Here is a 56163-nt window from a genome sequence, read left to right on the forward strand (position 1 = left end):
CAGACGGGTAGTTCGTCGGGAGAGGGGGGGTGTGTGGGGGTGGCCCGCGGGGGGGGGGGCGGCCGGGAAACACGGGGGGAGGGGGTGGCGGGGACGCCCCCGCCCCCCGCTCCGGGCGACGTCTGCTGATGCTTCTTCGCTGATGCTTCTTCGCTGGTCAGGGTTTGGTGGCGACGAGCAGCAGCACGTCGTAGGTCTCCTCCACCATGCCGTCCGGGAAGGCCTTCAGCAGATGGGCGCGCTCCTCTTCCAGGAAGGCGGTCCTGCGGTCCTCGGGCGTGAGGAGGAACGCCGAGTGGCTGCCGATGTTCGCGAGGTGGGTGTCGATCGTGACGCGGCGGCTCCAGCGGACCTCCCGGCGGCTGAAGCGGAGGCGGCCGCTGGGGTCGGCCAGTTCCGTGCGGCTGCCTTTCCGCTTCTCGGCGGCGATGTCCACACCGAGGAAGCGGCCGACACGGAGGGCTGCCTCGGCGATCCACTCCACGTCCAGGGCGTCGCCGTTCCACCACAGCGCCAGCGCACCGCCCGGCCGCAGCACCCGCAGCGCCTCCGGCACCGAGCGGGCGGTGTCGGTCCAGTGCCAGGCCTGGGCGTAGGTGACGAAGTCCGCGTGGGCGTCGGCGATGGGGAGGGCGTTGCCGTTGCCGCGGACGATCGGGAGATGCGGCAGCACGCGGCGGAACTCGGCGGCCATGCCCTCACCGGGTTCGACGGCGAGCACGTCGGCGCCGCGGGCCTGCAGGAGGGCGGTCCCGATACCGGTACCGGCCCCGACGTCCACGACCCTGGCACCGGACAGCGACCGGCCGGCCAGTTCCTCGATGGCATCGAAGAGGGCGGGCGGGTAGGAGGGGCGGTTCGCGGCGTACTGGGCGGCGGCCGAGTTGAAGGAGTGCGCACGCGTCGCGGGCGAGGGCGGCGGTAGGGGCGGTTGCGTCACGGTCATACGGCCATGGTGAGGGCGGCGGGGACGTGACGTCAGCGGGTTTTCGGGGCCGTCCGACTACGGGGAGCAGGCGTCACCGATGGCCCTTCATCTGCCCACCGCGAGCCACCGTCGCCGGCCCCCTTCCGTCCGCCGGAAGCAACCGCAGAGAGCGGGCGTCACCGGCGACGATCCTGCCGTCCCCCGCAAGCCCCTGCCGCCAGCGCCCCCTTGGGACTACCGCGAGCCCTTAGCGCCAGCGCCCCGGAGACCATGGCGAGCGGCCGTCATCGGCGCCCCCCTCATCTCCCCACCTGGGGCCACCGTCGCCAGCCCCCTCCGACCCTGGAAAGCAACCACAGGGAGCAGACTCACCGACGCCCCTCATCTGTCCCACCGCGAACCCCGACATCAGCCCCCCTGCTGACCGCCGGAGGCCCATGTCACCGGCGGCGCTTCTTCTTCGACGGGTTGCCGGTGCGGCGGGTGGTGCGGCGGGCGTGGTCCTCGCGGGCCTTCTCGTACTCCTCACGGTGCAGCTTCTCGCCCGGGGCCTCGGTGAGGGAGCGGAAGAAGTAGGCGAGGAGGGAGCCGACGAAGCCGATGGCGAGCAGGCCGCGCAGGGAGGCCTGGCGATGCGGGTCGTGGCGCTTGCCGAAGCCCTCAAAGGTGTTGCGGAAGGCGAGCGCGCTGCAGATCGCGAACATGACGGTGATCAGCACGGTGACGAAGGAGCCGGTGTCGGCGATCCGGATGCCCTCGTAGGCGAAGCGGAGGACCAGGCAGGAGGCGACGGCGGCGGCGAGGGAGCCGACGGCGACGCCGGCGCGGCGGGCCGCGTATCCGTTGTCGTGGTTCACCCAGGTGGTGCCGAAGAAGCGGAGGGGCTCGGGGCGGGGCCCGCCGCCCTGGGCCGTACCGTCCGAGGAGCCCGCCGGGGTGTCCGGGGTGCCGGTTTCGTCGCTCACGGAACGATTATGGCGCCGGGTGGGGGCGGGCTCCCGAGGGGGTCAGGCGCAGCGCGGGGCGATGTAGCCGTCGCTGCCAGTCAGGACGTAGGCGTCGGACACGTACTCGCCGCTGTCGATGTTGTCCCAGATGTTCGACGTGCCGTAGGGCCCCGTCACGGTGGTGCCCGGGGTCTGGCAGAAGATCGGTACGCGGATCCCCTCGGTGAGGACCCGGACGATGCTGTAGTTGGTGCCGGGGCCGCTGCGGACGTTCAGGCGGACACCCGGGGCGACCGGGTACGTGTGGACGCCCGATTCCTTGGTGAAAGACTCGCTCTCGCCGCCGCTCGCGGCTTCCATGTTCTCGACAGACATGACAGACCTCCCCCGCTCGGCCCCACGACTGTGCTGGGGCCCGTTGCTTCCCTCGAATCGCGTTCCGAAACACGCGTGTGCGTAACTCGCGCGCGAAGGCTAGCAAGCCGCCTCTGTCTCGCACGAGTCATCGACTAGGCTCCGTGCGTCGCGCGCGCGGACGAACAGCACGGGGGTGGTCCATGACGCCACAGCGCAGCACCGGAGCGGGCGCGGAAGCGGAACTTCCCGAGTACGCCGGTCACTACCGCCTGGAGTCCTGTCTGGGGTCCGGGGGCATGGGCGTGGTGCATCTGGCCCGCAGTACCTCTGGACTGAGGCTCGCCGTGAAGGTCGTACACGCCGAGTTCGCGAAAGACCGCGAGTTCAGAGGCCGTTTCCGGCAGGAGGTGGCTGCGGCCCGGAGGGTGAGCGGCGCCTTCACCGCGCCTGTCGTCGATGCCGACCCGGAGGCCGAACGGCCCTGGATGGCCACGCTGTTCATTCCCGGTCCGACTCTCTCGGAGTATGTGAAGCGGAACGGGCCGATGCCGGCGGCCCAGTTGCGGCGGCTCATGGCCGGTCTCGCCGAGGCGTTGCGCGACATCCATCGGGTGGGGGTCGTGCACCGGGATCTCAAGCCGAGCAATGTGCTGCTGGCCGAGGACGGGCCGAAGGTCATCGACTTCGGTATCTCCCGGCCGAAGGACAGTGAACTGCGCACGGAGACCGGCAAGTTGATCGGCACGCCGCCGTTCATGGCACCGGAGCAGTTCCGCCGGCCCCGGGAAGTGGGGCCTGCGGCGGACATCTTCGCCCTCGGGTCGGTGATGGTGCACGCGGCGACCGGGCGGGGGCCGTTCGACTCCGACAGCCCCTATGTCGTCGCGTACCAGGTGGTGCACGACGAGCCGGATCTGACCGGGGTGCCGGAGAGCCTCGCCCCGCTGGTGCTGCGGTGTCTCGCCAAGGAGCCCGAGGACCGGCCCACTCCCGACGAGCTGATGCGTGAGCTGCGGTCGGTGGCGGCCTCCTACGACACGCAGGCGTTCATACCGGCGCAGCGCACCGGGGACGACGCGCCGACGCGCGAACCCTCCGGCGCCGAACCGGTGCCCGGCTCCCGCCGGCGCTTCCGCAAGCACGCGGCTCTCGGTGTCGGGGCGCTCGTCCTTGCCCTTGCCCTGGGCGGTGTGCTCACCGCGCTGCTGCGCGCCGGCGACGACGGTGGTCCCGTGGCCAAGGAGAGCGGCGCCCCCACCACCGCTGCCGGATTCGCCGCATGGCGCGCCAAGCCCATCGGGAAGGGCTCGGGGATGCCTCAATGTGTCCACGGGGCCGGGAGGTTGCTCTGTTTCCGTTCCGGCCTGGCGTTCGCCCTCGATCCCGCGAACGGCTCCCTCCTGTGGCGGCGGCCGGTCGCCGCGGAACGGACGAGCGATGCTCCCGCCCTCTCGGGCGGCCTCCTGTTGCTGCCCACGGACGGCGGCCGGCGAGTCGTGGCGCTCGATCCCGCCTCGGGCAGGCCGCGTTGGCGACGTGCCATGCCCGCGAACACGGGGATACGGTTCACCGGGTCCATGCTCCTGGTCACCGGCGCGGACGGGGCGGTCACCGGGGTGGCCGGGGCATCGGGAGAGACCAAGTGGCATCGCCGGGTGTCCGGGAGCACCGCCCCTCTTGTGGTCTCTTACGACGGCGACCCACTGGCCTATGCGACGAGCGCCTCGCCGCAAGGGGCGGACACGCTGGTCACCGCCCTGGACCCGCGCACCGGTGCGGTGCGGTGGGAAGCGCGGCTGAAGGGCCTGCTGCGGCCCGTCGGCAGCCAGGGCCATTCCCTGTTCCTGCTGTCCCTCGACCCCGTCTCGGGGGACGCGAAGGCTGTCGTCCGGTACACACCGGCCGTGAAGGCCGTGCGCCGCGTTGCGCTGTCCGTCCCGCTCACGGCACCCCACGCCGACGTACGCGGCAATGTCGTGCATCTGCTGGCGACCGGCGGGTCGCTGTACGCGGTCGACCTCGGCACGGGCAGGCGGCTGTGGCACACCGAAACGTCCGTGAGCCGCGGTTCGGTGCCGATCGCCGCCGCCGACCACGTCTACTTCACCGCTCCCGACGGGCGCCTGCTCGCTGTCGACGCACGCGACGGAAGCCTGGTGGGACAGACACCGCCGCGGCTCGGTACGAACACGGGTGAGGTCTCCGCCGCCCTGCCCAGCCCGCTGCTCATCGGCACGCACGTCTACGCCGCCTCCCCCGACGGAACCGTCTTCGCCGTGGACGGACGCGCCCCGAAGGCCTGGTGACAGAACGCGACCCGAAGGCCTGGTGACACGCCAAGGGGCCGCCCCCGCGCGGGAGGCGGCCCCTGTCGGGTGGCTGCTCAGCCGAGCCTGGTCACGTCCCGCACCGCGCCCTTGTCGGCGCTGGTGGCCATCGCGGCGTAGGCCCGCAGTGCCGCGGAGACCTTGCGGTCGCGGTTCTTCGGGGCGTAGACGCCGTTCAGGGACTCCTCGCGGCGGGCGAGTTCGGCCTCGTCGACCAGGAGCTCGATGGTGCGGTTCGGGATGTCGATGCGGATGCGGTCGCCGTCCTGGACGAGGGCGATGGTGCCGCCGGAGGCCGCCTCGGGGGAGGCGTGGCCGATGGACAGGCCCGAGGTGCCGCCGGAGAAGCGGCCGTCGGTGATCAGGGCGCAGGTCTTGCCCAGGCCGCGGCCCTTCAGATACGAGGTCGGGTAGAGCATCTCCTGCATGCCGGGGCCGCCCCTGGGGCCCTCGTAGCGGATGACGACGACGTCGCCGTCCTTGACCTCGTGGGTGAGGATGCGCTGGACGGCCTCCTCCTGGGACTCGCAGACGACCGCCGGGCCCTCGAAGGTCCAGATCGACTCGTCCACGCCGGCCGTCTTCACCACGCAGCCGTCGACCGCCAGATTGCCCTTGAGGACCGCGAGGCCGCCGTCCTTGGAGTAGGCGTGCTCGACGGAGCGGATGCAGCCGCCCTCCGCGTCCTCGTCCAGCGCCTCCCAGCGCTCGGACTGGGAGAAGGCCTCGGCGGAGCGGACGCAGCCCGGTGCCGCGTGCCACAGTTCCACCGCCTCCGGGGAGGGGCTGCCGCCGCGGACGTCCCAGGTCTTCAGCCAGTCGGCCAGGGACGGGCTGTGGACGGCGTGGACGTCCTCGTTGAGGAGGCCCGCCCGGTGGAGTTCGCCCAGCAGGGCCGGGATGCCGCCGGCGCGGTGCACGTCCTCCATGTAGTACGTGCGGTTCTTCGCCACGTTCGGCGCCACCTTCGCCAGGCACGGCACCCGGCGGGAGACGGCGTCGATCTGCTCCAGGCCGAAGGGGACGCCGGCTTCCTGGGCGGCGGCCAGCAGATGCAGGATTGTGTTGGTGGAGCCGCCCATCGCGATGTCCAGGGCCATGGCGTTCTCGAAGGCCTGGAAGGTGGCGATGTTCAGCGGGAGGACCGTGTCGTCGTCCTGCTCGTAGTAGCGGCGGGTGAGGTCCATGACCGTGCGGGCGGCGTCGACGTAGAGCTGCTTGCGCGCGGTGTGGGTGGCGAGGACCGAGCCGTTGCCGGGCAGCGAGAGGCCGATGGCCTCGGTCAGGCAGTTCATCGAGTTGGCGGTGAACATGCCGGAACAGCTGCCGCAGGTCGGGCAGGCGTTCTCCTCGATACGGAGGATGTCCTCGTCGGAGATCTTGTCGTTGACGGCGTCGGAGATCGCGTCGACCAGGTCGAGCGTGCGGACCGTGCCGTCGACCAGGGTGGCGCGGCCGGACTCCATCGGGCCGCCGGAGACGAAGACCGTCGGGATGTTCAGGCGCAGGGCTGCCAGCAGCATGCCCGGGGTGATCTTGTCGCAGTTGGAGATGCAGACCAGGGCGTCGGCGCAGTGGGCCTCGACCATGTACTCCACCGAGTCCGCGATCAGGTCACGGGAGGGGAGGGAGTAGAGCATGCCGCCGTGGCCCATGGCGATGCCGTCGTCCACGGCGATCGTGTTGAACTCGCGCGGGATGCCGCCCGCCTCCTTGATCGCCTCGCTGACGATCCGGCCGACCGGCTGGAGGTGGGTGTGGCCCGGCACGAACTCGGTGAAGGAGTTCGCGACGGCGATGACCGGCTTCCGGCCGATGTCCGCACCGGGTACACCGGAGGCGCGCATAAGGGCGCGGGCGCCCGCCATGTTGCGGCCGTGGGTGACTGTGCGGGACCTCAGCTCGGGCATCGTCGCTCGCTCCTTCGAAGATCTGCCAGACAGTTCTGGTTGTCTCCGAGCGTACGCCGGTGCTCCAAACGCTGGACGCGACTGTCCGGAATGCGGGACGCCCATCTCGCCGGTACGGACCCCGGCGGCCGGCTCAGGTGCTGGTCAGATGGTGCTGTACGACCGGTGCCACGCGCGCGATGATCTGCTCGAGGTCGGCGGAGGCCAGCGGCTCCAGCTTGACGACGTACCGCATCATCGCCGTACCCACCAGCTGTGCGGCGGCCAGCTCGGCGCGCAGTTCGGCGTCCGGCAGGTCCACCTGGGCGGCGACGCGGCGCAGCAGCTGGGAGGCGATGAGCCGGCGGAAGACGGCGGCGGCGGTCTCGTTGTTCAGGGCGGACCGGAGGATCGCCAGGAGCGGCGCACGGGTCGTGGGGTTCTCCCAGACACCGAAGACGAAACGGGTCAGCCGCTCCCCCACCCCTTCCACGGGACCGGCGGCCAGCGCCTCGGGGGCGTTCAGCGCCGGCGCGAAGGCGACCGCGATCGCCGCCTCGAAGACCTGCTCCTTGGTGCCGAAGTAGTGGTGGACCAGCGCGGAGTCGACACCGGCCGCCTTGGCGATCCCGCGCACGGACGTCTTCTCGTAGCCGCGCTCGGAGAACTCCTCACGAGCGGCGGAGAGGATGCGGTCGCGGGTGCCGGCGGATTCCGTGCGCGGCGGCCTGCCTCTTCTGCGGGTGGGCTGCTTGTCGTCGTTCATCGCCGAGGCACCCGTACCGCCGACGCCAGGTGCTTGCGGGTGAAGGCCAGGGCCTCGGCGAGGTCGGCCTCGCGCTCGGCGCTGGACATCGCCCGCCGGGTGTTGACCTCGATGACGACATGGCCGTCGAACCCGGACAGGGTCAGGTGCTCCAGCAGCTCGGCGCAGGGCTGGGTGCCGCGGCCCGGCACCATGTGCTCGTCCTTGGCCGAGCCCCGGCCGTCGGCGAGGTGGACATGGCCGAGGCGGTCGCCCATGCGGCCGACCATCTCCAGGGCGTCCGTACGGGCCGTCGCCGTGTGGCTGAGGTCGATCGTGAAGTGCCGGTAGTCGTGCTGGGTGACGTCCCAGTCGGGGGCGTAGGCGAGCATCTCGCGGTCGCGGTAGCGCCATGGGTACATGTTCTCGACGGCGAAGCGTACGTCCGTCTCGTCCGCCATCCGCCAGATCCCGTCGACGAAGTCGCGCGCGTACTGCCGCTGCCAGCGGAAGGGCGGGTGTACGACGACGGTGGAGGCACCCAGTTTCTCGGCGGCCGCCCGGGCCCGCTGGAGCTTGACCCAGGGGTCCGTCGACCAGACCCGCTGGGTGATCAGCAGGCAGGGGGCGTGGACGGCCAGGATCGGAATGCCGTGGTAGTCCGACAGCCGGCGCAGCGCCTCGATGTCCTGGCTGACCGGGTCGGTCCACACCATGACCTCGACGCCGTCGTAGCCGAGGCGCGCGGCGATCTCGAAGGCGGTCGCGGTGGACTCCGGATACACGGAGGCCGTCGACAGCGCGATACGCACGTCCGTTGGTTCAGCCACGTCCGTCACCTTACGGCGTCGAGTGGTGCCGGTGTTGGGTGCTCATTCGCCGTTGTGACTTTCACCATTTGCGCGAGTGCGGGTGTGTGGCCGCTTCTCACGCCCAGGCGGCGGAGCCGCACATCGATACAGCCCGCGCCCCTTTCGGGGCGCTAAGCGCTCCCCATGTGATCAAGGCGCCGGAGGATCACGCCTTCCCGCAGAGCCCACGGGCAGATCTCCAGGTTCTCGACCCCGAACAGGTCCATCGCGCCCTCCGCCACCAGGGCGCCCGCCAGGAGCTGGCCGGCTCGGCCGTCGGAGACGCCGGGCAGCTCGGCGCGCTGCTCCACCGTCATGCCGGCCAGGCGCGGGACCCAGGCCTCCAGGGACTCTCGCTTGAGTTCGCGCTGGACGTAGAGGCCCTCGGCGCTGCGGGCCGCGCCGGCGATGCGGGCGAGCTGCTTGAAGGTCTTGGACGTGGCGACCACGTGGTCGGGGGCGCCGAAGCGGCTGAATTCGCCGACCGTGCGGGCGATCTCGGTACGGACGTGGCGGCGCAGGGCACGCACGGCCTCGGGGGCGGGCGGGTCGCCGGGCAGCCAGCCCGCGGTGAGCCGGCCGGCGCCGAGCGGCAGGGAGGCGGCGGCGTCCGGCTCCTCGTCTATGCCGTAGGCGATCTCCAGGGAGCCGCCGCCGATGTCCAGCACCAGCAGCTTCCCGGCGGACCAGCCGAACCAGCGGCGGACGGCGAGGAAGGTGAGGCGGGCCTCCTCCGCACCGGTGAGTACCTGGAGCCGTACGCCCGTCTCGTCCTCCACGCGCGCGAGGACCTCGTCGGCGTTGGTGGCCTCCCGCACGGCGGAGGTCGCGAACGGCAGCAGGTCCTCGACGCCCTTGTCCTCGGCGGCCTGGAGCGCGTCCTGTACGACTTCGACCAGCTTGTGGATGCCGTCGTCGTCGATGGCACCGCTGTCGTCGAGCAGTTGGGCGAGCCGAAGTTCGGCCTTGTGCGAATGCGCGGGCAGCGGGCGCGCGCCGGGGTGGGCGTCCACCACCAGCAGATGCACCGTGTTCGAACCCACGTCCAGGACACCGAGTCTCATATACGGAACGCTACTGCCAGATCGCCCGCCGACGGTCCCCGGAGCGGTCCTCGGCCACTTACCCTGGACAGGTGCCAAAGACGAAAAAGGCGAAGGACCACAAATCCTCCAAGGGATCGAAGGATTCTGCGCAGGCGAAGGCGTCGTCCGTGACCAAGAAGTCGAAGCAGGCCGAGCAGGCTCCGCAGATGAGCGACGAGAAGGGGCTCGACTTCGCGCGCGCCTGGGTGGAGTTTCCCGATCCTGCGGACGACGAGCAGGTCTTCCGCTGTGATCTGACATGGCTGACCTCTCGCTGGAACTGCATCTTCGGCAGCGGCTGCCAGGGCATCCAGGCGGGCCGCGCGGACGACGGGTGCTGCTCGCTGGGCGCGCACTTCTCGGACGAGGACGACGAGAAGCGGGTCGCCGGGCATGTGGCCCGGCTCACGCCGGAGATCTGGCAGCACCACGACGAGGGCACGCGCAACGGCTGGGTGTCCAAGGACGAGGAGGGCTCCCGCCAGACGCGCCCCTACGAGGGCTCCTGCATCTTCCAGAACCGGCCCGGCTTCGCGGGCGGCGCGGGCTGCTCGCTGCACATCCTCGCACTGCGGGAGGGCCGGGAGCCGCTGGAGACCAAGCCGGACGTGTGCTGGCAGCTGCCGATCCGGCGGACCTACGACTGGATCGACCGCCCCGACGACACACGGGTCCTGCAGATCTCCATCGGTGAGTACGACCGCCGGGGCTGGGGTCCGGGCGGCCACGACCTGCACTGGTGGTGCACCTCGGCGACCTCCGCACACGGCGCGGGCGAGCCGGTCTACGTCTCCTACCGGGCCGAGCTGACCGAGCTGATGGGCAAGGCCGGGTACGACCGCCTGGCCGAGCTCTGCGAACAGCGTCTGGCGTCCCAGCTGCCCCTGGTCGCCCCCCACCCCGCCGACCCGGCCCCGTAACCTCCGCCGCCGTGATGGGCGGATCCGTTCCACCGATGGGCGGATCCGTTCCACCCTCCCACCCCTCCGCCCAGCACAGCGCCGCCTGACCTGCGACGTCTCGCCCGGCCCGGGTACGGCCCAGCCAAACCCCGGAACAGATCTGCCGATCCCACCCTCGCGCTCGCCACCGCCCGCTCCCCTCCCGGCCGGCCCGCGCTATCCCCCGGACGGACTCGGTGCATCGCTGCCGGATGGTGGCTGTGTCTGGGGCGACGTCGGTGGCGGGGAATCCGGTGGGGTCGGGTCCGGTGACGTGGGGGGCTCGGTGGTCGGGGGCGGGGTGGAAGGGGGGTCTGTGGGTGGGGTGGTCGGCGGGGGTGTGGTGGGGGCCGCTGTTGTGGGGGGAGGGGTCGGGCCGTGGGTGGGGGCCGTGCCGTAGCCGTCGATCGTGACCACCGCGCCCGCCGGGGAGATCGCCACCTGTGCCCGCCAGTGGCCGGAGGGCTCGCGGAGGTGGTCGACGTACACCTTGATCGTCAACGTGTCGCCGGCGTTCAGGGTTCCCGTGGACTGGCTCGGATACAGCCAGGGCGCTGTCGTGGACGCGGACCAGTGGACCGGGGAGGAGCCGGACGCGGTGAGGGTGATCAGGGTGGTGTCGCCGTCGTTCGCGGCGCTGACCGCGAGGTGCCCGGCGCCCTTCGTGCCCGCTCCGGTCACGCTGAGGACCTCCACGGAGACGTCCGCCTTGCCGTCCTTGCCGAGGCGGACGCCGGGCTTCACGCTCGCGTTCCCGGCGTTCTCGTAGCCGCCGGCCGAGTCGCTGCCGAGGGCGTCGGGGCCGTGGGCCTCGCGCGCGGTGGCGGAGGGGCCGCCGCCCTCCCCGTCGCCCGTCGGCGCGCCCCGGTAGGCGGCCCACAGGGCCAGAACGGGCGCGGCCAGCACCGTGGCGACGACCGTCGTCGTCACCGCACGCGCGCGTAGCCGGTCGCGGCGGGCCGCGCGGTCCTTGGGGTCCATGGGGAAGCCGCGCCGGTCGAAGCGGGGTGCCGCCGCTCCACGCGCGCGTGGATGGTGCGCCAGGGCGATGTGCAGGGCGGCCCTTGGTGCCTCCAGGACGGGCAGTTCGGCGGGGGTGACCGTGGCTCCGGGCCAGTGGCCGGGCACGGCGCGCTCGGCGGTACGGCGGCAGCGCGGGCAGTCGTCGACGTGCCGGACCAGCTCGCGGCGCAGCGCCGTGCTGAGGACCAGCCCGCTGTCCCCCGTGAGGTGGGCCACGCTCGGACAGCCGCCGGTCTCGACCACGGCGAGGGCCGCGCGGGTGCGCTCGACCTCGCAGGCGGCGGAGGCGAGCAGCTCGCGCGCGGCCGCCGGTTCCATGCCGAGGACGGCGGCGACCTCGTGCGCGGCCAGGCCGTGGCGGACGGCCAGCTCCAGGGCCTCGCGCTGCTCGGGGGTCGTACCGGCCGCCTCCGGCCACGCCAGCAGGGCCAGTTCGCGGCGCCGCTGTTCCTGGACCTCCGGGGCGACGGGCGGTTCGGGCACCTGGCTCCGGGTCGCCGGGCGGCCCGCCGCATGCGTGGCCTGACGTTTCTGCTTGGCCTCGGCCAGCTTGCGCAGGCACGCCCAGCGGGCCAGCGCGTACAGCCAGGCCCTGTGGTCGGCGGCCTCGGGCACGCGGTGTGCGCGCCGCTCGGCCAGCGCGAGGACGTCGCCGAGGGCGGCGGTGGCCGCGTCGTGGTCGCACAGCACCGACAGACAGTAGGTGAACAGCCCGTCCAGGTACGGTTCGTAGCGCGGCGGCGGCCACTGGGCGAGGGTGCGCGCGGCGGCGCGGTCGCGCCCCTCTCGCGCATCGCGGGCCTCTCGGGCACCGCGACCCTCTCCTGCACCGCGACCCTCTGAGGCATCGCGGCCTTCCGGTGCCTCGCGAGCTTCGCGTGCCCCTCGTGCTTCACGCGCCTCGCCGCGCGACCGGTGCGCGCCGGTGGTGCGGGTGGTGGTCTCCGGACTGCTGCTCATCACCCGTGCGACCGTAGGCGGCGCCGGACTGCCCCTTCTCGAAGCTTGAGCACTTTTAATTCATACGGGTGAAACGATCCCTCATAAGGGGACAGGAACCCTTTGTTCCATGGCTCGAAGCCGACGGGTGGTGGCCGATACCGGTTCACCCACACACGCCCCGGGGATCCGTTGTCAGTGCCGCGGGCTACGGTTTCCGCATGGCTGCCCGTACCAGGACCACCAAGGACCGCCCGTCCTACCGCTGCACCGAGTGCGGCTGGCAGACGGCCAAGTGGCTCGGCCGCTGCCCCGAGTGCCAGGCGTGGGGCACGATCGAGGAGTACGGCGCGCCCGCGGTCCGTACGACGTCCCCGGGCCGTGTGACGACGTCCGCGCTGCCCATCGGTCAGGTGGACGGGCGGCAGGCCACCGCGCGGACCACCGGCGTACCGGAGCTGGACCGGGTGCTGGGTGGCGGCCTGGTGCCCGGCGCGGTCGTGCTGCTCGCGGGCGAGCCCGGCGTCGGCAAGTCCACGCTGCTGCTGGACGTGGCCGCCAAGTCCGCGAGTGCCGAGCACCGCACCCTCTATGTGACCGGCGAGGAGTCGGCGAGCCAGGTGCGGCTGCGCGCGGACCGCATCGGCGCCCTCCATGACGAGCTGTATCTGGCCGCCGAGACCGATCTGTCCGCCGTCCTCGGCCACTTGGACGAGGTCAAGCCGTCCCTGCTGATCCTGGACTCGGTGCAGACAGTCGCCTCCCCGGAGATCGAGGGCGCGCCCGGTGGCATGGCCCAGGTGAGGGAGGTCGCGGGCGCGCTCATCCGCGCCTCCAAGGAGCGCGGGATGTCCACGCTCCTCGTGGGCCACGTCACGAAGGACGGCGCGATCGCGGGACCGCGCCTCCTGGAACACCTCGTGGACGTCGTCCTGCACTTCGAGGGTGACCGGCACGCGCGCCTGCGCCTGGTGCGCGGCGTGAAGAACCGCTACGGCGCCACGGACGAGGTCGGCTGCTTCGAACTGCACGACGAGGGCATTACGGGACTTGCCGACCCAAGCGGACTTTTCCTCACCCGTCGTGACGAACCGGTCCCCGGCACCTGCCTGACGGTCACCCTGGAGGGGCGCCGCCCGCTGGTGGCCGAGGTGCAGGCGCTGACCGTGGACTCCCAGATCCCCTCCCCACGGCGTACGACCTCGGGTCTGGAGACCTCGCGCGTGTCGATGATGCTGGCCGTCCTGGAGCAGCGCGGCCGGATCAGCGCGCTCGGCAAGCGGGACATCTACTCCGCGACGGTCGGCGGAGTGAAGCTGTCGGAGCCGGCCGCCGACCTCGCCATCGCCCTCGCGCTCGCCTCCGCCGCCAGCGACACTCCGCTGCCGAAGAACCTGGTCGCGATCGGCGAGGTGGGCCTCGCGGGCGAGGTGAGACGGGTCACGGGCGTGCAGCGCAGGCTCACCGAGGCGCACCGGCTGGGCTTCACGCACGCGCTGGTGCCGACCGATCCGGGCAAGGTGCCGCCCGGCATGAAGGTCCTGGAAGTCGCCGACATGGGGGACGCGCTTCGGGTGCTGCCGCGCTCCCGTCGCCGAGAGGCCCCACGGGAGGCGGAGGACCGCCGGTAGACTTTGCCCTGGTCTCGCCCGTCCGTACGAACCGAGTGCGGGTCACGGGGGCGCGTCAGAACCTGCGACCGGAGGAGTGCAGTGGCAGCCAACGACCGGGCAGCAGCTCCCGGAAAGATCGGTGGGAGTGCCGGTTCCGATGGCCTGATGCGCGCCTCGCTGAGCGCCGTGGCTCCTGGTACGGCCCTGCGGGACGGGCTCGAGCGCGTGCTGCGCGGCAACACCGGCGGACTCATCGTCCTCGGTTCCGACAAGACGGTCGAGGCGATGTGCACGGGCGGGTTCGTCCTGGACGTGGAGTTCACCGCCACCCGGCTGCGGGAGCTGTGCAAGCTGGACGGCGGCATCGTGCTGTCCTCGGACCTGTCGAAGATCCTGCGCGCGGGCGTGCAGCTGGTGCCGGACCCGACGATCCCCACGGAGGAGACGGGCACCCGGCACCGTACGGCGGACCGGGTCAGCAAGCAGGTCGGCTTCCCCGTGGTCTCCGTCTCCCAGTCCATGCGCCTGATCGCCCTCTACGTCGACGGTCAGCGGCGCGTCCTGGAGGACTCGGCGGCGATCCTCTCCCGCGCGAACCAGGCGCTGGCCACGCTGGAGCGGTACAAGCTGCGGCTGGACGAGGTGGCCGGCACCCTCTCGGCGCTGGAGATCGAGGACCTGGTGACGGTGCGGGACGTGTCCGCCGTCGCGCAGCGCCTGGAGATGGTCCGGCGCATCGCCACCGAAATCGCCGAGTATGTGGTCGAACTGGGCACGGACGGTCGTCTTCTCGCACTCCAGCTGGAGGAGTTGATCGCGGGGGTCGAGCCCGACCGTGAGCTGGTCGTCCGGGACTATGTCCCCGAGCCGACCGCCAAGCGCTCCCGCACGGTCGAGGACGCCCTCTCCGAGCTGGACGCGCTGACCCACGCCGAGCTGATCGAACTCGGCACGGTGGCGCGGGCGCTGGGCTACACGGGTTCGCCGGAGACCCTCGACTCCGCGGTGTCCCCGCGGGGCTTCCGGCTGCTGGCCAAGGTTCCGCGGCTGCCGGGCGCGATCATCGACCGGCTGGTGGAGCACTTCGGCGGCCTGCAGAAGCTGCTCGCCGCGAGTGTGGACGACCTGCAGACCGTGGACGGTGTGGGCGAGGCCCGGGCGAGGAGCGTACGGGAGGGCCTGTCACGCCTGGCCGAGTCGTCCATTCTGGAGCGGTACGTCTGAGTTCGGGCCGTGCGCCCCAACTCCCGTACGAATTCCCCCCAGTTGATCCAAATCACCTTGCCTGCGGCGATCATGCCGGGGTAGCGTGACCCCGACCAAAATGTTCGATTTCTAATTCGAACTGTTAGGGGGAAATCATATGAAGAAGCGTCTCATGGGCACGTTCGTCGCCGCAGCAGTTCTCGCCCCGGCGCTGACCCTTGCGGGCACGGGACAGGCGTTCGCCGCCGGCAACTCCGTGACCTGGAGGAACAACTACAACGGCAAGTATCTGACGTACCTCAACTACCGGGTCCGTACGATCAACGCAGACCCCGCCCAGAGCCCGCCCCTGTGGTGGACCGAGTACAAGCAGTCCGACGGCAGCTACGTCATGAAGCACAAGATGTCCGGGAAGTGCCTGGACAGCAACCGAAACGGTGACGTGTACCTTCTCGACTGCAACGGTGGCGACTACCAGAAGTGGTACGAGAGCCACGACTCCTCCGGCTGGCGACTGAAGGACAAGGCCACCGGGCGCGTCCTCGAGGCGTTGACCACCGGGGAGATTCGAACCGCGGCCGACGAGGGCTACCCGGTCCAGCGCTGGAGCTGAACCACAGTTCGGGACGACCCCCGGCCTCGACGAGGCCGGGGGTCGTCCCCTTTACCGACCGTCTTGGAGAGCCCGCAGAGGCCCGGCTCAGTCGGCCGACAGCACGAAGGACGCCTGCACCTTCCCGAACCCGGGTGCCTTCGCCTCCAGCAGATACGTGCCCGCCTTCGCCGAGCCCGCGGAGGGCGTCGCACACCGGGGCGCGCTCGGCTTCCGGTCCCACTTCACGGTGTACGTGATGCTCTGCCCCGCCGGCACCCGGAACACCAGGCTCCCCGCACCCCGGGGACAGTCCGCCGACGACCAGAACGCGTCGCTCCCGTCCGCCGGCGTGATGGTCAACACCGCGTTCTCCGGCCCGAGATCGACCTTGCAGTCGGCGGACGAAGCGTTCTTCGCGGTGAGTTCGAAGGTCGGCGTCTGGTCCGGCGAGTAGGAGTTGTGCAGGCTCCGCAGGCTCAACGCCACGGCGGAGGATGTGCAGTTGGGGAGTGTGGAGGACGCCGGGAGCGTGTCGCCCGTAGCGACGTTGCCGCCGCCGGAGCCCGAACCCGAGCCACCGGCTGAGCCGTCACCGGACCCCGAGGAGCCGCCGGAGCCGGTGTCCGAACCGTTGGCGCCGCCCGAATCGGAACCGCTCCCACCGGAGCCGCCGCCCGAGTCGTCGCGCCCGCCCGGATGTTGGCTGATCGCGGGCCCGGACGAGGACGGCCCCGGCGTGATGGTGTGCGCGGGATTCTTGCCGTTGGACCCGTCGGCGTTCTTCTTGCCGCCCCCGCCGCCGGCCGTGACGATCCACATGATCAGCAGCGCCAACAGGGCGAACACCGACAGCAGTACGACCCTCCTTCGCCAGTAGATGGAGGAGGGAAGCGGCCCGACCGGATTGCGCAGAGATCCCACGGCGCAAACTGTACGAGAGATCGCCGTGCATGCTTGCCCCACCCGCCGCACGAGCGCCAACTTTTCCGGATCATCATTCCGGCAACTGTCGCAACGTCCAAGGTCCTTCAGCCTTCGCCACGCTCGGTGACCGTGCCGTCACCCGTCCTGCACGCCGAGCCGTGGCAGGATCGGAAGGCCATGACTGAGAAGCTGCACACCCCCGTGATCGCCTGGTTCGACGCCCACGCCCGCGACCTCCCCTGGCGCCGCCCGGAGGCGGGCCCGTGGGGTGTGATGGTCAGCGAGTTCATGCTCCAGCAGACCCCGGTCAACCGGGTGCTGCCCGTCTACGAGGAGTGGGTGTCCCGCTGGCCGCGCCCCGCCGACCTCGCGAAGGAGGCGCCCGGCGAGGCGGTGCGCGCCTGGGGCCGGCTCGGCTACCCGCGCCGGGCGCTCAGGCTGCACGGCGCCGCGGCCGCCATAACGGAACGGCACGGCGGCGACGTACCGACGGATCACGCGCAGCTGCTGGCGCTGCCCGGTATCGGCGAGTACACGGCCGCCGCCGTGGCCTCGTTCGCTTACGGGCAGCGGCATGCGGTGCTGGACACGAATGTGCGCCGGGTCCTCGCACGGGCGGTGACGGGGGTGCAGTACCCGCCGAACGCGACCACGGCCGCCGAGCGCAGGCTCGCCCGTGAGCTGCTGCCCGAGGACGAGAGGACGGCCGCGCGCTGGGCCGCCGCCTCGATGGAGCTGGGCGCGCTGGTGTGCACGGCGAAGAACGAGGGGTGCGGGCGCTGCCCGATCGCCGCGCAGTGCGCCTGGCGGCTGGCCGGGAAGCCGGAGCACGAGGGGCCGCCGCGCCGCGGGCAGACGTACGCCGGTACGGACCGGCAGGTGCGCGGCAAGCTGCTGGCGGTGCTGCGGGAGGCGCATGCGCCGGTGCCGCAGGCGGCTTTGGACCGGGTGTGGCACGAGCCGGTGCAGCGCGCCCGCGCGCTCGACGGGCTCGTCGCGGACGGTCTGGTGGAGCCGCTGCCGGGCGGTCTGTATCGGCTGCCGCTGAGCTGACGGACAGCCAAGTCACAGCCGGCGGACCTCCGTTACGGACCGATCCGGCCGACAAAGGCCCCGATAAAGGGACATAACAGCTTCCTCCCTTACCCCGCTCCTACGGCTGTTACACAACTGACGGATAGCCGATTGCTAGCCGCAGGCTGGTTCGGACAGCGCCGTGACAACCACTCCCTAACTTCTTTTCCGTGCCCGGCAGACCACCGGACACGGAAACGCAGGACTTCAGGCATGAGCCGAAGTGAACGGGGAACGGAGGCGGTTGATCATGGCGCACGGCGAGGTGCTCGAGTTCGAGGAGTACGTCCGCACCAGGCAGGACGCGCTGCTGCGCAGCGCACGCCGACTGGTCCCGGACCCGGTCGACGCCCAGGACCTGCTGCAGACGGCGCTGGTGCGGACGTACGGCCGCTGGGAGGGCATCGCCGACAAGCGCCTCGCCGACGCCTATCTGCGCCGGGTCATGATCAACACCCGTACGGAGTGGTGGCGGGCGCGCAAGCTGGAGGAGGTCCCGACCGAGCAGCTGCCGGACGCGTCCGTGGACGACTCCACCGAGCAGCACGCCGACCGGGCCCTGCTGATGGACGTCATGAAAGTGCTCGCACCGAAGCAGCGCAGTGTTGTAGTACTGCGACACTGGGAGCAGATGTCCACAGAGGAGACGGCCGCGGCACTCGGCATGTCGGCCGGTACGGTCAAGAGCACGCTGCACCGGGCGCTCGCCCGGCTCCGCGAGGAGCTGGAGGCCCGCGATCTGGACGCACGCGCGCTGGAGCGTGAGGAGCGGGAGCGTTGCGCGGCCTGACCGGGGCCGGACCCGACGGGGTCCGAGGCAGTTCACAGGCGGTGATCGCGGTGGGGGCCGCGCTCGCCGCCATCGCCCTTTTCGTCGCCGCGTGCGGCACGGGGGGCACCGGCACCCGGGACGAGGGCCCGGCACACGCGTCGGCGGCCGCGGGAGCCGTCGCCTCTCCCAGCCCCAGCCCGAGCCCGGCCAGCCGCTACCGGCGAGTGGATGCGGTCTCCCTGCTCGAGAAGGACCCGGCGGTCTCCCCGGCGGTGAAGCGGGAGCTGAAGCCGTGCAGCGGCGACGGCTACCCGGTCGAGGCCACCTACGGCGACCTGACCGGCGGGTCCGTCAACGACGTCCTGGTGAACGTGTGGGGCTGCGGTGACTGGGTGGGCATCGGCACCTATGTGTACCGGGACGTCGGGGGCACGTACAAGAATGTGTTCAAGGCGGAGGACTCGCCGGTCGTCTCGGAGATCGACGGCACCGACCTGACCGTGACCAAGCAGGTGTACGACACGGACGACCAGGTGTCGAACCCGTCCCGGGAAACCGTGATCACGTACAGGTGGAAGGCGGGCCGGTTCACCGAGCGGTACCGGCACGACACCTACTACAGCAGAAGCGGCGGCGACGCGGCGGCTCCGACGGACAACTGACCCCCCACACACGCACACACGAGGACTGAGAGCACCGGGATGGCAGACCAGACCCACGTCCTGTTCGTCGAGGACGACGACGTCATCCGCGAGGCCACCCAGCTCGCCCTCGAGCGGGACGGCTTCGCGGTCACCGCCATGCCCGACGGCCTGTCGGGCCTGGAGGCGTTCCGGGCGAACCGCCCCGACATCGCGCTGCTGGACGTGATGGTCCCCGGTCTGGACGGGGTCAGCCTGTGCCGTCGTATCCGGGACGAGTCGACCGTGCCGGTGATCATGCTGTCGGCGCGCGCCGACTCCATCGACGTCGTCCTCGGCCTGGAGGCGGGCGCCGACGACTATGTGACCAAGCCGTTCGACGGCGCCGTGCTGGTCGCGCGGATCCGGGCGGTGCTGCGCCGCTTCGGGCACGCCGGCGGTGGCGACCGGACGGAGGCGGCCGAGGACACCGTGACCGGTGGCGTGCTGACCTTCGGGGACCTGGAGATCGACACCGAGGGCATGGAGGTGCGCCGGGCCGGGCAGCCGGTCGCGCTCACCCCGACCGAGATGCGGCTGCTGCTGGAGTTCTCCTCGGCGCCGGGGACCGTGCTCTCCCGTGACAAGCTGCTGGAGCGGGTCTGGGACTACGGCTGGGGCGGGGACACCCGGGTCGTCGACGTGCATGTGCAGCGGCTGCGCCAGAAGATCGGCCAGGACCGGATCGAGACGGTCCGCGGCTTCGGCTACAAGCTGAAGGCCTGAGCGGGGCGGCATGCGGGGGATCCTTCAGCACCCGGTCCGGCGCATGGAGCGCGTCGGCCTGCACACCGGGCTCAGATGGAAGCTCAGCGCGGCGATCGCGCTGGTGGCCGGCCTGGTGGCGATCGCACTCAGCCTGGTCGTGCACAACGCGGCCATGGTCTCGATGCTGGACAACGCACGCGACCTTGCCACCCAGCGCGTCCAGTACGCACAGCGCAACTACGAGCTGAGCCAGCGGCCGAACTTCCCCAACATCAAGGTCGACGACCCCGAGCTGCCGCAGTCGATGCGCGAGAAGGCGGAGCAGGGCAGGAAGGCCAGCGACGTCATCATCCACGACGGGGTGCCGGACATCTGGGCGGCCATGCCGGCCAAGGACGGGCATGTGCTGTCCCTGCACACCCATATGCCGGACCGCTCCACCGATGTGATGAAGGACCTCGACCAGGCCCTGGTCATCGGCTCCATCGCCGTCGTGTTCGGCGGCAGCGCGCTCGGCGTGCTGATCGGCGGGCAGCTGTCCGGGCGGCTGCGCAAGGCGGCCGCCGCCGCGAACCAGGTCGCCAGGGGCGAGACCGACGTCCGGGTGCGGGAGGCCATCGGCGGGGTCGTACGGGACGAGACCGACGATCTGGCGCGCGCGGTGGACGCCATGGCGGACGCGCTGCAGCAGCGTCTGGAGGCCGAACGGCGGGTCACCGCCGACATCGCGCACGAGCTGCGCACCCCCGTGACGGGCCTGCTCACGGCCGCCGAACTGCTGCCCCCCGGCCGCCCCACGGAACTGGTCCTGGACCGGGCGAAGGCGATGCGCACGCTCGTCGAGGACGTCCTGGAGGTGGCCCGCCTGGACGGCGCCTCGGAGCGGGCGGAACTGCAGGACATCATGCTCGGCGAGTTTGTCACCCGGCGCGTGGCCGCCAAGGACCCGGACATCGAGGTACGGGTGGTGCACGAGTCGGAGGTCACCACCGACCCGCGCCGCCTGGAGCGAGTCCTGTTCAACCTCCTCGCCAACGCCGCCCGGCACGGCAGACCGCCGATCGAGGTGACCGTCGAGGGCCGGGTCATCCGGGTCCGCGACCACGGTCCCGGCTTCCCCGAGGAACTGCTCGCCGAAGGACCGAGCCGCTTCCGCACGGGCAGCAAGGACCGCGCCGGTACGGGCCACGGCCTGGGCCTGACCATCGCGGCAGGCCAGGCCCGCGTCCTGGGCGCCCGCCTCACCTTCCGCAACGTACGGGCCGCGGGCACCCCTGCCGACCTCCCGGCGGAGGGCGCGGTGGCGGTGCTGTGGCTGCCGGAGCACGCGCCGACCGCCACGGGCAGCTACCCAACGCTGCCGTTGCCGGGGGGCGCGGGCTGAGCGCCCCGTAGGGGGCCGGGGCTGTGTCCGATCCCTGCCCCGCACCGCCGGCCTCGCCGCGATCGGCCATGAGGCGCTCAACAGGCCCAGTCCCGCTCCAGATCCAGCCCGCCCTCTCCCCGCTGCGTGAAGGAGAACCAGTTGCCGGAGTCATCGCGGAAGAGCGCCTCCGTGCCGTACGGCCGCTCCTGCGGTTCCTGCAGGAACTCCACCCCGCGGTCCTTGAGCTTCTTGTAGTCGCCGTGGATGTCATCGGTCGCCAGCACCCCCGCGCCGAGCGCCCCCTTGGCGATGAGCTTCCGCATCATCTCGGCGGACTCGGGGTCCATCGCGGGCGGCCCCGGCACCATGAGCGTCAGCTCCACGTCGGGCTGACCGGGGGCACCGACGGTGAGCCAGCGCATGCCGCCCTCCCCCATGGTCATGTCCGTACGGACCTCAAGGCCCAGCTTCTGGGTGTAGAACTCCTTGGCCCGGTCCTGGTCCAGGACCCAGACGGTGGTGATGGCAAGCCCCTTGATCATGGATCTGCTCTCCTGTCGGCGGTGCTGACGGCGCTGGCGGTGCCGTCCGCCGCGGCGGACAGCCCTTCGTCACCGTAGGCAGGGCCGGCCCCGGAGCGCTTCTCCGATCTTGCGGTGCTGAATCCGCCAGCCCACAGCATGGCGTAGCACCCGGGTATGAGAGAGGCCCCGCGCCCCACGTGCCGCGCGCGGTACTCGCTCGGGGTGAGCCCGGTGCGGGCCTTGAAGCGGGCGGAGAACGTGCCGAGGCTGCTGAAGCCGACCAGGGTGCAGATCTCGGTCACGGTGAGGTTGGCACAGCGCAGCATCTCCTCGGCCCGCTCGATCCGGCGGTGGGTCAGATACTGGCCCGGCGTCTCGCCGTAGACCTCCTTGAAGGCGCGCAGGAAGTGATACCGCGAGTACCCGGCGCAGGCCGCCACGGCGTCCAGATCGAGGCCGGGGTCCGCCCAGTCCCGGTCCATGGCGTCCTTGGCCAGACGCAGCCGCCGTACCTTGTCCATGCGGTCGATGGTGACACGGGGCACTGACAGCGGCGCCGACCAGCAAAAGAAGAAGGCCCCCCGGGGCGGACACCAGCCGGGGGGTCTTCGGTTCAGCTGCGGCTCAGACCGCCTCGACGACCTGCACCGCAGTCACGTCCTCGCCGCTGTCCGCCGAAGGCTTCCCGCTCTTGAGCGGGACCTCCTTCACGAACAGCGCCGCGATCAGCACGATCACCGCGATCGCGGCGCCCAGCAGGAACGCCGAGTGCGTACCGGCGGAGACCGCGTGCTGGTACGCGTCCTTGACCGGGGCCGGCAGCATCTTCAGGTGCTTCGCGTCCAGTTGCGCGGACTTCTCGGTGACGCCCTTGCCCAGCGCACCGGCCCGCTCGGCCATCACGTGCTTGACCCGGTCGTTGAACAGCGCGCCCATGATGGCCACGCCGAAGGAGGAGCCGAGCGTACGGAACAGGGTCGTGGACGAGGACGCGACGCCCATGTCCTTCATCTCCACGCTGTTCTGCGCCACCAGCATGGTGATCTGCATCAGGCAGCCCATGCCCAGACCCAGCACGGCCATGTAGATGCCGGAGGTCAGCCGGGTCGTCCCCGTGTCCATCAGCGACAGCAGATACAGCCCGGCGATCATCAGCGCACCGCCGACGATCGGGAAGATCTTGTAGCGGCCGCTGTTGGTGGTGACCCGGCCCGCGACCATCGAGGTCACGAGCATCGCGCCGAGCATCGGCAGGAGCAGCAGACCGGAGTTGGTGGCGGAGGCGCCCTGCACCGCCTGCTGGTAGAGCGGCAGGTAGAGCGTGGCGCCGAACATCACGAAGCCGGTGATGAAGCCGATGACGGACATCAGGGTGAAGTTCCGGCTGCGGAACATGTGCAGCGGTACGACCGGTTCGACGGCCTTGGTCTGCCACCAGACGAACCCGATCAGCGCGACGACACCGATGCTGGTCAGTTCCATGATCCGCGCGGAGGTCCAGGCGTACTCGGTGCCGCCCCAGGTGGTGACCAGCACGATCGAGGTGATGCCGACGGTCAGCAGCGCGACACCCTGGTAGTCGATGCGCGCCCGCGCCCGCTTCTTGGGCAGGTGCAGTACGGCGCTGACCAGGGCCAGGGCCACGACGCCGAGCGGCAAGTTGATGTAGAAGGACCAGCGCCAGCCCCAGTTGTCGGTGATGGTGCCGCCGACCAGCGGGCCGCCGATCATCGCCAGCGCCATGACGCCGGCCATCATGCCGGTGTACTTGCCGCGCTCCCGCGGCGGGATCAGATCGCCGATGATCGCCATGACGCCGACCATCAGACCGCCGGCGCCCAGGCCCTGGACGGCCCGGAAGCCGATGAGTTCGCCCATGTTCTGGGCCATGCCGCTGAGCGCCGAGCCGATCAGGAAGATCACGATCGAGGTGAGGAACGAGCCCTTGCGGCCGTACATGTCACCGAGCTTCCCCCAGATCGGGGTGGAGGCCGCGGTGGCCAGGGTGTAGCCGGTGACCACCCAGGACAGGTGCTCCAGGCCACCCAGATCGCCCACGATCGTCGGCATCGCCGTACCGACGATCATGTTGTCGAGCATCGCGAGCATCATCGCGATCATGAGTGCGAGCAGGACCACCCGCACACTCTTGGGCTGTTTGCCCTCCGGTTTGCCTTCCATGACGCTTTCGACCGTGTCCGCCATCTCTTCCCATTCCCCCTACGGCGGCCACTTACTTGCCGCCCGGCTAGTTCACTACACTGGGGAAAGTAGACCTGTCACTAGCCGGGCGTCAAGTAAGTTTCCGCGGAAGCGCGAGGAGTACGAGGATGGGCGTCACCATGGACGGCACCAAGCAGCAGCGCCGCGGCAACACCCGCCAGCGCATCCAGGACGTCGCGCTCGAACTCTTCGCGGAGCAGGGCTACGAGAAGACCTCCCTGCGCGAGATCGCCGAGCGTCTCGACGTCACGAAGGCGGCCCTGTACTACCACTTCAAGACGAAGGAAGAGATCATCGTCAGCCTCTTCGAGGATCTGACGAAACCGATCGAGGACCTGATCGAGTGGGGCCGCAGCCAGCCGCACACCCTGGAGACCAAGCAGGAGGTGGTACGGCGCTACAGCCGGGTGCTGGCCGACGCCGAACCGCTCTTCCGCTTCATGCACGACAACCAGGGCACGGTCCGGGACCTGCGCATCGGTGACAGCTTCAAGGACCGGATGCGCGATCTGCGGGACATCCTCATCGACCCGAAGGCCGAGCTCGTCGACCAGGTGCGCTCGGTCAGCGCGATGTTCACCCTGCACGCGGGGATGTTCCTGATGCAGGACCTCGAAGGCGACTTCGAGAAGAAGCGCACGGCGGTCCTCGAAGTCGCCCTGGACCTGATCGGCCAGGCGCACGAACACGCCCGGCAGCAGGACTGACTCATGCCGGTGGGGCCGGACCGGGCGATGTGCCGGCCGGTCTTGAGAGCGTGAATGTGACGCACACCTCTGGCCACCTACCGTTCAGTAACCCTACGGTTCCCCTCACGCCACCCTCACCACAGATCATGCACCTGCCATCTCCGGCACGCGTACGGACGTGAGAGGACCCCCACCGATGACCAGTCGCCCCTGGGCGCGCCGTATATCCGCAACCGCCGTCTCCGTGGCCGCCCTGGCCGCGATGGCCGCCCCGGCCCACGCGGCGGACGCCACGGCAACCGCGAGCAGCTCCACCGGCAAGGTCGACTACGCCACCTGGCAGAAGGACTGCCAGGCCGTGATGGACCAGGCCCTGCCGTACCTGAAGGAGCGGATCGCCGACGCCGAGCCGGGCGAGAAGCAGGCGATCGTCTTCGACATCGACAACACCACGCTGGAGACCGACTTCGGCTTCAGCTACCCGCAGCCGGCCAACAAGCCCGTCCTGAACGTCGCGAAGTACGCCCAGGAGCACGGCGTCTCCCTGTTCTTCGTCACGGCCCGCCCGGGCATCATCTACCTGCCCACCGAGTACAACCTCGAATACGACGGCTACGACGTCTCCGGCCTCTACGTGCGCGGCCTGTTCGACCTGTTCAAGGATGTCGCCGCCTACAAGACCGCCCAGCGCGTCGACATCGAGAACAAGGGCTACACGATCATCGCGAACATCGGCAACAGCGCCACCGACCTTTCCGGCGGCCACGCCGAGAAGACCTTCAAACTGCCGGACTACAACGGACAGTTGTCGTAAGCCACGGCTTTCGCAGACATGGACAAGGGGCCGGTGCTGTGCAGCACCGGCCCCTTTCGTCGGCCCTTTGGCCGGAGGCTTACGCCTCCTTGCTCAGGTTCGGCCCGGCACCGCCGGCCGCCTGCTCGATCGGCGGGACGTCCGGCAGCGCCGACTTCTCCTCACCGCGGAAGGTGAAGGTCTGGGACTCGCCCTCGCCCTCGGTGTCCACGACCACGATGTGACCGGGACGCAGCTCGCCGAAGAGGATCTTCTCCGAGAGCGTGTCCTCGACCTCGCGCTGGATCGTGCGGCGCAGCGGACGCGCGCCCAGCACCGGGTCGTAACCCTTCTTGGCCAGCAGCTCCTTGGCGGACTGGGAGAGCTCGATGCCCATGTCCCGGTCCTTCAGGCGCTCGTCCACCTTGCTGATCATCAGGTCGACGATCCGCAGGATGTCCGACTGCGTCAGCTGCGGGAAGACGACCACGTCGTCGACGCGGTTGAGGAACTCGGGGCGGAAGTGCTGCTTGAGCTCGTCCGACACCTTGTTCTTCATGCGCTCGTAGTTGGTCTTCGTGTCACCCGCGGCGGCGAAGCCGAGGTTGAAGCCCTTGGAGATGTCCCGGGTGCCGAGGTTGGTCGTCATGATGATGACCGTGTTCTTGAAGTCCACGACCCGGCCCTGGGAGTCGGTCAGGCGACCGTCCTCCAGGATCTGCAGCAGCGAGTTGAAGATGTCCGGGTGGGCCTTCTCGACCTCGTCGAAGAGGACGACCGAGAACGGCTTGCGGCGCACCTTCTCCGTCAGCTGACCGCCCTCTTCGTAGCCCACGTAGCCGGGGGGCGAACCGAAGAGACGCGAGACCGTGTGCTTCTCGCTGAACTCCGACATGTCGAGGGAGATCAGCGCGTCCTCGTCACCGAAGAGGAACTCGGCGAGCGCCTTGGACAGTTCGGTCTTACCGACACCGGACGGGCCGGCGAAGATGAACGAACCACCCGGACGCTTCGGGTCCTTCAGACCGGCACGCGTACGACGGATCGCCTTCGACAGCGCCTTGACGGCGTCGTTCTGGCCGATGACCCGCTTGTGGAGCTCGTCCTCCATGCGGAGCAGACGGGAGGACTCCTCCTCCGTGAGCTTGAACACCGGGATGCCCGTCGCCGTGGCGAGGACCTCGGCGATCAGCTCGCCGTCGACCTCGGCGACGACGTCCATGTCGCCGGCCTTCCACTCCTTCTCCCGCTTGGCCTTGGCGGCCAGGAGCTGCTTCTCCTTGTCGCGCAGGGAGGCGGCCTTCTCGAAGTCCTGCGAGTCGATCGCGGACTCCTTGTCCCGGCGGACGGCGGCGATCTTCTCGTCGAACTCGCGCAGGTCCGGCGGAGCGGTCATCCGGCGGATGCGCATCCGGGAACCGGCCTCGTCGATCAGGTCGATCGCCTTGTCCGGCAGGAAGCGGTCGGAGATGTACCGGTCGGCCAGGGTGGCCGCCTGGACCAGGGCCTCGTCGGTGATGGAGACGCGGTGGTGCGCCTCGTACCGGTCACGGAGGCCCTTGAGGATCTCGATCGTGTGCGGCAGGGACGGCTCGGCGACCTGGATGGGCTGGAAGCGGCGCTCCAGGGCCGCGTCCTTCTCCAGGTGCTTGCGGTACTCGTCCAGCGTGGTCGCACCGATGGTCTGCAGCTCACCGCGGGCCAGCATCGGCTTCAGGATGGAAGCCGCGTCGATGGCGCCCTCGGCGGCACCCGCACCGACCAGCGTGTGCAGCTCGTCGATGAACAGGATGATGTCGCCGCGGGTGCGGATCTCCTTGAGCACCTTCTTCAGGCGCTCCTCGAAGTCACCGCGGTAGCGGGAGCCGGCGACCAGGGCGCCGAGGTCCAGGGTGTAGAGGTGCTTGTCCTTGAGCGTCTCGGGCACCTCGCCCTTGACGATGGCCTGGGCGAGGCCCTCGACGACGGCGGTCTTGCCGACGCCGGGCTCACCGATCAGCACCGGGTTGTTCTTGGTACGGCGGGACAGCACCTGCATGACCCGCTCGATCTCCTTCTCGCGCCCGATGACCGGGTCGAGCTTGGACTCACGAGCGGCCTGGGTGAGGTTCCGGCCGAACTGGTCCAGGACGAGAGAGGTCGAGGGGGTGCCCTCGGCCGGGCCGCCCGCGGCGGCGGTCTCCTTGCCCTGGTAACCGGAGAGCAGCTGGATGACCTGCTGCCGCACCCGGTTGAGGTCTGCTCCCAGCTTGACCAGGACCTGGGCGGCGACGCCCTCGCCCTCACGGATCAGGCCGAGCAGGATGTGCTCCGTGCCGATGTAGTTGTGGCCCAGCTGAAGAGCCTCACGGAGCGACAGCTCCAGGACCTTCTTGGCACGGGGGGTGAAGGGGATGTGCCCGGACGGGGCCTGCTGGCCCTGACCGATGATCTCCTCCACCTGCTGGCGGACCGCCTCAAGCGAAATGCCGAGGCTCTCCAGGGCCTTAGCGGCGACACCTTCGCCCTCGTGGATGAGACCCAGGAGGATGTGCTCGGTGCCGATGTAGTTGTGGTTGAGCATCCGGGCTTCTTCCTGAGCCAGGACGACAACCCGCCGCGCGCGGTCGGTGAACCTCTCGAACATCGTTAATCGCTCCTCAGAGCGGTCAGGCAGTGGGGGGAACTTCCCCTCCCTGTCCTTCCGCAGCTTAGTCCCGCAAGCGGGGACCGCTCATTCCAACTGCCGACACCGTCGATGGCCTCCTGACCCGTGACGCCGACATCTGCTCCAACCCGATGGTGCGAGACGATGTTCCCGCAGGCCAGACAGTTACCCCCATCGCCAGTACGCCGATGGCGAACGTGAGACGGCCTGATCTGCGTGTCGCCCCCTCCCACTAGGCATGTCTTACCCGCTGGGACCGACACTCCATGCGGCGCGCCCCGGTTCGCTCCGCTATGGGCGAACAACCTTGCGCCTCCCCGCACTCCCGCGCGCCCCCTCTTTCGGCACTGTGCGCAATTGATCTTCCACTCAGCGTAACCCTCGGGCCGCTTCGGCAGTTGCACTTGGCATGGTTGGCTCGGTCCCCACGGCCTCTACAGTCCCCCTTCCCCGTCGCCCACGGGATCCGGATGTACCGGACACCAGTGACCTTCCGTACGGCCCGGACATCCGGATCCGGCACTGGTACGAGAACGATCTGGGCTGGGCGACAGTGCCCGGACGGCCGCTGCGGCTGCTCACCGGGGTGCGGTTCGACGTCCTGGACGTACCGACCGAGGCGGGCGCCGGGGCGCTCCGGCGTCTCGCGCCGGGCTCTCCGGTGGCCCTTCGGGGCGACCGGATGCAGCTGCTGGTGGCCGCGGGCAGCGCCGAGGAGCTGCCGGGGCTGCTGGACTGGCTGGAGTGGAGTGCCGTGGCCCTCGACCTGCGGGTCCTGGGGGCGGGCGACGCGATGGAGGCACCGGTTCCACCGGCGACCGGGTCCGACGTGGTCGGGCGGGCCGGGTCCGTGCAGGGGGCCGCCTTATGGCTGCGGCCCCCTGGGCCTGGAGGCGAGGTCGAGGCCTCGCTGCCGGCGATGCCGGGCATGGGGCGCGCAGAGGGCGCCCCCGATCTCGTACGACTGCTGGACACGGTGGCAGCGCAGTGCCACGGGGTCCGGTTGCGGCGCCCGCGCGCGGGACTGCCGACCGCCTGCCGGCGGGATCAGCCGTTGGCCTTCTCATAGGCCTCGCGAATGGACGCCGGAACGCGACCGCGGTCGTTGACCTCGTAACCGTTCTCCTTCGCCCAGGCGCGGATCGCCGCGGTGTCCTGGGTGCCACCGGAAGCGGCACGCGCCTTTCCGCGACCCCCCGACGCACGGCCACCGGTACGACGACCACCCTTCACATAGGGGTCGAGAAGACCGCGCAGCTTGTCCGCATTGGCGGTCGTGAGATCGATCTCGTATGTCTTGCCGTCCAGCGCGAACGTCACGGTCTCGTCCGCCTCGCCGCCGTCGAGGTCGTCGACAAGAAGGACCTGAACCTTCTGTGCCACCGGATTTCCTTTCATCGATAACGTTGAGGGCCGGGGTGTGCGGCGTCCGCCGTTTCGCCGCCCCTGTTATATGCAGTACTGCAGTACGTCGGAAAGCAAACCGCTTTTGCCGGAAAAACACAAACCCCTGGGAGAGGACCGGTAGAGGACCGACGGACCGCCTCCGTCCGGAAACATGCGCGTTTCGGACATAGGGCACCCGGGCAATGACGATCACAGATGCAGAAGCATCCGGCTGTTGCCCAAGGTGTTCGGTTTCACTCGTTCGAGACCCAGGAACTCCGCGACGCCCTCGTCATAGGAACGCAAGAGCTCCGCGTACACATCGGTGTCGACCGGCGTCTCCCCGATCTCCACGAAGCCGTGCTTCCCGAAGAAGTCCACTTCGAAGGTCAGGCAGAAAACCCGGCGAACGCCGAGCCAGCGTGCGGTCTGCAGCAACTTCTCCAGCAGCTGATGGCCGACCCCGGCGCCCTTGAGGCCGGGCTTCACCGCGAGAGTGCGGACTTCCGCGAGGTCCTCCCACATGACGTGCAGCGCACCGCAGCCGACCACCTCGGCGTTGTCGTCGCGTTCCGCGACCCAGAACTCCTGGATGTCCTCGTAAAGCGTGACCGTGGCTTTGTCGAGCAGGATGCGGTCGCGGACGTAGGCGTCGAGGAGGCGGCGTACGGCCGGCACATCGCTGGTCCGGGCGCGGCGGACCGTGATGGCTTTTGCGGAGACTTCAGGGCGCTCTGCTGACATGAGCGGACGCTATCGCCCGTCCGCGTCCGGAGCCGCGCCGGGGTTCTCCTCTTCTTGCCCGGCTTCCTGTTGGCGCGGTTCCGGCGCTTCCGGGGTTTCCGGTCCCTGGACGATGCGTACGGCGTCCCGGAGGGCCTGGCGCTGTTCCTCGCTCATCATCCCGAAGAAGGCGACGAGAGCGGCGGCCGGGTTGTCGCTCTGCGACCAGGCGTCGTTCATGAGGGCGGCGGCGTACGCGGCTCGCGTCGAGACGGCCTCATATCGATAGGCCCGGCCTTCCGCCTCGCGGCGCACCCAGCCCTTCTGATGGAGATTGTCCAAAACGGTCATCACGGTGGTGTACGCGATGGAGCGTTCCTGCTGGAGGTCTTCCAGGACTTCTCGAACGGTCACCGGGCGGTTCCACTTCCACACCCGCGTCATGACCGCGTCTTCGAGTTCTCCCAATGGGCGAGGCACAACTCAGAACAATAGTGGGAGATCCCGGCAATGGCGTGCCGGACGTGCACTAAGCCCATGAATGCGAACAAAAAGGGCGTACGGCTCGAAGTCACGGAGCCGGGCGCGGCGGGCGGACTCAGGCGTCGCCGGTGGCGGAGGTCTTGCGCACACCCTCCGCACGCGCGAGGGCGGCGTCGACGGCCGCGTCCTCCTTGGCCTTGGCGGCCCCGCCCTGGGTCTTCACGATCACCCTGACCACACCGATGAAGAACACGGCCATCACGACCGGGGGCACGAGCGCGGAGACGTAGTCCATGCCCACCAGAGTAGCCACGCACCGACACCCGAAAGGTACGGGGTACGCAAACCCCCAGCCCGCCCTCCCCACCTGCACCTGCACCTGCATGGGGGACGCGAGCGGGAAGACGGGGCCGGCCGGAGGCCGGGGTCAGCCGGAGGCCGTGGTCAGCCGGCGGCCAGTTGGCGGGTTTCGGTCGGGTTCGCCGGAGGCGCCGGCTTGCGGCGCGGGAAGACCTCCCCCGGCGTCGGAATGGGCCGCTTCGGCGCCGTCGGCTCCGTGCCGGGCCGCTCCCCAGGCGTCGGCGCGGGCTTCGGCGCGGGCTTCCGCGGAGGCCTCTGGGCGGGCTTCTGCGGCCCCCCGGCATCCTCCTGGGGCTGCTGCACCCCGGACGTTCCCGCGCCGCCCGGAAGGGCCAGCAGGCGGGTGCGGGAGGTGGGTACGGCCGGCGCCAGCGCCTTGCGCGCGCCCTGCGCGAACCGGGCCCGTACGTCCTGCTCGGCCAGCGCCTGGCAACGGTCCAGCAGCGCGGCCGCCACCGGGTTCCCGCGCAGCGCCCGCAGCGCCGCGAGATCGTCCGGCGTCGGCCGGTACCCGGCGCCCAGCGCCTCCTCCAGGAGGGTGAGGTAGCCGGCGGCGGTACCCGGCAGCGCCGCCCGGTACCGGCCGAGGTCGGCCACCAGGAAAGCGCGCAGTCTCGCCCCCTCGTGCACCGCCTCGTCGAGCGACTCGGCGAGCCGCAAGCAGTCCTGGACGTCCTCGGCGGACGCTTGGCCGGGGTGAAGGGCGAGGGCGAGGGCGCGGCGGAGCACACGCAGCTCCTCCACGCCGAACGCCATGCCGCCGCGGGATCCGTATGGCGTGGGCATGCGGCGAAGCTACCGCTAATCGGACAAAACCGACGAATAGGGATGATCTTTTTGCCGCGTGTCGCTCCTGGTTTCCCTCTACCGGGGCTACGGCACACACGCGACACGGGGCCACGGCACGCGCGCGTGGAGCGGGAAGCCGGCGCCCGCACGGGCGCCGGTCACCTCACCCGCCGGTCACCTCACAGCCGTGACACGTTCCGCTCGTACACCAGCCGCAGCCCGATCAACGTCAGCCACGGCTGGTGCTCGTCGATCACCGAGGACTCCCCCAGCACCATCGGCGCGAGCCCGCCCGTGGCGATGACCCGCACGTCGTCAGGGTCGTCGGCGAGCTCCCGCGCCATCCGGCTGACGACCCCGTCGACCTGGCCCGCGAAGCCGTACACGATGCCGGACTGCATGGCCTCGACCGTGTTCTTGCCGATCACACTGCGCGGCCGGGCCACCTCGATCTTGCGCAGCTGGGCGCCCTTGACGCCGAGCGCCTCCACGGAGATCTCGATACCGGGCGCGATGACCCCACCGACGTACTCCCCGCGCGCGGAGACCGCGTCGAACGTCGTCGCCGTACCGAAGTCCACGACGATCGCCGGGCCGCCGCACAGCTCGACGGCCGCGACCGCGTTGATGATCCGGTCCGCGCCGACCTCCTTGGGGTTGTCCGTGAGGATCGGCACACCCGTCTTCACGCCCGGCTCGACCAGCACGGCGGGCACGTCGCCGTAGTAGCGCCGGGTGACCTCGCGCAGCTCGTGCAGCACCGACGGGACGGTCGCGCAGATCGCGATGCCGTCGATGCCGTCGCCCAGTTCCTCGCCGAGCAGCGGGTGCATGCCCATCAGGCCCTGGAGCAGCACCGCCAGCTCGTCCGCCGTACGGCGCGCGTCCGTGGAGATGCGCCAGTGCTCGACGATGTCCTCACCGTCGAACAGGCCGAGGACGGTGTGCGTGTTGCCGACGTCGATCGTGAGGAGCATCGCGGTTACTCCGCCTCGCGCAGGTCGAGGCCGATGTCCAGGATCGGCGCGGAGTGGGTCAGCGCGCCGACGGCCAGGAAGTCCACGCCCGTGTCGGCGTACATGCGCGCGGTGTCGAGCGTGAGCCGGCCGGAGGCCTCCAGCAGGGCCCGCCCGTGGACGATGCCGACGGCCTCTGCGCACTCGTCGGGCGTGAAGTTGTCCAGCAGGATCAGGTCCGCGCCCGCCTCGACGACCTCGCGCAGCTGGTGCAGGGTGTCGACCTCGACCTCGATCGGCACCTCCGGGAAGGCCTCCCGCACGGCCTTGAAGGCCTGCGCGACGCCACCGGCGGCGACCACGTGGTTGTCCTTCACCAGGGCCGCGTCGGACAGCGACATACGGTGGTTGACGCCGCCGCCGCAGCGGACGGCGAACTTCTCCAGCGAGCGCAGGCCCGGGGTCGTCTTGCGGGTGTCGCGGACCTTGGTCGTGGTGCCCTCCAGCACGTCCGCCCACGCGCGCGTGGCCGTCGCGATGCCGGACAGGCGGCACAGGATGTTCAGCGCGCTGCGCTCGGCCGTCAGCAGGTCACGCGTGCGCGTGGTGACCGACAGCAGCTTCTGCCCGGCCTCGACGCGGTCGCCGTCCTCGACGTGCCGCTCGACCTCGAACTCGTCCGTGCAGACCACGGACAGCACGGCCTCGGCGACCCTGAGGCCCGCCACGACGCCCGCCTCGCGCGCGGTGAAGTCGCCGGTGGCGGTGGCGTCCTCGGGGATGGTCGAGACGGTCGTCACGTCCACACCGCCGTCCAGGTCCTCCTGGATGGCGACGTTGGCGATGTCCTCGACCTCGATCGGGTCGAGCCCGGCGGCGGCCAGCAGCTCGGCGAGCGCGGGGTCGAGCCCGCTCTCCAGGTACTCCTCGTCGCCCTCGGCGCCGCAGGCGCAGCCGTCGCCGCAGCCGCCGGTCGGGGCGAGGGGAAGGTCGTCGGTGCTCACGTCTGTCACTGCTCCTGAGGCGCTGGGTGTTACCGGGTAGGGGGGAAGTCTGCGGTGTCGGTGGTGTGCACGGCCAGCGACCGGTCGGGGTTCAGCCGTACGACGATGTGCCGCCGCCAGTGGGTGTCGTCGCGCTCGGCTCGGTCCTCGCGCCAGTGGCAGCCGCGGGTCTCCTCGCGCAGCAGTGCGGCGGCGACCAGGACACGGGCGACGCACAGGAGGTTGGTGGCCTCCCAGGTGTCGACGCCGGGCTCGGCGGTCTTGCCGTTCTCCTCGAGCGCGTCACGGGCGTCCGCGTGCAGCTGCTGGAGCTGTTCGGCGGCCTTGGCGAGGGACTCCTCGGAGCGCAGCACGCCGACGCCCTCGGTCATGATCCGCTGGATGGCGAACCGGGTCTCGGGGGCGAGCAGCGGGTGCGCGGGCGTCTCGGGATGCGCGACCGGAACGGGCACGCGCGCGCGGAGGCCGTTCTCCGCACGGGCCGCCGCGATGTCGGCGGCGATCCGCTCGGCGTAGACAAGGCCTTCGAGAAGGCTGTTGGAGGCCAGCCGGTTGGCGCCGTGCACGCCGGTGCAGGCGACCTCGCCGCACGCGTACAGGCCGGGCACGGTCGTCCGGCCCCGGGCGTCGGTGCGGACGCCTCCGGAGGCGTAGTGGGCGGCCGGGGCGATCGGGATGGGCTCGGTGACCGGGTCGATGCCGTTGGCGCGGCAGGCGGCCAGGATGGTCGGGAAGCGGTGCTCCCACGTCTCGGCCCCGAAGTGCCGGGCGTCGAGGAACATGTGCTCGGCGCCCTGCTCCAGCATCCGCCGCAGGATGCCCTTGGCGACGATGTCCCGGGGCGCCAGCTCGGCCAGCTCGTGCTGCCCGACCATGAAGCGCACCCCGTCGGCGTCGACCAGGTGGGCGCCCTCGCCGCGCACCGCCTCGGAGACCAGCGGCTGCTGGCCCTCGGCGTCCGGGCCGAGGAACAGCACGGTCGGGTGGAACTGCACGAACTCCAGGTCGCTGACCTCGGCGCCCGCACGCAGCGCCAGCGCCACGCCGTCGCCGGTCGACACCGACGGGTTGGTGGTCGCGGAGAACACCTGGCCCATGCCGCCGGTCGCCAGCACCACCGCGGGGGCGTGCACGGCGCCCACGCCGTCGTGCTGGCCCTCGCCCATCACGTGCAGCGTGACGCCCGCCGTACGGCCTTCGGCGTCGGTCAGCAGGTCCAGCACGAGCGCGTTCTCGATGGTGTGCAGCCCACGCGCGCGTACGGCCTCCACGAGCGCCCGGGAGACCTCCGCGCCGGTGGCGTCGCCGCCCGCGTGGGCGATCCGGCGCCGGTGGTGGCCGCCCTCGCGGGTGAGGGCCAGTCCGCCTTCGGAGGACTCGTCGAAGATGGCGCCGGTGTCGATGAGCCGCCGTACCGCGTCGGGGCCCTCGGTGACGAGGATCCGCACGGCCTCCTCGTCGCACAGGCCCGCGCCGGCCACCAGGGTGTCGTCCAGGTGCTGCTCGGGCGTGTCGCCCTCGCCGAGCGCGGCGGCGATGCCGCCCTGCGCCCAGCGCGTGGAGCCGTCGTCGAGGCGGGCCTTGGTGACGACGACCGTCGTCAGGCCCGCGGCCTGGCAGCGCAGGGCCGCTGTCAGGCCTGCCACGCCGGAGCCGACGACGACCACGTCCGCGGAGATGCCCCAGCCGGGTGCGGGCGCGTGCAGTCGTATGCCGGTGCTGGTGCCTGTGCTGGTCACGAGGCGGCTCCAAAGGTCAAGGGGAGGTTGTCGATCAGCCGGGTCGTGCCGACCCGGGCGGCGACGGCGAGGACGGCCTCGCCGGTGAAGTCGTCGCCGATCTCGGTGAAGTCGGACGGGTCGACGAGTGCCAGGTAGTCCAGTTCGAGCGGCGGGACGAGCCGGGCGGCCTCGTCCAGCACCTGGCGGGCGGCCGCGCGGACGGCCGCCGGGCCGCCGGGGGACGCCGTGGCGACCGCGTGCGCGTCGGCGGCCGCGCGGGACTCCCCGAGGGCGCTCAGCGCCTCGGCACGCGCGTGCGTGGAAGGCACCTCGCGGGCACGCGCGCGCAGCGCCTCCTGCGCGGCGTGCCGGTCACGGCCCGCGAACAGGGCGCGGGACAGCGCGAGCGCGGTACGGCGCTCGTCCGGCGAGAGGTAGCGGTTGCGGCTGGACAGGGCGAGGCCGTCCTCCTCGCGCACGGTGGGTACGGCGACGATGTCGACGCCGAAGTTCAGGTCCCGCACCATGCGCCGGATCAGGGCCAGCTGCTGGGCGTCCTTCTGGCCGTAGAGCGCCACGTCGGGGCGGGTGAGGTGGAGCAGCTTGGCGACGACGGTGAGCATGCCGTCGAAGTGGCCGGGCCGCGAGGCGCCCTCCAGGCGTTCGCCCATGGGGCCGGCGGTGATCCGGACCTGGGGGTTGCCGCCGGGGTAGACCTCGTCCACGGAGGGCGCGAACACGGCGTCCGCACCGGCCTGGTCGGCGATCTTCAGGTCGGCGTCGAGGGTGCGCGGGTAGCGGTCCAGATCCTCGCCCGCGCCGAACTGCAGCGGGTTGACGAAGACGGTGACGACGACCTCGCCGTCCGGCCCGGCGATCTCGCGGGCGGTGCGGATCAGGGTGGCGTGGCCGTCGTGCAGGGCGCCCATGGTCATCACGACGGCGCGGCGGCCGCGGCGCACACGCGCGTGGAGCTCGTCGGCGGTGCTCAGCAGGGCGGTGGTCATCGGTCGTTCCCCTCGGTGCCGTGAGTGCCGTTCGTGCCGCCGCCCGTGCCGCTCGGTCCGCCGGCTCCGTCGGCCAGCACGCCGAGCAGGTCCTCGGCGAGTTCGGGCTTCAGCAGGCCGTGCGCGAGCGCCCGGTCGGCGGTGGCGCGGGCCATCGCGACGTAGCCCGCGACGGTCTGCGGGGCGTGCCTGCGCAGCTCGGTGATGTGGGCGGCGACCGTGCCGGCGTCGCCGCGCGCGACGGGCCCGGTGAGCGCCGCGTCACCGGAGCGCAGCGCGTTGTCCAGGGCGGCGCCGAGCAGCGGGCCGAGCATCCGGTCGGGCGCCTCGACGCCCGCGGTGCGCAGCAGCTCCATGGACTGGGCGACCAGGGTCACCAGGTGGTTGGCGCCGAGCGCGAGGGCCGCGTGGTAGAGCGGGCGGTTCTGCTCGCTGATCCATTCGGGCTCGCCGCCCATCTCGATGACGAGGGCCTGGGCGGCCAGCCGCAGCTCCTCGGGCGCGGTGACGCCGAAGGAGCAGCCGGCGAGGCGCTGCACGTCCACCGGAGTGCCCGTGAAGGTCATCGCTGGGTGCAGGGCCATCGGCAGCGCGCCCGCGCGCAGGGCCGGGTCCAGGACCTTCGCGCCGTACCGGCCGGAGGTGTGCACGAGCAGCTGGCCGGGCCGTACCGCACCGGTCTCGGCGAGACCGGTGACCAAGCCGGGCAGGACGTCGTCGGGGACGGTGAGCAGCACCAGGTCGGCGCGCTGCAGGACCTCGGCGGGCGGCACCAGCGGCACGTCCGGGAGCATGGTCTCGGCGCGCCGCCGGGAGGCGTCGGAGACGCCGGAGACGGCCACCGGGCGGTGCCCGGCGAGCTGGAGGGACGCGGCGAGCGCGGGGCCCACGCGGCCGGCGCCGACGACGCCGACGGTGAGCCGCGCGGGGCGGTCCTTGAGGTCTTGCTGGTGGACTGTACTCACGCGACGGCGGCCTTCCCGTTCCAGTCCGCTCTGGGTACCGGACGATTTCTCGTCATGTTAACGCTATCTCGGTCCGGAGCCGATTGGTTGTCCACAGGCTGTGGGTTACGCCACGTGTACGGGCCGCAGTCGCCTGTCCAACCGGTGCCCTGGCCGCGCCTCGGCTCGCGCGGCGTCGCCACGCGTGCGTGCGCCGAAATCCAGCTGCCCGAGCGGGCCCCGCGCGGCATGATCCGCACATGACTGACACGGCGGAAACGGGCGACGAACAGCAGACGGCGCAGTCCGAACGGGAACGGATGCGGGAGCGGCGCCGGGCCGCCTTCGCGAAGGCGGAGCGCGTGCTGTCGCGCCCGGGCTTCCAGCGCACGATCCGGGAGCGGCTGGCAGCTCTCCAGGAAGCGGCACCCGAGGTGTACGACCTGGACCGGAATGCGGACATCTACGGCAACGGGATCGTGGCTGACCTGGAGGAACGGGTCGCGGCCCTGCTCGGCACGGAGGCCGCCGCGTTCTTCCCGACCGGCACGATGGCCCAGCAGGTGGCCCTGCGCTGCTGGGCGGGCCGCACCGGCGACCGTGCGGTCGCCCTGCACGCCCTGGCCCACCCCGAGGTGCACGAACGGCATGCGTTCAGCGAGGTCAGCGGGTTGCGTCCGGTGCGTGTGACCAGTGAGCCCCGGCTGCCCACCGCCGCCGAGATACGCGACTTCGACGAGCCCTTCGGCGCGCTGATGCTGGAACTGCCCCTCCGGGACGCCGGTTTCGTGCTGCCCACCTGGGAGGAGCTGACCGAGGTCGTCGAGGCCGCGCGGGAGCGCGACGCGGTGGTGCACTTCGACGGTGCGCGCCTGTGGGAGTGCACGGTCCACTTCGGCCGCCCTCTGGAGGAGATCGCGGGCCTGGCGGACAGCGTCTACATGTCGTTCTACAAGTCCCTCGACGGCTTCGGCGGCGCGGCGCTGGCCGGGCCGAGGACGCTGGTGGAGGAGGCGAAGGCATGGCGGCACCGGTACGGCGGCATGGTCTTCCAGCAGTTCCCCACCGCGCTGTCGGCACTCGCCGGCCTGGAGCGCGAGCTGCCCCGGCTGCCGGACTATGTGCGGCACGCGCGCGTGGTCGCCGCCGCGCTCCGCGAGGGTTTCGCCGCGGCAGGGGTCCCGTGGGCGCGCGTGCATCCCGAGGAGCCGCACACCCACGACTTCCAGGTCTGGCTGCCGTACGAACCGGATGTCCTGATGGAGGCGGCGGTGCGCCAGGCCGAGGAGACGGGGACGTTCCTCTTCGCCAATCCCTGGGACCGTGGCGGGCCGGGGCTGGCCTTCACCGAGGTGGCCGTGCGCGCGCCGGGCCTGGAGTGGACGGCGGACGACGTTCGCGCGGCCGTCGCCGGCTTCGTCGGGCGCCTGCCCGCGGAGTGATCACAGCGCGCGCGGGCGCAGCCGGCGGCGCAGGACGTACCGCGGGCGCCCCCGCGCCGGGCGCCCGGTCGGCCTTCGCCGTGCTCGGGCGGGGCCTGCAGCGAGGCCCCCGCGGCGGCCGGGCTCAGCCGTGGCCGCCCGCGCGTACCAGCCCTGTCTCGTAGGCGAGCACCACGACCTGCACCCGGTCGCGCAGGCCGAGCTTGGTCAGGATGCGGCCCACATGGGTCTTCACCGTGGCCTCGCTCAGCACCAGCCGGGCCGCGATCTCACCGTTGGACAGGCCCTGCGCGACCAGCACCATCACCTCGCGTTCCCGGTCGGTGAGCCGCTCCAGCTCCTTGTGCTGCGGCTCCTTGCCGGTGGACGGCAGCATCGGCGCGAAACGGTCCAGCAGCCGCCGGGTGGTGGAAGGTGCCACGACCGCGTCACCGCTGTGCACCGACCGGATCGCGCCCAGCAGGTCACCGGGCGGCACGTCCTTGAGCATGAAGCCGGAGGCGCCCGCCTTCAGCCCGGAGAAGGCGTACTCGTCCAGGTCGAAGGTGGTCAGGATCAGCACCTTGGGCGGATCGGGCTCCGCGCAGATCCGCCGGGTGGCCTCCACGCCGTCCAGCTTGGGCATGCGGACGTCCATCAGGACGACGTCGACGGGCTGGGAGCGCAGCACCTGCAGGGCCTCGACGCCGTCGCCCGCCTCCGCCACGACCTCCATGTCCGGCTGGGCGGCGAGCACCATCCGGAACCCGGTGCGCAGCAGCACCTGGTCGTCGACGAGCATCACGCGGATCGTCATCGGGCCTCTTTCGTTCGGGACGGAAGGTGTCAGAAGGGGGCAAACAGGAGGCGTACGGCTGCGTCAGGGCGCCGGTTTGAGCGGGAGCAGGGCGCTGATGCGGAATCCTCCGCCCGGGCGCGGGCCCGCGTCCAGGGTGCCGCCGACCATGCCGACCCGTTCGCGCATGCCGATCAGCCCGTGCCCCTGGCCGTCGGCGCCGCCCTCCTCGTACAGCTCGTGCGGCGCGCCCTTGCCGTCGTCCTCCACGAGCAGGCCGAGCCCGTCGTCGAAGTAGACCAGCCGGACGCTCGCGCCCGCGTTGGGCCCGCCGTGCTTACGGGTGTTGGTGAGCGCCTCCTGCACGATCCGGTACGCGGTCAGCTCCACGCCGCTCGGCAGCGGGCGCGGGGTGCCCTCGACCTTGAAGTCGACCGGGAGGCCGGAACTGCGGCACTGCTCGATCAGCTCGTCGATCTGCCCGACGTCCGGCTGCGGGACGTACTCCCCGCCCTCCTGGTGCTCCCCGGTGCGCAGCACGCCCAGCAGACGGCGCATCTCGGCGAGGGCCTGACGGCCGGTGGAGGAGATCGTCTCCAGGGCCTTCTTGGCCTGGTCGGGGGCGGCATCGAGGACATAGGCGGCGCCGTCGGCCTGCACCACCATCACGGACACGTTGTGCGCCACGACATCGTGCAGCTCGCGCGCGATACGGGCGCGCTCGGCGGCGACCGCTACCTTCGACTGCGCCTCGCGCTCCTTCTCCAGACGGGCCGCGCGCTCCTCCAGCTGGGCGAAGTAGGCCCGCCGGGTGCGCATGGAGTCACCGAGCACCCAGGCGAGCGCGAAGGGCACCGTCTGGAAGACGACTATCGCGATATGTCCCGGAAAGCTGGTGTGCTCGTTCGGCCAGCGGATCTGCGCGAGGGTGGCCGCGACGAGACTGGCGGCGAGGGCGAGCCGGGAGGCCCAGCGCGCGCCGACCGTCGCCACCGTGTAGGTGATCACCAGCATCGCGAAGTCGGCGACGGTCGTCTCGACGTCCACCACCAGCTGGGCCAGACCCGTCGCGAGGGCCACCAGCAGCATCGGCTCCGGGAAACGGCGGCGCAGCGCGACGACGACGCACAGGACGGCGGACACGGCCATCCCCCCGGCGAGCGTCATGTGGTGACCGGGCACCCCGTGGAGGTTGACCACGCTCAGACCGGACAGCCCGAGCAGGACGACGGCCCAGAAGGTGTCGACCCAGGTCGGGTGGCGGCGGAGGAAGTCATAGAGGCGCTGCACGTAACCCAGAGTAGGGAAACCGGATGCATGCAGGGGTCAACCGGAGGGCCGATCCGTGCCCGGGGCGCGTACTCCGCAAGGTGGAGGAAGTGATCATCTGTGTGCCTAGTCTGTTCCGGTGACGGATGAGACGGCACGGGGAGCGGGAGCGCGCCCCGGCGACGGAGACGGCCGGCGCGGCTGGCGTGCGGCGACCGAGGAGGCGCTGTACGGGCCCGGCGGCTTCTACCGCCGCCCGGAGGGCCCGGCCGGCCACTTCCGTACGTCCGTCCACGCCTCCGCGCTGTTCGCGCAGGCCGTGGCCCGGCTGCTGTGCCGGGTCGACGAGGCGCTGGACCGGCCCCCGGTACTGGACTTCGTCGACATGGGCGCGGGGCGGGGCGAACTGGTCACCGGGGTGCTGGCCGCCCTTCCGGCCGACGTGGCCGCACGCGCGCGTGGGTACGCCGTGGAACTCGCGGACCGCCCGGCCGGTCTTGACGAACGGATCGCCTGGCTGGACACGCCTCCGGCCGCCGTCACGGGGCTGCTGTTCGCCAACGAGTGGCTGGACAACGTGCCCGTGGACGTGGCCGAGGTCGACCCCGCGGGCGTGCCCCGGCTGGTGCTCGTCGCCGAGGACGGCACCGAACGGCTCGGGGAGCCGGTGACCGGCGCGGAGGCGGACTGGCTCGCCCGATGGTGGCCGTTGCCGGCCGAGGAGGGGCTGCGCGCGGAGATCGGGCTGCCCCGGGACCTGGCGTGGGCGTGGGCGGTGGACCGGGTGGTGCGCGGGCTCGCGGTGGCCGTGGACTACGCGCACACCGTCGACACCCGCCCCCCGTTCGGGACGCTCACCGGCTTCCGGAAAGGGCGCGAGACGGCGCCCGTGCCGGACGGGTCGTGCGACATCACGGCGCACGTCGCACTGGACGCGTGCGCGGCGGCCGTCACAGCGCACACGCCCTTGAGAGCGCCCCACAACACGACGCACACGCCTGGCGAGACGGCGCGCACGCTCGGGGATACGACGGGCAGGCTCGGGGATACCACCGGAAGCCCCGGGGATGGGACCGGCGGGCGCCGGGATACGACGGACAAGCTCCGGGAGGCGACCGGCAGGCGCGGGGAGACCGCGCGCACGCCCGGCGAGACGGCGCGCACCCCCCACGACACCACGCGTGCGGCCTCGGACACGCCCCAACCTCCGGCGCACACGCCCACCGGCACGACGCAGGCGCCCTCCCGCACAGCGCGCGCCCTGTCCCCCGCCCGCCTCCTCACCCAGCGCGCCGCACTGCGCGCCCTGGACCTCACCGGCGCACGCCCCCCGCTCGCGCTGGCCTCCACGGACCCCACGGCCTATGTGCGCGCTCTCGCGAGCGCCGGGGAGGCCGCCGAGCTCACCGCTCCGGGTGGGCTCGGTGACTTCGGCTGGCTGGTGCAGCCGGTTGGAATTCCGGACCCGCTCGCCTGAGCCGGCCGGCTGTTTCCTGCGGCCGGCCTACTTGTCGATGTCGCCGACCACGAAGAACATCGAGCCCAGGATCGCCACCATGTCCGCCACCAGCGTCCCCGGCAGCAGCTCGGTCAGCGCCTGGATGTTGTTGTACGAGGCAGAGCGCAGCTTCAGCCGGTACGGCGTCTTCTCGCCCTTGCTGACCAGGTAGTAGCCATTGATGCCGAGCGGGTTCTCGGTCCACGCGTACGTATGCCCCTCGGGCGCCTTCAGCACCTTCGGCAGCCGCTGGTTGATCGGCCCGGGCGGCAGCTCGGCGAGCCGGTCCAGGCAGGCGTCGGCGAGGTCGAGCGCGTTGTGGGTCTGCTCCAGCAGGACCTCGAAGCGCGCGAGGCAGTCGCCCTCGCTGCGGGTGACGACCTTCAGGGTGTCCTGGAGGTCGCCGTACGCCAGGTACGGCTCGTCGCGGCGCAGGTCGAAGTCGACGCCCGAGGCGCGCGCGATGGGCCCGCTCACGCCGTAGGCGTGCACGGTCTGCGGCGTCATCGCGCCCACTCCGCGCGTGCGTCCCCGGAAGATCTCGTTGCCGAGCACCAGGTCGTCGAAGACGTCCATGCGCGAGCGCACGTCGGCCACGGCGGCACGCGCGCGTGCGGTCCACCCGGCCGGCAGGTCCTCCTTCAGGCCGCCGACGCGGTTGAACATGTAGTGCATGCGCCCGCCGGAGACCTCCTCCATGACGTTCTGGAGCACCTCGCGCTCCCGGAACGCATAGAACACCGGGGTGATGCCGCCCAGCTCCAGCGGGTAGGAGCCGAGGAACATCAGGTGGTTCAGGACCCGGTTCAGCTCGGCGAGCAGCGTGCGCGTCCACACCGCCCGCTCGGGCACCTCCATGCCGAGCATCCGCTCCACGGCAAGGACCACGCCCAGCTCGTTCGAGAACGCCGACAGCCAGTCGTGGCGGTTGGCGAGCACGATGATCTGGCGGTAGTCACGCGCCTCGAAGAGCTTCTCGGCGCCGCGGTGCATATAGCCGATCACCGGCTCCGCGCGCACGATGCGCTCCCCGTCCAGCACGAGCCTGAGCCGCAGCACGCCGTGCGTGGACGGGTGCTGGGGCCCGATGTTGAGCACCATGTCGGTGCTTTCCGCGGCGCCGCCGATCCCGACCGTGGTCTCCGTCGTAGGAGTCATGGCCCCAGTTTCCCCTACGTACGCTGGCCCCATGGAGACGGGGAGCCCGGAGGAGACCGGGACACCGGGGGCCGAGCTGGAGTGGCGGGGGCTGCAGCCCGCTCTGATGCGGGTGCGCCGGCTGCTCGTGGTGGTGTGGACGGCGGTGCTCACGGTCGTCACCGGGCTGCTGCCGGGCCTGCTCGTGGGGCCCGCGTGGGCCGCCTTCGCCCTGGTGCCCGTGGCCTGCGCCGCGTGGTGCTGGCGGCTGGTGGGGCGCAACTGGCGCTCGTGGCGGTACACCGAGCGCGCGGACGACCTGCTGATCAGCCGCGGTGTCCTGTGGCGCGAGGAGACGGTGGTGCCGTACGGGCGGATGCAGCTGGTGGAGGTCACCTCCGGGCCCGTCGAGCGGCGCTTCGGGCTGGCGACCGTGCAGCTGCACACGGCGGCCGCCGCGACCGACGCCACCATCCCCGGTCTGGACCCGGCCGAGGCGGAGCGGCTGCGCGACCGGCTCACCGAGCTGGGCGAGGCCCGATCGGCGGGCCTGTGACGACCCCGGACCACGACGGGGAGGCGTCCTCGGACCACGACGGCGAGATACCGGCGACCACGCCGGTGACCGAGCGCCGGCTGCACCCCGTCACACCGTTCCGCCGGGCGTGGGCGCCGGTCGCCGTAGTCGCCGGTTGGGCGGTGCACGACCCGAACGGGACGCAGGCGCAGCTGGCGCGGCTGACCACCACCGCGCTGCTGCTGGGGCTCGCGGTGCTGGTGCCGGTGGCAGGCCTCTACGGCTTTCTGTCCTGGTGGTTCACGCACTACGCGGTCACCGACACCGAACTGCGCATCCGTACCGGCCTGCTGTTCCGGCGCACCGCGCACATCCGGCTGGAGCGCATCCAGGCCGTGGACGTCTCCCGTCCCCTCCTCGCGCGCGTGGCGGGCGTCGCCAAGCTGCGGATCGACGTCGTCGGCGCCGACGACAAGGACGAGCTGGCCTTCCTCGGCGAGCCGGAGGCGCGCGCCCTGCGCGCGGAGCTTCTGGCGCGCGCGGCGGGTTTCGCGCCCGAGACGGCGCGCGAAGTCGGCGAGGCGCCGGCACACGAGCTGCTGCGCGTACCCCCACGCGCGCTGGCGCTCTCCCTGGTACTGACGGGCGCCACCTGGGGCTCGCTGTGCGCCGCGCTCGTCGTACCGACCGTGCTGTGGCTGACCACCCACAACCTGTGGACGGTCCTCGCGACCGCCCTGCCGCTGTTCGGCGCGGCCGGCGCGAGCAGCGCGGGGCGGTTCGCCGGCGAGTTCGACTGGAAGGTGAGCGAGTCGCCGGACGGGCTGCGCATCGACCACGGGCTGCTCGACCGTACGCACGAGACGGTCCCGCCGGGCCGGGTGCAGACCGTGCGGATCGTGGAGCCGCTGCTGTGGCGGCGGCTCGGCTGGGTGCGGGTGGAACTGGACGTGGCCGGGTCCGCCAACTCGGTGCTGGTACCGGTCGCTCCGCGCCCGATCGCCGAGTCGGTGGTCGCGCGCGTGCTGCCGGGTGTGACGGTGCCTCAGGAGCTTTCGCGGCCGCCGCGGCGGGCCCGCTGGTGCGTGCCGGTGTGGTGGCGCGGCCACCGTCTCGCGGTCACCGGCGCGGTGTTCGCCACCGGGCACGGTCTGCTGCGGCGCCGACTCTCGCTCGTCCCGCACGCCAAGGTGCAGAGCGTGCGGCTGAGCCAGGGGCCCTGGCAGCGTCTGTGGCGGCTCGCCGACGTCCACGTGGACACTGGCGCCGACAAGACCGTGACGGCCGGTCTGCGGGACGTCCAGGAGGCCGCGCGGCTGCTGCACGCCCAGGCGGAGCGGTCGCGTACGGGCCGCCGGGCCGCCCGCCCCGACCGCTGGATGACCGGACGCACATGAGGCCCGGCTCCCCTCGCGGGAAGCCGGGCCCGGTGCCTGGTACCTGGTGCGGTCTCAGGAAGCCGCGCTGCGCAGCCGCTGGACGTCGATCTGCTCGGTCTCGTCGTGCGCGGTCAGGTCGATGACCTGGCCGGCGCCGTCCGACTGTGCGTCGGCGTGCTTGAACTCGGCCTCGGCCTCGGCCTTGTGCACGGCGAGGGCCTCCGGGCCGACGACGTCGGCGAGATCCTCGTTCTGCACGGAGTCCAGTGCGGCCTTCGGTGCGTCCTTCTGGGTGCCGAAGAAGTCGAAACCGCCCTCGACCACCGGGCGCCGCGCGGGCGCGGCCGGTACGACAGCCACCGCGGTCGGCACCGTGAAGTGCCCGGCGGGCGGCCGGCCCGCGGGCCCCGCGGTCTCGGCCGGTGCCATCGGGGCGGCGGCCGCACGCGCGTGCCCGTCGGCCGCCACGGGCTTCCCCTGCGCCTCGTCCTCCTGGGCGGCCGGCGCACCGGCCTCGCTCGCGGAGGCACCGGCGCCGTCCCGCACGCCTTCCGCCGCGTCGTCCCGCACGCCTTCCGCCGCGTCTTCCGCCCGCGCGGCGGAGTCCGCCCCGCCCGCGTCGGCCTTGCGGACATCGGCCTTGCCCGCCGGCACAGCGCCCGCGTCGGCCCTGGCCTCGCCGGCGTCGGGCTCACCCGCCTCGGGAGCCCTCGCCTTCGTGTCCCCGGAAGCCGCCTCGTCGGAAGCCACGCGCGTGGCCGTGTCCACGGAAGCCTCGGCGTCCGTCATGGAGTCGCCCGGGTCCTCGCCGTCGAACCGGGCCAGGGCCGTCAGGGCCTGCTGGTAGAGCCACGCGCCCTTGGGCGAGAACACCGCGTACGCCGTCGGCTCGTCCCCGGAGTCCGCCCCGGTCTCTGTGGCCTCGGCGGCAGCCTCCGCGGGCTCCTCGGCCGCCTTGGCCTCGGTCGGCTCCGGGTCCGGTTCGGGGCGGCGCGCGGGCGGCAGCGCGGGCGAGGGCGCGGCCGCCTCGATCTCCAGCAGCCGACGTCCCTCAAGGGCGCTGGCGCGCTCGGTCTCCGCGGTCGCGTACCGGCGCAGCAGGGCCGCGTGCTCGTTGCGCAGGCCGGCCAGCTCCGCGCGCTTGGCGCGCAGCCGCTGCTCCAGCTTGGTGCGCAGCTCGCGCGACTCCTCCAGGTCGGTCTCCAGTTCGGCGACCCGCTCCTCGTACCGCCACTCGTCACCGGCACGCGCGCGTGTGAGGTCGGCGACCTGCTTGCCCGCGTGGATGTCCCAGCGGCGCATCACGAACGCGCCCACGACCGCCGTGGCCGCAGCGGCCCCGGCCAGCGCGCGCAGCACCATGGCCTCGGAGAACACCCAGGGACCCAGCGCGCAGACGACGGAGACACCGGCGATCGCCGACGGCGGCAGCAACCGGTGCAGTGGTGGTGAATGGCGGTGGCGTCCACGTGGCATGGCCAGAAACTTACCGCGCGTAGGCGAATCGTGGACCCCCGCCCCGTAAAAACCCGGCCACATCACCGGCTTCACGGGGCATCAGGGTGCGGGGGCTCAGTGGGCGACCAGCCGCGAGCTGAGCCACCGGAGCGTGGCGGGGATCTCCCGCCGCCAGGTGTTGAAGTTGTGGCCGCCGCTCGGAAGGATGATCGACGAAATCCTGGTCACGTTCGTGTCCTGCACGCTCTTGATGAATGAGAGCGTGTCCTTGTAGTTGTGCTCACCGATCCTGCTGCTGGTGACGAGCAGCGATGTCTCGGGCGCCGTCAGATGCTTGAGCGTCCAGAAGAGGTTGGATCGATTCTGCAGGTTCTTGTCGCCGTGGAAGAGGTCCCCGGTGGTGGGGTCGATCGGCGCCTTGTAGTACGGCGACAGGCCCGCGGCGGCCGCGTACGAACCCGGGTGGTGCATGGCGACCTTCAGCGCGCAGTAACCGCCGGTCGAGTCGCCGACGATGCCCCAGCTGGCGGGCGTCTTGTCGACCCGGTAGTGGGCCATCACCGAGTCGCGCAGGTCTTTTGCGAAGAAGGTCTCGGTCTGCGGGCCACCGGGAACGTCGACGCACTCGGTGTCCCGCGGCGGCGCCACGGTCGGCCGCAGCATCACCAGGATCATCGGCTGCATCTTCCCCTGCTTGGCCAGCTGCTGCGCCGTACTGGGGTAGTGCAGTTTGTCCACCAGCGCCTGGGCCGTGCCGGGGTAACCCGTGAGGACGACGGCCACCGGGAACTTGCGCGTGCTGTTCTGCGGCTTGAAGTACTCCGGAGGCAGATACACGAACGCCGGCGTGGCGATGTGTGTCGTACGGCCGATGATGTCGACCTTCTGGACCTGCCCGGACACCTGCGGCAGCGTGCTGCTCGCACCGATGACCTGGGCCGTGGAGACCACCTGGACGGGACTGCTGCCGCCGCCCGCTATATGGTCGACGACCACCCCCTGGCCGTTCTCCTGGCCGAACAGGTCCGCCCAGCTGGCGTAGAAGCCGAAGGCCTGGTTGGCGGCGAGGCCCACCGAGGCGAACAGCGCCAACTGGGTGGTGAGCAGCAGGCCGACCCGGCCGCTGACGGCCCGCCAGCTCCGCCGGGCCAGCCGCGGCCACAGCCACACCGTGCCGGCGAACAGCAGTCCGGCGAGGACGATCGCCAGCATCAGCACTTTGTTGCTCGTGAGACCCATGGGCTGTTTCCTGCCTGCGCTCTCCGCCCGGCGCCCACCCACGCTCGTTGCGAGGGTTTGCCCGGGGCTTTCCTTGGCCTTTGACCCGACTTTCCGGTGGGGAGTGAACCTCTCTCCCCAAGACACCGTCCTAGAGGGCGCAATGTCGCCGGATGCCCGATCGGGCCCGGGTTCAAGGTCTCTCGCAGAACTACGGGATGCGATGTCTGTCAGGATAGATGGGGAAATGTCGGGCGGGGTTCCGAGCCGATCAAGCCGGGCGCGGCGCATACTTCGCGGCCCGCGCCCCGAGGCCGTCCCCGTGCTCGTCGGCAGGGCGGCCGCCCTCGTGGGCGTCCTGGACATCGCTGCGGGTGTGTTCCCGCGCTTTCGTCACAGCCGTATGCACGCCATCGCCGAGGTGCTGCCGGGCTCGTTCGGGCCCTTCGCGGCCGCGCTCTCGCTGAGCGCCGGCGTGCTGTTGCTGCTGCTCGCGCACGGGCTCAAACGGCGCAAGCGCCGGGCGTGGCGGGCCGCGGTCGCGCTGCTGCCGGCGGGCGCGGCAGCGGAGTTCGCGTACCGGCACTCGGTCGTCGGCATGCTCATCGCGGTGGCGCTGCTCGTGCCGCTGCTGGTCCACCGCGACGAGTTCGCGGCGCTGCCCGACCCGCGCAGCAGGTGGCGGGCGCTCGCGAACTTCATCCTCATGAGCGCCAGTTCTCTCGTCCTCGGACTCATCATCGTCAGCGTCCACCCGCACCGGACGATCGGCGACCCGAGCCTGGCCGATCGGCTGACGCATGTCGTCTACGGCCTGTTCGGCTTCGAGGGCCCGGTCGACTACCAGGGCAACACGTCCTGGACCGTCGCCTTCTCCCTCGGCGCCCTCGGCTGGATCACCGCCGTCACCACCATCTACCTGGCCTTCCGCCCCGAGCACCCGGCCGCCCGCCTCACCGAGGAGGACGAGGCCCGGCTGCGCGCCCTGCTGGAGAAGCACGGCAGGCGCGACTCGCTCGGCCACTTCGCGCTGCGCCGCGACAAGGCGGTCGTCTTCTCCCCCAGCGGCAAGGCCGCGGTCACCTACCGCGTCGTCTCCGGAGTGATGCTCGCCAGCGGCGACCCCATCGGCGACGTCGAGGCCTGGCCCGGTGCCATCGAGCGCTTCATGGACGAGGCCAAGGCGCACTCCTGGACGCCCGCCGTCATGGGCTGCTCGGAGACCGGCGGCGAGGTGTGGACCCGGGAGACCGGCCTGGACGCGCTGGAACTGGGCGACGAGGCGGTGGTGGACGTCGCGGATTTCTCGCTCGCCGGACGCGCGATGCGCAACGTACGGCAAATGGTCAAGCGCATCGAGCGAGCCGGCTACGAAACCCGGGTGCGGCGCATCCGTGACCTCGGCGACGCCGAACTGGAGCGCATCCGCCGGGCGGCGGAGGACTGGCGCGGCACCGACACCGAACGCGGCTTCTCCATGGCGCTCGGCCGCGTCGGCGACCCCGCCGACGGCGACTGCCTGATCGCCACCGCCCACAAGCAGGACGACGTACCCGGCGAGTACGGCGACCTGAAGGCGATCCTGCACTTCGTGCCCTGGGGCGAGGACGGCGCCTCGCTGGACCTGATGCGCCGCGACCGCAGTGCCGACCCCGGCATGAACGAGCTGCTGATCGTCGCCGCCCTCCAGGCCGCGCCGAAGTTCGGCATCACCCGGGTCTCGCTGAACTTCGCGATGTTCCGCTCCGCCCTCGCGCGCGGCGAGAAGATCGGCGCCGGCCCGGTGCTGCGCGCCTGGCGCGGGCTGCTGGTCTTCCTCTCACGCTGGTTCCAGATCGAGTCGCTGTACAAGTTCAACGCCAAGTTCCAGCCGCGCTGGGAACCCCGCTTCGTGGTCTACCGGAACAACGCCGACCTGCCCCGCATCGGCTTCGCCGCCATGCAGGCGGAGGGCTTCGTCAACCTCGCCCTGCCGCTCCCGCGCTTCCTGCGCCGGCGCAGGGCGGCCGCCGAGCGCCCCTGCGCGCACGCCATGGCGGAACGGGACGTCCGCGCGGCCTGAGCGCCGCGGGACGACAGAGCCGCAGGACAGAACGGTGCGGCCGAAAACGGGCCCGGGCGGGCGCCCCCACCCCCTCCAGCACGGGGGCTCCCGCCCGGGCCGCCGCGCGTTCCCGGCGCCCTGCTGGGCCTACGCTGAACGTATGAACAACCTCAGCGGGCGCGGCCAGGTCGCCGGCCTTCCGGTATGGGACCGGTGTGCGGTCATGGGCGTCGTCAACGTGACCCCCGATTCCTTCTCCGACGGCGGCCGCTGGTTCGACACGACCGCCGCCGTCAAGCACGGCCTGGACCTCGTCGCCGAGGGCGCGGACCTGGTGGACGTCGGCGGCGAGTCCACCCGCCCCGGCGCCACCCGGGTCGACGAGGACGAGGAACTCAGGCGCGTCATCCCGGTCGTCCGGGGCCTCGCCTCCGAAGGCGTCGTCGTCTCCGTCGACACCATGCGCGCCTCCGTCGCCGCACAGTCCCTCGCGGCCGGCGCCGCACTCGTCAACGACGTCAGCGGCGGCCTCGCCGATCCCGCGATGATCCCGGCGGTCGCCGACGCGGGCGCCCCGTTCGTCGTCATGCACTGGCGCGGCTTCCTCCAGGGCGGCAACGTCAAGGGCGCCTACGAGGACGTCGTCACCGAAGTCGTGGACGAACTGCACGCACGCGTGGAGGCCGTGCTGGCCGGCGGCGTCGCCCCCGACCGCATCGTCGTCGACCCCGGCCTCGGCTTCTCCAAGGAGGCCGAGCACGATCTCGCCCTCCTCGCCCACCTCGACCGCCTGCGCGCCCTCGGCCACCCCCTGCTCGTGGCCGCCTCCCGCAAACGGTTCCTCGGCCGGGTCCTCGCCGGCCCGGAGGGCGCGCCCCCGCCGGCCCGGGAGCGCGACGCCGCCACGGCCGCCGTCTCCGCACTCGCGGCGCACTCCGGCGCGTGGGCGGTGCGCGTACACGAGGTACGCGCCACCGCGGACGCGGTACGGGTCGCGCGCGCCGTGGAGAGGGCGCGTACGGCGGGCTCAGCGCCGGACGCGCCAAGCGAGCGCAGGGCGTTTGAAGCAGGGAACACGCCGAGCGCCGAGCGCGAGCCCGGGGCGTGCGGCAGTGGGCGCACGCCCGGTACCAGTGGTGAGCAAGGGGCGGAAGGAGCCCGGTGAGCGCCCCTCATACCGACGTCGAACAGGTGGAGGCCGCCAACACCGCCTTCTACGAGGCGATGGAACGCGGCGACTTCGAGTTGCTGTCCTCCCTCTGGCTCACCCCGGCCGAGCTGGGCGTGGACGAGGAGTACCACGACCCGGCGGACACCGGCGTGATCTCCTGCGTCCACCCCGGCTGGCCGGTGCTCACCGGCCGCGGCGAGGTCCTCAGGTCGTACGCCCTGATCATGGCCAACACCGACTACATCCAGTTCTTCCTCACCGACGTGCACGTCTCCGTCACCGGCGACACCGCGCTCGTCACCTGCACCGAGAACATCCTCAGCGGCGGCCCCGCCCCCGAGGACGGCGCGGAACTGGGACCGCTCGTCGGCCAGCTCGTCGTCGCCACGAACGTCTTCCGGCGCACACCCTCCGGCTGGAAACTCTGGTCGCACCACGCCTCCCCCGTCCTGGCGGAGAGCGCCGACGACGAGGAGCCCGGCGCCAACGGCGTGAACCCGGACGACGAACCCCTCGCCTGAGCGGGTAGACGCTCCATGGGGCCGAGAAGTGGTTGGAATCACCTACCCCGGGGTAGGAGCCGCTACCAGCCCATGACACGGCCGGGTTTCCCTGGGGAAACGCGGGATGAACCCTCGTGGTCCCGGCCCCGGCCCGCGCCCCGCGGCCCGGCTTTGTCAGTGCCCGCAGGTAGATTCGTCTGAGGACGGCGTGCCGCCCGCACGTGGTACGGACCGGTCCTTCCCGACGATTGCAGGAGTGATTCGCGTGGATCGTGTCGCGCTGCGCGGCCTCAGGGCCCGCGGGCACCACGGCGTGTTCCCCAAGGAGCGCGAGGAGGGCCAGACCTTCGTCGTGGACCTCGTCCTGGGGCTGGACACCCGGCCGGCGGCGGCTGACGACGACCTGGCGAAGACCGTCCACTACGGCATCGTGGCCGAGGAGGTCGTGGCCGTGGTCGAGGGTGAGCCGGTGAACCTCATCGAGACCCTCGCCGAGCGGATCGCCCGGACCTGCCTGAAGCACGAAGGGGTACAGGAAGTCGAGGTCTGCGTCCACAAGCCGGACGCACCGATCACCGTCCCCTTCGACGACGTGACCGTCACCATCACCCGGAGCCGAGTATGACCCGACCTTTCCTGCAGGGTCACAGCGACCCGACCGTCCAGCCGGTGCCCGCCTCGGTCGTCGAGAAGGTGGACGCCGCCGACACGACCCTCCAGAACCCGAAATGGGCCGTCATCTCCATCGGCTCCAACCTCGGCAACCGCCTGGAGACCCTCCAGGGCGCCGTCGACGCGCTGGAGGACACCCCCGGCATCCGTGTGAAGGCCGTCTCCCCGGTGTACGAGACCGAGCCCTGGGGCGTGGAGCCGGGCAGCCAGCCGTCGTACTTCAACGCGGTCGTGGTCCTCAAGACCACCCTGCCCCCGTCCTCCCTCCTGGAGCGGGCGCACGCCATCGAGGAGGCGTACAAACGCGTCCGCGACGAGCACTGGGGGCCGCGCACCCTGGACGTCGACATCGTCGCCTACGCCGACGTCACCTCCGACGATCCCCAGCTCACCCTGCCCCACCCGCGCGCCCACGAGCGCGCCTTCGTGCTCGCCCCCTGGCACGACGTGGACCCCCAGGCCCAGCTGCCCGGCCGCGGCGCGGTGGCCGAACTGCTGTCGGCCGTCACCCGTGCGGGCGTCGAGCCCCGCGCGGACCTGGAACTCCGACTGCCCGAATAGTCGTTAAGGTCAAGACGACTCGAACGACAAGGTCGAGCCGACCGCAGTCCGGACCGGTCCGGGGGAGCTGAAGGGACACCGTGAGAGAGCTGCGCATCAGGGTGCTGGCGGGCGTGTTCGTCGTGGCCGGGATCCTGTCCTGGGCGGGCGCCCGCCTCTGGAACTCGATCGGGACCCTGCCCAGCGTCCCCCTGGCCGCCCCCATCGTGCTCGCCCTGATCGCGGTGGTCCTGCTCTCGACGGCTCTCTCGCTGCGCGCCCGCCTCAAGGCCCAGCGCGAGCGCCGCCCCGGCGCGAAGGGCGTCGACCCGCTGATGGCCGCCCGCGCGGTGGTCTTCGGCCAGGCCAGCGCCCTGGTCGCAGCCCTCGTGGCCGGCATGTACGGCGGCACGGGCGTCTTCCTGCTGGAGCTGCTGGACATCCCCGCCCGCCGCGACCAGGCCGTCTACGCCGGCTTCTCGGTCCTGGCCGGCATCGGTGTCATAGCGGCGGCCCTGTTCCTGGAGCGGGTGTGCAAACTCCCGGAGGACGAGGACCAGAACCCCCCGGGAGCGGAACCGGCGGCGTGACGGTCAGTTCGCCAGTATCAGGCTCATCGCCTCGGCGCGGGTCGTAGCGTCGCGGAGCTGGCCGCGGACCGCCGACGTGGTGGTCTTGGCGCCGGGCTTGCGGATGCCCCGTACGGACATGCACATGTGCTCCGCCTCGATGACGACGATGGCACCACGCGCCTCGAGGATGCGTACGAGGGAGTCCGCGATCTGAGTGGTGAGTCGCTCCTGCACCTGCGGGCGGCGAGCGAAGACCTCCACCAAACGCGCCAGCTTCGACAGGCCAGTAATCTTGCCCGTTTCCGCCGGAATGTAACCAACGTGAGCTACGCCATGAAATGGCAGGAGATGGTGCTCGCAGAGACTGACGATCTCAATGTCCTTCACCAGGACCATCTCGTCGTGCCCCAGATCGAACGTCGTCGTCAGAACATCCTCAGGCTCCTGCCACAGCCCCGCCAGAAGTTCCCGATAGGCCCGCGCCACCCGAGCCGGGGTTTCCCTGAGGCCCTCCCGATCGGGATCCTCCCCGACCGCGATCAGAAGTTCGCGAATGGCGTTCTCGGCGCGCTTCTCGTCGAACTCGCCGATCAGGCCTTCGCCGGCCAGCGTCACGGGGTCGGTCATGTGGTGCCTCGTTCCTTTACGTCTTGCCCGCGGGCATACGGAAATGCCGCGCCCCCAGGCTAAAACCTGAGGGGCGCGGCATTCATTCCGGCCACGTTGGCCGAAACAGGTCAGCTCTCCCGGCGGTCCTCCGGGGTCTTGTCCGTCGCCGGGGTGGATTCCGCGGCGGTGGACTTGACCGTGCTGATCGCGGCCGTGGCGCCGTTCGCGCCGTTCGTCAGTGCCAGCTCCTTCGGGGAGAGCACCGGCGGGCGGGTGGACGGGGTGCGGCGGGAGGAGCCGGTCCAGGCGGGCCGCGGCGGGCGCTTGACGATCGGGGCGAAGATCTCGGCGATCTCCTCCTTGCCCAGGGTCTCCTTCTCCAGCAGATGAAGGACGAGCTGGTCGAGCACGTCGCGGTTCTCGACCAGGATCTCCCAGGCCTCGTTGTGCGCCGTCTCGATGAGCTTCTTGACCTCTTCGTCGACCAGCGCGGCGACCTCTTCCGAGTAGTCGCGCTGGTGAGCCATCTCACGTCCGAGGAAGGGCTCGCTGTTGTCGCCGCCGAACTTGATGGCGCCGAGCCGCTCGGTCATGCCGTACTGGGTGACCATCGCGCGGGCCAGGTTGGTGGCCTTCTCGATGTCGTTCGCGGCGCCGGTGGTCGGGTCGTGGAAGACCAGTTCCTCGGCGGCGCGGCCGCCCAGCATGTAGGCCAGCTGGTCGAGCATCTCGTTGCGCGTGGTCGAGTACTTGTCCTCGTCGGGCAGGACCATCGTGTAGCCGAGGGCGCGGCCGCGGGACAGGATCGTGATCTTGTGGACCGGGTCGGAGTTCGGCGAGGCCGCCGCGACCAGGGCGTGACCGCCCTCGTGGTACGCGGTGATCTTCTTCTCCTTGTCCGACATGATCCGGGTCCGCTTCTGCGGGCCCGCGACCACACGGTCGATCGCCTCGTCCAGCGCCCTGTTGTCGATCAGCTTCTGGTCGCCCCGGGCGGTGAGCAGCGCGGCCTCGTTCAGCACGTTCGCGAGGTCGGCGCCCGTCATGCCGGGGGTGCGGCGGGCGACGGCGGACAGGTCGACGTCGGGCGCGACCGGCTTGCCCTTCTGGTGGACCTTGAGGATCTCCAGACGGCCCTGCAGGTCCGGCGGATCGACCGCGATCTGGCGGTCGAAGCGGCCGGGGCGGAGCAGTGCCGGGTCGAGGATGTCGGGGCGGTTCGTGGCGGCGATGAGGATCACGCCGCCCTTGACGTCGAAGCCGTCCATCTCGACGAGCAGCTGGTTCAGGGTCTGCTCGCGCTCGTCGTGACCACCGCCGAGGCCGGCGCCGCGGTGGCGGCCGACCGCGTCGATCTCGTCGACGAAGACGATCGCCGGGGCGTTCGCCTTGGCCTGCTCGAACAGGTCACGGACTCGGGAGGCACCGACACCGACGAACATCTCGACGAAGTCGGAGCCGGAGATCGAGTAGAAGGGCACGCCTGCCTCGCCGGCCACGGCGCGGGCGAGGAGCGTCTTACCGGTACCCGGGCGGCCGTAGAGCAGCACACCCTTGGGGATCTTGGCGCCGACGGCCTGGAACTTGGCCGGCTCCTGGAGGAACTCCTTGATCTCGTGGAGCTCCTCGACGGCCTCGTCGCAGCCGGCGACATCGGCGAAGGTCGTCTTCGGGGTGTCCTTGGTGATGAGCTTGGCCTTGGACTTGCCGAAGTTCATCACCCGGGAGCCGCCGCCCTGCATCTGGTTCATCAGAAACAGGAAGACGACGACGATGAGGACGAAGGGCAGCAGGGAGAGCAGGACGCCGACGAACGGGTTCTGCTTGGACGGCGAGACCGTGTAGCCGTCCGGGATCTGCTTGTCCTGGTACTTGGTCTGCAGGATGCCGGCGACGGTCTCGCCCTGACGATCGATGTAGCTCGCCTGGATCTTCGAGCTGCCGTCGATCTTCTGGCCGTCCTTGAGAGTGACCTTGATGGTCTGCTCGTCGCCGGTGGTCAGCTTGGCCGACTGGACCCTGTTGTCATTGATCGCCGCCACGACCTGGCCGGTGTCCACCGTCTTGTAGCCGCCGGACGAGCCGACGACCTGCATCAAAACGACCACGGCAAGGACGGCCAGCACGATCCACATGACCG

At 71.2% G+C, this 56163-nt stretch carries 53 protein-coding genes (1 of these 53 cut by a window edge); 23 read left to right on the plus strand and 30 right to left on the minus strand.

What is annotated here, in order from left to right:
* Positions 1 to 157: 157 nt before the first annotated feature.
* The 3 genes from ACZ418_RS33730 to ACZ418_RS33740 form a co-directional block, all read right to left on the minus strand.
* Positions 158 to 946, minus strand: coding sequence for a class I SAM-dependent methyltransferase (locus ACZ418_RS33730; protein ID WP_468370771.1), 789 nt, complete (start codon positions 944 to 946; stop codon positions 158 to 160).
* A gap of 422 nt (positions 947 to 1368) precedes the next feature.
* Positions 1369 to 1893 carry an EamA/RhaT family transporter gene (locus ACZ418_RS33735; RefSeq protein ID WP_468370773.1) on the minus strand — a complete coding sequence of 175 codons (525 nt, stop codon included), beginning with the start codon at positions 1891 to 1893 and terminating at the stop codon, positions 1369 to 1371.
* A 42-nt stretch (positions 1894 to 1935) separates the two neighbouring features.
* Positions 1936 to 2235, minus strand: a complete 300-nt coding sequence (locus ACZ418_RS33740; protein WP_468371062.1) for a peptidase — start codon at positions 2233 to 2235, stop codon at positions 1936 to 1938.
* A gap of 197 nt (positions 2236 to 2432) precedes the next feature.
* Here ACZ418_RS33740 and ACZ418_RS33745 point away from each other — a divergent pair, with 197 nt between their 5' ends.
* Entirely contained in the window at positions 2433 to 4538 is a 2106-nt protein-coding gene (locus ACZ418_RS33745) for a serine/threonine-protein kinase (RefSeq protein WP_468370775.1), read from the plus strand.
* Positions 4539 to 4615: 77 nt separating this feature from the next.
* On the opposite strand, the gene ilvD is transcribed toward ACZ418_RS33745, so the two are convergent.
* From ilvD to ACZ418_RS33765, 4 genes are all read right to left on the minus strand, one after another.
* Complete coding sequence (gene ilvD, locus ACZ418_RS33750) at positions 4616 to 6469, minus strand: dihydroxy-acid dehydratase (protein ID WP_468370777.1); 1854 nt, start codon at positions 6467 to 6469, stop codon at positions 4616 to 4618.
* Between the two features lie 133 nt (positions 6470 to 6602).
* Positions 6603 to 7214 carry a TetR/AcrR family transcriptional regulator gene (locus ACZ418_RS33755; RefSeq protein WP_468370779.1) on the minus strand — a complete coding sequence of 204 codons (612 nt, stop codon included), beginning with the start codon at positions 7212 to 7214 and terminating at the stop codon, positions 6603 to 6605.
* On the minus strand, positions 7211 to 8032 hold the full coding sequence (locus tag ACZ418_RS33760) for a sugar phosphate isomerase/epimerase family protein (RefSeq protein ID WP_468370781.1): 822 nt from the start codon (positions 8030 to 8032) through the stop codon (positions 7211 to 7213). The genes ACZ418_RS33755 and ACZ418_RS33760 overlap by 4 nt, the downstream gene beginning before the upstream one ends.
* Before the next feature lie 143 nt (positions 8033 to 8175).
* Positions 8176 to 9108 (minus strand): Ppx/GppA family phosphatase, encoded by a 933-nt coding sequence (locus ACZ418_RS33765; protein ID WP_468370783.1) that lies wholly within the window; start codon positions 9106 to 9108, stop codon positions 8176 to 8178.
* 188 nt (positions 9109 to 9296) lie between these two features.
* On the opposite strand from ACZ418_RS33765, the gene ACZ418_RS33770 reads away from it, so the two are divergent.
* Entirely contained in the window at positions 9297 to 10049 is a 753-nt protein-coding gene (locus tag ACZ418_RS33770; protein ID WP_468371063.1) for a DUF3109 family protein, read from the plus strand.
* 198 nt (positions 10050 to 10247) lie between these two features.
* Here the strand turns inward: ACZ418_RS33770 and ACZ418_RS33775 are convergent, their stop codons facing one another.
* A complete protein-coding gene (locus ACZ418_RS33775) occupies positions 10248 to 12056 on the minus strand; it encodes a BACON domain-containing protein (RefSeq protein WP_468370785.1) in 1809 nt (602 codons plus the stop codon).
* 197 nt (positions 12057 to 12253) lie between these two features.
* Here ACZ418_RS33775 and radA point away from each other — a divergent pair, with 197 nt between their 5' ends.
* The 3 genes from radA to ACZ418_RS33790 all read left to right on the plus strand — a co-directional run bounded on the left by radA (position 12254) and on the right by ACZ418_RS33790 (position 15464).
* The gene (radA, locus tag ACZ418_RS33780) at positions 12254 to 13663 is read left to right on the plus strand and encodes a DNA repair protein RadA (RefSeq protein WP_468370787.1); all 1410 of its coding nucleotides are present in this window, start codon (positions 12254 to 12256) and stop codon (positions 13661 to 13663) included.
* Positions 13664 to 13744: 81 nt separating this feature from the next.
* Positions 13745 to 14869, plus strand: coding sequence for a DNA integrity scanning diadenylate cyclase DisA (gene disA / locus ACZ418_RS33785; RefSeq protein WP_228624253.1), 1125 nt, complete (start codon positions 13745 to 13747; stop codon positions 14867 to 14869).
* Between the two features lie 139 nt (positions 14870 to 15008).
* Entirely contained in the window at positions 15009 to 15464 is a 456-nt protein-coding gene (locus tag ACZ418_RS33790; RefSeq protein ID WP_468370790.1) for an RICIN domain-containing protein, read from the plus strand.
* Between the two features lie 87 nt (positions 15465 to 15551).
* Here the strand turns inward: ACZ418_RS33790 and ACZ418_RS33795 are convergent, their stop codons facing one another.
* Positions 15552 to 16367 carry a hypothetical protein gene (locus ACZ418_RS33795; RefSeq protein ID WP_468370792.1) on the minus strand — a complete coding sequence of 272 codons (816 nt, stop codon included), beginning with the start codon at positions 16365 to 16367 and terminating at the stop codon, positions 15552 to 15554.
* A 180-nt stretch (positions 16368 to 16547) separates the two neighbouring features.
* Here ACZ418_RS33795 and ACZ418_RS33800 point away from each other — a divergent pair, with 180 nt between their 5' ends.
* The 5 genes from ACZ418_RS33800 (at position 16548) to cseC (ending at position 20988) form a co-directional block, all read left to right on the plus strand.
* Complete coding sequence (locus ACZ418_RS33800) at positions 16548 to 17423, plus strand: HhH-GPD family protein (RefSeq protein ID WP_468370794.1); 876 nt, start codon at positions 16548 to 16550, stop codon at positions 17421 to 17423.
* 271 nt (positions 17424 to 17694) lie between these two features.
* Positions 17695 to 18234: a SigE family RNA polymerase sigma factor gene (locus ACZ418_RS33805; RefSeq protein WP_467278459.1), complete on the plus strand. Its 540-nt coding sequence runs from the start codon at positions 17695 to 17697 to the stop codon at positions 18232 to 18234.
* Positions 18222 to 18878, plus strand: coding sequence for a hypothetical protein (locus ACZ418_RS33810; RefSeq protein WP_468370796.1), 657 nt, complete (start codon positions 18222 to 18224; stop codon positions 18876 to 18878). The genes ACZ418_RS33805 and ACZ418_RS33810 overlap by 13 nt, the downstream gene beginning before the upstream one ends.
* Positions 18879 to 18917: 39 nt before the next feature.
* Complete coding sequence (cseB, locus tag ACZ418_RS33815) at positions 18918 to 19622, plus strand: two-component system response regulator CseB (protein WP_468370798.1); 705 nt, start codon at positions 18918 to 18920, stop codon at positions 19620 to 19622.
* Positions 19623 to 19632: 10 nt separating this feature from the next.
* A complete protein-coding gene (gene cseC, locus ACZ418_RS33820) occupies positions 19633 to 20988 on the plus strand; it encodes a two-component system sensor histidine kinase CseC (protein ID WP_468370800.1) in 1356 nt (451 codons plus the stop codon).
* 77 nt (positions 20989 to 21065) lie between these two features.
* Here cseC and ACZ418_RS33825 read toward each other — a convergent pair whose 3' ends face one another.
* The 3 genes from ACZ418_RS33825 to ACZ418_RS33835 form a co-directional block, all read right to left on the minus strand.
* Positions 21066 to 21512, minus strand: a complete 447-nt coding sequence (locus ACZ418_RS33825; protein WP_468370802.1) for a VOC family protein — start codon at positions 21510 to 21512, stop codon at positions 21066 to 21068.
* Positions 21509 to 22015: a helix-turn-helix transcriptional regulator gene (locus ACZ418_RS33830; RefSeq protein WP_468370804.1), complete on the minus strand. Its 507-nt coding sequence runs from the start codon at positions 22013 to 22015 to the stop codon at positions 21509 to 21511. The genes ACZ418_RS33825 and ACZ418_RS33830 overlap by 4 nt, the downstream gene beginning before the upstream one ends.
* Positions 22016 to 22118: 103 nt before the next feature.
* Entirely contained in the window at positions 22119 to 23699 is a 1581-nt protein-coding gene (locus ACZ418_RS33835) for an MDR family MFS transporter (protein WP_468370806.1), read from the minus strand.
* 125 nt (positions 23700 to 23824) lie between these two features.
* Here ACZ418_RS33835 and ACZ418_RS33840 point away from each other — a divergent pair, with 125 nt between their 5' ends.
* Positions 23825 to 24424 (plus strand): TetR/AcrR family transcriptional regulator, encoded by a 600-nt coding sequence (locus ACZ418_RS33840; protein ID WP_450986635.1) that lies wholly within the window; start codon positions 23825 to 23827, stop codon positions 24422 to 24424.
* Positions 24425 to 24602: 178 nt separating this feature from the next.
* Positions 24603 to 25220: an HAD family acid phosphatase gene (locus ACZ418_RS33845; protein ID WP_468370808.1), complete on the plus strand. Its 618-nt coding sequence runs from the start codon at positions 24603 to 24605 to the stop codon at positions 25218 to 25220.
* Between the two features lie 79 nt (positions 25221 to 25299).
* Here ACZ418_RS33845 and ACZ418_RS33850 read toward each other — a convergent pair whose 3' ends face one another.
* A complete protein-coding gene (locus tag ACZ418_RS33850; RefSeq protein WP_351550636.1) occupies positions 25300 to 27825 on the minus strand; it encodes an ATP-dependent Clp protease ATP-binding subunit in 2526 nt (841 codons plus the stop codon).
* A gap of 430 nt (positions 27826 to 28255) precedes the next feature.
* Here ACZ418_RS33850 and ACZ418_RS33855 point away from each other — a divergent pair, with 430 nt between their 5' ends.
* Complete coding sequence (locus tag ACZ418_RS33855; RefSeq protein WP_468370810.1) at positions 28256 to 28915, plus strand: SCO3374 family protein; 660 nt, start codon at positions 28256 to 28258, stop codon at positions 28913 to 28915.
* Here the strand turns inward: ACZ418_RS33855 and ACZ418_RS33860 are convergent.
* From ACZ418_RS33860 to ACZ418_RS33905, 10 genes are all read right to left on the minus strand, one after another.
* Positions 28894 to 29229: a histone-like nucleoid-structuring protein Lsr2 gene (locus tag ACZ418_RS33860; protein ID WP_468370812.1), complete on the minus strand. Its 336-nt coding sequence runs from the start codon at positions 29227 to 29229 to the stop codon at positions 28894 to 28896. The two genes, ACZ418_RS33855 and ACZ418_RS33860, sit on opposite strands and share 22 nt — an antisense overlap.
* Positions 29230 to 29442: 213 nt before the next feature.
* Positions 29443 to 29976 carry an amino-acid N-acetyltransferase gene (locus tag ACZ418_RS33865; RefSeq protein WP_030651520.1) on the minus strand — a complete coding sequence of 178 codons (534 nt, stop codon included), beginning with the start codon at positions 29974 to 29976 and terminating at the stop codon, positions 29443 to 29445.
* Positions 29977 to 29985: 9 nt separating this feature from the next.
* The gene (locus ACZ418_RS33870; RefSeq protein WP_450986638.1) at positions 29986 to 30399 is read right to left on the minus strand and encodes a BlaI/MecI/CopY family transcriptional regulator; all 414 of its coding nucleotides are present in this window, start codon (positions 30397 to 30399) and stop codon (positions 29986 to 29988) included.
* Positions 30400 to 30553: 154 nt separating this feature from the next.
* The gene (locus tag ACZ418_RS33875) at positions 30554 to 30733 is read right to left on the minus strand and encodes a hypothetical protein (RefSeq protein WP_468370814.1); all 180 of its coding nucleotides are present in this window, start codon (positions 30731 to 30733) and stop codon (positions 30554 to 30556) included.
* A 149-nt stretch (positions 30734 to 30882) separates the two neighbouring features.
* On the minus strand, positions 30883 to 31554 hold the full coding sequence (locus ACZ418_RS33880) for a hypothetical protein (RefSeq protein ID WP_468371065.1): 672 nt from the start codon (positions 31552 to 31554) through the stop codon (positions 30883 to 30885).
* Positions 31555 to 31766: 212 nt separating this feature from the next.
* The gene (locus ACZ418_RS33885) at positions 31767 to 32564 is read right to left on the minus strand and encodes a type III pantothenate kinase (RefSeq protein WP_468370816.1); all 798 of its coding nucleotides are present in this window, start codon (positions 32562 to 32564) and stop codon (positions 31767 to 31769) included.
* A gap of 5 nt (positions 32565 to 32569) precedes the next feature.
* The gene (gene nadC, locus ACZ418_RS33890) at positions 32570 to 33547 is read right to left on the minus strand and encodes a carboxylating nicotinate-nucleotide diphosphorylase (protein ID WP_468370817.1); all 978 of its coding nucleotides are present in this window, start codon (positions 33545 to 33547) and stop codon (positions 32570 to 32572) included.
* Positions 33548 to 33576: 29 nt separating this feature from the next.
* On the minus strand, positions 33577 to 35286 hold the full coding sequence (locus tag ACZ418_RS33895) for an L-aspartate oxidase (RefSeq protein ID WP_468370819.1): 1710 nt from the start codon (positions 35284 to 35286) through the stop codon (positions 33577 to 33579).
* Positions 35283 to 36275, minus strand: coding sequence for a pantoate--beta-alanine ligase (gene panC / locus ACZ418_RS33900; RefSeq protein WP_468370821.1), 993 nt, complete (start codon positions 36273 to 36275; stop codon positions 35283 to 35285). The genes ACZ418_RS33895 and panC overlap by 4 nt, the downstream gene beginning before the upstream one ends.
* Entirely contained in the window at positions 36272 to 37240 is a 969-nt protein-coding gene (locus ACZ418_RS33905) for a Rossmann-like and DUF2520 domain-containing protein (protein WP_468370823.1), read from the minus strand. The genes panC and ACZ418_RS33905 overlap by 4 nt, the downstream gene beginning before the upstream one ends.
* 239 nt (positions 37241 to 37479) lie before the next feature.
* Here ACZ418_RS33905 and ACZ418_RS33910 point away from each other — a divergent pair, with 239 nt between their 5' ends.
* Entirely contained in the window at positions 37480 to 38661 is a 1182-nt protein-coding gene (locus tag ACZ418_RS33910; protein ID WP_468370825.1) for a threonine aldolase family protein, read from the plus strand.
* A 124-nt stretch (positions 38662 to 38785) separates the two neighbouring features.
* Here ACZ418_RS33910 and ACZ418_RS33915 read toward each other — a convergent pair whose 3' ends face one another.
* Both ACZ418_RS33915 and ACZ418_RS33920 read right to left on the minus strand, forming a co-directional pair.
* Positions 38786 to 39457 carry a response regulator transcription factor gene (locus ACZ418_RS33915; RefSeq protein WP_468370827.1) on the minus strand — a complete coding sequence of 224 codons (672 nt, stop codon included), beginning with the start codon at positions 39455 to 39457 and terminating at the stop codon, positions 38786 to 38788.
* Positions 39458 to 39520: 63 nt separating this feature from the next.
* The gene (locus ACZ418_RS33920) at positions 39521 to 40726 is read right to left on the minus strand and encodes a sensor histidine kinase (protein ID WP_468370829.1); all 1206 of its coding nucleotides are present in this window, start codon (positions 40724 to 40726) and stop codon (positions 39521 to 39523) included.
* A 118-nt stretch (positions 40727 to 40844) separates the two neighbouring features.
* Here ACZ418_RS33920 and ACZ418_RS33925 point away from each other — a divergent pair, with 118 nt between their 5' ends.
* On the plus strand, positions 40845 to 42182 hold the full coding sequence (locus ACZ418_RS33925; protein ID WP_468370831.1) for an SAM-dependent methyltransferase: 1338 nt from the start codon (positions 40845 to 40847) through the stop codon (positions 42180 to 42182).
* Between the two features lie 27 nt (positions 42183 to 42209).
* On the opposite strand, the gene ACZ418_RS33930 is transcribed toward ACZ418_RS33925, so the two are convergent.
* Positions 42210 to 43361, minus strand: coding sequence for an NADH-quinone oxidoreductase subunit D (locus tag ACZ418_RS33930; RefSeq protein ID WP_468370833.1), 1152 nt, complete (start codon positions 43359 to 43361; stop codon positions 42210 to 42212).
* A gap of 31 nt (positions 43362 to 43392) precedes the next feature.
* Here ACZ418_RS33930 and ACZ418_RS33935 point away from each other — a divergent pair, with 31 nt between their 5' ends.
* On the plus strand, positions 43393 to 43896 hold the full coding sequence (locus ACZ418_RS33935; RefSeq protein ID WP_468370835.1) for a PH domain-containing protein: 504 nt from the start codon (positions 43393 to 43395) through the stop codon (positions 43894 to 43896).
* The gene (locus ACZ418_RS33940) at positions 43893 to 45254 is read left to right on the plus strand and encodes a PH domain-containing protein (protein ID WP_468370837.1); all 1362 of its coding nucleotides are present in this window, start codon (positions 43893 to 43895) and stop codon (positions 45252 to 45254) included. The genes ACZ418_RS33935 and ACZ418_RS33940 overlap by 4 nt, the downstream gene beginning before the upstream one ends.
* Before the next feature lie 54 nt (positions 45255 to 45308).
* Here ACZ418_RS33940 and ACZ418_RS33945 read toward each other — a convergent pair whose 3' ends face one another.
* Together ACZ418_RS33945 and ACZ418_RS33950 are read right to left on the minus strand one after the other, a co-directional pair.
* A complete protein-coding gene (locus tag ACZ418_RS33945) occupies positions 45309 to 46712 on the minus strand; it encodes a hypothetical protein (RefSeq protein ID WP_468370839.1) in 1404 nt (467 codons plus the stop codon).
* 96 nt (positions 46713 to 46808) lie between these two features.
* Entirely contained in the window at positions 46809 to 47933 is a 1125-nt protein-coding gene (locus ACZ418_RS33950; protein WP_468370841.1) for an alpha/beta hydrolase, read from the minus strand.
* 226 nt (positions 47934 to 48159) lie between these two features.
* Between ACZ418_RS33950 and ACZ418_RS33955 the strand changes: the two genes are divergently transcribed.
* The 6 genes from ACZ418_RS33955 (at position 48160) to ACZ418_RS33980 (ending at position 53432) form a co-directional block, all read left to right on the plus strand.
* The gene (locus ACZ418_RS33955) at positions 48160 to 49974 is read left to right on the plus strand and encodes a phosphatidylglycerol lysyltransferase domain-containing protein (RefSeq protein WP_468370843.1); all 1815 of its coding nucleotides are present in this window, start codon (positions 48160 to 48162) and stop codon (positions 49972 to 49974) included.
* Positions 49975 to 50116: 142 nt separating this feature from the next.
* Positions 50117 to 51121 carry a dihydropteroate synthase gene (folP, locus tag ACZ418_RS33960; protein ID WP_468370845.1) on the plus strand — a complete coding sequence of 335 codons (1005 nt, stop codon included), beginning with the start codon at positions 50117 to 50119 and terminating at the stop codon, positions 51119 to 51121.
* On the plus strand, positions 51118 to 51648 hold the full coding sequence (locus ACZ418_RS33965; RefSeq protein WP_468370847.1) for a nuclear transport factor 2 family protein: 531 nt from the start codon (positions 51118 to 51120) through the stop codon (positions 51646 to 51648). The genes folP and ACZ418_RS33965 overlap by 4 nt, the downstream gene beginning before the upstream one ends.
* Positions 51649 to 51895: 247 nt before the next feature.
* Positions 51896 to 52255, plus strand: coding sequence for a dihydroneopterin aldolase (gene folB, locus ACZ418_RS33970; RefSeq protein ID WP_468370849.1), 360 nt, complete (start codon positions 51896 to 51898; stop codon positions 52253 to 52255).
* Positions 52252 to 52863, plus strand: coding sequence for a 2-amino-4-hydroxy-6-hydroxymethyldihydropteridine diphosphokinase (gene folK / locus ACZ418_RS33975; RefSeq protein WP_468370851.1), 612 nt, complete (start codon positions 52252 to 52254; stop codon positions 52861 to 52863). Before folB ends, folK begins: the two co-directional genes overlap by 4 nt.
* Positions 52864 to 52943: 80 nt before the next feature.
* Positions 52944 to 53432, plus strand: a complete 489-nt coding sequence (locus tag ACZ418_RS33980; RefSeq protein WP_388636111.1) for a DUF3180 domain-containing protein — start codon at positions 52944 to 52946, stop codon at positions 53430 to 53432.
* Positions 53433 to 53435: 3 nt separating this feature from the next.
* Here ACZ418_RS33980 and folE read toward each other — a convergent pair whose 3' ends face one another.
* Together folE and ftsH are read right to left on the minus strand one after the other, a co-directional pair.
* Positions 53436 to 54041, minus strand: coding sequence for a GTP cyclohydrolase I FolE (folE, locus tag ACZ418_RS33985; protein WP_468370854.1), 606 nt, complete (start codon positions 54039 to 54041; stop codon positions 53436 to 53438).
* 110 nt (positions 54042 to 54151) lie between these two features.
* Positions 54152 to 56163: the 3' portion of an ATP-dependent zinc metalloprotease FtsH gene (gene ftsH, locus ACZ418_RS33990; protein ID WP_468370856.1), read on the minus strand. It continues 28 nt past the right edge of the window; the window shows 2012 of its 2040 coding nt (coding positions 29–2040); the start codon falls outside the window, past its right edge; its stop codon occupies positions 54152 to 54154.

It is taken from the genome of Streptomyces sp. NPDC030820 (assembly GCF_055572075.1).

Bases quoted from the DNA above. Each gene is read 5' to 3' on its own strand.
- ACZ418_RS33885 (WP_468370816.1), bottom strand. From the start codon at position 32,564: ATGCTCCTCACGATCGACGTCGGCAACACGCACACCGTCCTCGGCCTG.
- ACZ418_RS33935 (WP_468370835.1), top strand. From the start codon at position 43,393: ATGGAGACGGGGAGCCCGGAGGAGACCGGGACACCGGGGGCCGAGCTG.
- ACZ418_RS33880 (WP_468371065.1), bottom strand. From the start codon at position 31,554: ATGGCGTTCGGCGTGGAGGAGCTGCGTGTGCTCCGCCGCGCCCTCGCC.
- ACZ418_RS33770 (WP_468371063.1), top strand. From the start codon at position 9,297: ATGAGCGACGAGAAGGGGCTCGACTTCGCGCGCGCCTGGGTGGAGTTT.
- folE (WP_468370854.1), bottom strand. From the start codon at position 54,041: ATGACCGACCCCGTGACGCTGGCCGGCGAAGGCCTGATCGGCGAGTTC.
- cseB (WP_468370798.1), top strand. From the start codon at position 18,918: ATGGCAGACCAGACCCACGTCCTGTTCGTCGAGGACGACGACGTCATC.
- ACZ418_RS33800 (WP_468370794.1), top strand. From the start codon at position 16,548: ATGACTGAGAAGCTGCACACCCCCGTGATCGCCTGGTTCGACGCCCAC.
- ACZ418_RS33870 (WP_450986638.1), bottom strand. From the start codon at position 30,399: ATGACGCGGGTGTGGAAGTGGAACCGCCCGGTGACCGTTCGAGAAGTC.
- folK (WP_468370851.1), top strand. From the start codon at position 52,252: ATGACCCGACCTTTCCTGCAGGGTCACAGCGACCCGACCGTCCAGCCG.
- ACZ418_RS33930 (WP_468370833.1), bottom strand. From the start codon at position 43,361: ATGACTCCTACGACGGAGACCACGGTCGGGATCGGCGGCGCCGCGGAA.
- ACZ418_RS33755 (WP_468370779.1), bottom strand. From the start codon at position 7,214: ATGAACGACGACAAGCAGCCCACCCGCAGAAGAGGCAGGCCGCCGCGC.
- panC (WP_468370821.1), bottom strand. From the start codon at position 36,275: ATGACCACCGCCCTGCTGAGCACCGCCGACGAGCTCCACGCGCGTGTG.
- ACZ418_RS33855 (WP_468370810.1), top strand. From the start codon at position 28,256: ATGGTTGGCTCGGTCCCCACGGCCTCTACAGTCCCCCTTCCCCGTCGC.
- cseC (WP_468370800.1), top strand. From the start codon at position 19,633: ATGCGGGGGATCCTTCAGCACCCGGTCCGGCGCATGGAGCGCGTCGGC.
- ACZ418_RS33950 (WP_468370841.1), bottom strand. From the start codon at position 47,933: ATGGGTCTCACGAGCAACAAAGTGCTGATGCTGGCGATCGTCCTCGCC.
- ACZ418_RS33790 (WP_468370790.1), top strand. From the start codon at position 15,009: ATGAAGAAGCGTCTCATGGGCACGTTCGTCGCCGCAGCAGTTCTCGCC.
- ACZ418_RS33830 (WP_468370804.1), bottom strand. From the start codon at position 22,015: ATGGACAAGGTACGGCGGCTGCGTCTGGCCAAGGACGCCATGGACCGG.
- ACZ418_RS33875 (WP_468370814.1), bottom strand. From the start codon at position 30,733: ATGGACTACGTCTCCGCGCTCGTGCCCCCGGTCGTGATGGCCGTGTTC.
- ACZ418_RS33730 (WP_468370771.1), bottom strand. From the start codon at position 946: ATGACCGTGACGCAACCGCCCCTACCGCCGCCCTCGCCCGCGACGCGT.
- ACZ418_RS33910 (WP_468370825.1), top strand. From the start codon at position 37,480: ATGACTGACACGGCGGAAACGGGCGACGAACAGCAGACGGCGCAGTCC.
- ACZ418_RS33765 (WP_468370783.1), bottom strand. From the start codon at position 9,108: ATGAGACTCGGTGTCCTGGACGTGGGTTCGAACACGGTGCATCTGCTG.
- ACZ418_RS33835 (WP_468370806.1), bottom strand. From the start codon at position 23,699: ATGGCGGACACGGTCGAAAGCGTCATGGAAGGCAAACCGGAGGGCAAA.
- radA (WP_468370787.1), top strand. From the start codon at position 12,254: ATGGCTGCCCGTACCAGGACCACCAAGGACCGCCCGTCCTACCGCTGC.
- ACZ418_RS33865 (WP_030651520.1), bottom strand. From the start codon at position 29,976: ATGTCAGCAGAGCGCCCTGAAGTCTCCGCAAAAGCCATCACGGTCCGC.
- ACZ418_RS33740 (WP_468371062.1), bottom strand. From the start codon at position 2,235: ATGGAAGCCGCGAGCGGCGGCGAGAGCGAGTCTTTCACCAAGGAATCG.
- folP (WP_468370845.1), top strand. From the start codon at position 50,117: ATGAACAACCTCAGCGGGCGCGGCCAGGTCGCCGGCCTTCCGGTATGG.
- ACZ418_RS33845 (WP_468370808.1), top strand. From the start codon at position 24,603: ATGACCAGTCGCCCCTGGGCGCGCCGTATATCCGCAACCGCCGTCTCC.
- ACZ418_RS33850 (WP_351550636.1), bottom strand. From the start codon at position 27,825: ATGTTCGAGAGGTTCACCGACCGCGCGCGGCGGGTTGTCGTCCTGGCT.
- ACZ418_RS33840 (WP_450986635.1), top strand. From the start codon at position 23,825: ATGGGCGTCACCATGGACGGCACCAAGCAGCAGCGCCGCGGCAACACC.
- ACZ418_RS33745 (WP_468370775.1), top strand. From the start codon at position 2,433: ATGACGCCACAGCGCAGCACCGGAGCGGGCGCGGAAGCGGAACTTCCC.
- ACZ418_RS33805 (WP_467278459.1), top strand. From the start codon at position 17,695: ATGGCGCACGGCGAGGTGCTCGAGTTCGAGGAGTACGTCCGCACCAGG.
- ilvD (WP_468370777.1), bottom strand. From the start codon at position 6,469: ATGCCCGAGCTGAGGTCCCGCACAGTCACCCACGGCCGCAACATGGCG.
- ACZ418_RS33955 (WP_468370843.1), top strand. From the start codon at position 48,160: ATGTCGGGCGGGGTTCCGAGCCGATCAAGCCGGGCGCGGCGCATACTT.
- ACZ418_RS33945 (WP_468370839.1), bottom strand. From the start codon at position 46,712: ATGCCACGTGGACGCCACCGCCATTCACCACCACTGCACCGGTTGCTG.
- ACZ418_RS33825 (WP_468370802.1), bottom strand. From the start codon at position 21,512: ATGATCAAGGGGCTTGCCATCACCACCGTCTGGGTCCTGGACCAGGAC.
- ACZ418_RS33915 (WP_468370827.1), bottom strand. From the start codon at position 39,457: ATGACGATCCGCGTGATGCTCGTCGACGACCAGGTGCTGCTGCGCACC.